At 70.8% G+C, this 55,324-nt stretch carries 56 protein-coding genes and 1 pseudogene (2 of these 57 cut by a window edge); 36 read left to right on the top strand and 21 right to left on the bottom strand.

What is annotated here, in order from left to right; all coding sequences use genetic code 11:
* A protein-coding gene (locus tag O3X23_RS10630; protein ID WP_269271028.1) for a hypothetical protein crosses the window boundary here: on the bottom strand, positions 1-474 show its beginning. It extends 591 nt beyond the left edge of the window; only the first 474 of its 1,065 coding nucleotides appear in the window; the start codon lies at positions 472-474; its stop codon lies beyond the left edge, outside the window.
* A 78-nt stretch (positions 475-552) separates the two neighbouring features.
* Here O3X23_RS10630 and O3X23_RS10635 point away from each other — a divergent pair, with 78 nt between their 5' ends.
* From O3X23_RS10635 to O3X23_RS10645, 3 genes are all read left to right on the top strand, one after another.
* Entirely contained in the window at positions 553-990 is a 438-nt protein-coding gene (locus O3X23_RS10635; RefSeq protein ID WP_269271029.1) for a MarR family winged helix-turn-helix transcriptional regulator, read from the top strand.
* A 320-nt stretch (positions 991-1,310) separates the two neighbouring features.
* Entirely contained in the window at positions 1,311-1,748 is a 438-nt protein-coding gene (locus tag O3X23_RS10640) for a hypothetical protein (RefSeq protein ID WP_269271030.1), read from the top strand.
* A 222-nt stretch (positions 1,749-1,970) separates the two neighbouring features.
* Entirely contained in the window at positions 1,971-2,639 is a 669-nt protein-coding gene (locus O3X23_RS10645) for a class F sortase (RefSeq protein ID WP_269271031.1), read from the top strand.
* Between the two features lie 20 nt (positions 2,640-2,659).
* On the opposite strand, the gene O3X23_RS10650 is transcribed toward O3X23_RS10645, so the two are convergent.
* Entirely contained in the window at positions 2,660-3,682 is a 1,023-nt protein-coding gene (locus O3X23_RS10650) for a hypothetical protein (RefSeq protein WP_269271032.1), read from the bottom strand.
* A gap of 503 nt (positions 3,683-4,185) precedes the next feature.
* On the opposite strand from O3X23_RS10650, the gene O3X23_RS10655 reads away from it, so the two are divergent.
* Positions 4,186-4,644: a hypothetical protein gene (locus O3X23_RS10655; protein ID WP_269271033.1), complete on the top strand. Its 459-nt coding sequence runs from the start codon at positions 4,186-4,188 to the stop codon at positions 4,642-4,644.
* A 35-nt stretch (positions 4,645-4,679) separates the two neighbouring features.
* On the opposite strand, the gene O3X23_RS10660 is transcribed toward O3X23_RS10655, so the two are convergent.
* Positions 4,680-4,952, bottom strand: coding sequence for a hypothetical protein (locus tag O3X23_RS10660; protein WP_269271034.1), 273 nt, complete (start codon positions 4,950-4,952; stop codon positions 4,680-4,682).
* A 308-nt stretch (positions 4,953-5,260) separates the two neighbouring features.
* On the opposite strand from O3X23_RS10660, the gene O3X23_RS10665 reads away from it, so the two are divergent.
* On the top strand, positions 5,261-6,043 hold the full coding sequence (locus O3X23_RS10665) for a peptidoglycan-binding domain-containing protein (RefSeq protein ID WP_269271185.1): 783 nt from the start codon (positions 5,261-5,263) through the stop codon (positions 6,041-6,043).
* A 43-nt stretch (positions 6,044-6,086) separates the two neighbouring features.
* Here the strand turns inward: O3X23_RS10665 and O3X23_RS10670 are convergent, their stop codons facing one another.
* A complete protein-coding gene (locus O3X23_RS10670) occupies positions 6,087-6,974 on the bottom strand; it encodes an NAD(P)-dependent oxidoreductase (protein ID WP_269271035.1) in 888 nt (295 codons plus the stop codon).
* Between the two features lie 49 nt (positions 6,975-7,023).
* On the opposite strand from O3X23_RS10670, the gene O3X23_RS10675 reads away from it, so the two are divergent.
* Positions 7,024-7,431, top strand: coding sequence for a MerR family transcriptional regulator (locus tag O3X23_RS10675; protein WP_269271036.1), 408 nt, complete (start codon positions 7,024-7,026; stop codon positions 7,429-7,431).
* 5 nt (positions 7,432-7,436) lie between these two features.
* Here O3X23_RS10675 and O3X23_RS10680 read toward each other — a convergent pair whose 3' ends face one another.
* Positions 7,437-8,348, bottom strand: coding sequence for an AraC family transcriptional regulator (locus O3X23_RS10680; RefSeq protein ID WP_269271037.1), 912 nt, complete (start codon positions 8,346-8,348; stop codon positions 7,437-7,439).
* Between the two features lie 101 nt (positions 8,349-8,449).
* Between O3X23_RS10680 and O3X23_RS10685 the strand changes: the two genes are divergently transcribed.
* The 3 genes from O3X23_RS10685 to O3X23_RS10695 all read left to right on the top strand — a co-directional run bounded on the left by O3X23_RS10685 (position 8,450) and on the right by O3X23_RS10695 (position 11,217).
* A complete protein-coding gene (locus O3X23_RS10685) occupies positions 8,450-9,364 on the top strand; it encodes an MBL fold metallo-hydrolase (protein ID WP_269271038.1) in 915 nt (304 codons plus the stop codon).
* Between the two features lie 125 nt (positions 9,365-9,489).
* Complete coding sequence (locus O3X23_RS10690) at positions 9,490-10,332, top strand: alpha/beta fold hydrolase (protein ID WP_269271039.1); 843 nt, start codon at positions 9,490-9,492, stop codon at positions 10,330-10,332.
* A gap of 93 nt (positions 10,333-10,425) precedes the next feature.
* Positions 10,426-11,217 carry a helix-turn-helix domain-containing protein gene (locus O3X23_RS10695; protein ID WP_443047821.1) on the top strand — a complete coding sequence of 264 codons (792 nt, stop codon included), beginning with the start codon at positions 10,426-10,428 and terminating at the stop codon, positions 11,215-11,217.
* A gap of 173 nt (positions 11,218-11,390) precedes the next feature.
* Here O3X23_RS10695 and O3X23_RS10700 read toward each other — a convergent pair whose 3' ends face one another.
* Positions 11,391-12,104 carry a carboxymuconolactone decarboxylase family protein gene (locus O3X23_RS10700; protein WP_269271041.1) on the bottom strand — a complete coding sequence of 238 codons (714 nt, stop codon included), beginning with the start codon at positions 12,102-12,104 and terminating at the stop codon, positions 11,391-11,393.
* A 72-nt stretch (positions 12,105-12,176) separates the two neighbouring features.
* Here O3X23_RS10700 and O3X23_RS10705 point away from each other — a divergent pair, with 72 nt between their 5' ends.
* A complete protein-coding gene (locus O3X23_RS10705) occupies positions 12,177-12,815 on the top strand; it encodes a TetR/AcrR family transcriptional regulator (RefSeq protein ID WP_269271042.1) in 639 nt (212 codons plus the stop codon).
* Between the two features lie 234 nt (positions 12,816-13,049).
* Here the strand turns inward: O3X23_RS10705 and O3X23_RS10710 are convergent, their stop codons facing one another.
* Positions 13,050-13,337, bottom strand: coding sequence for a hypothetical protein (locus tag O3X23_RS10710; protein WP_269271043.1), 288 nt, complete (start codon positions 13,335-13,337; stop codon positions 13,050-13,052).
* A 63-nt stretch (positions 13,338-13,400) separates the two neighbouring features.
* On the opposite strand from O3X23_RS10710, the gene O3X23_RS10715 reads away from it, so the two are divergent.
* Complete coding sequence (locus tag O3X23_RS10715) at positions 13,401-14,033, top strand: TetR/AcrR family transcriptional regulator (RefSeq protein WP_269271044.1); 633 nt, start codon at positions 13,401-13,403, stop codon at positions 14,031-14,033.
* 37 nt (positions 14,034-14,070) lie between these two features.
* Here the strand turns inward: O3X23_RS10715 and O3X23_RS10720 are convergent, their stop codons facing one another.
* The 3 genes from O3X23_RS10720 to O3X23_RS10730 all read right to left on the bottom strand — a co-directional run bounded on the left by O3X23_RS10720 (position 14,071) and on the right by O3X23_RS10730 (position 17,462).
* Positions 14,071-14,553: a GNAT family N-acetyltransferase gene (locus O3X23_RS10720; protein WP_269271045.1), complete on the bottom strand. Its 483-nt coding sequence runs from the start codon at positions 14,551-14,553 to the stop codon at positions 14,071-14,073.
* A 182-nt stretch (positions 14,554-14,735) separates the two neighbouring features.
* Entirely contained in the window at positions 14,736-16,115 is a 1,380-nt protein-coding gene (locus O3X23_RS10725) for an endo-1,4-beta-xylanase (RefSeq protein ID WP_269271046.1), read from the bottom strand.
* Between the two features lie 339 nt (positions 16,116-16,454).
* Positions 16,455-17,462, bottom strand: a complete 1,008-nt coding sequence (locus tag O3X23_RS10730; protein ID WP_269271047.1) for a LacI family DNA-binding transcriptional regulator — start codon at positions 17,460-17,462, stop codon at positions 16,455-16,457.
* Between the two features lie 191 nt (positions 17,463-17,653).
* On the opposite strand from O3X23_RS10730, the gene O3X23_RS10735 reads away from it, so the two are divergent.
* The 4 genes from O3X23_RS10735 to O3X23_RS10750 are packed head-to-tail and all read left to right on the top strand — an operon-like array spanning position 17,654 to position 23,104.
* Positions 17,654-18,979 carry an ABC transporter substrate-binding protein gene (locus tag O3X23_RS10735; RefSeq protein ID WP_269271048.1) on the top strand — a complete coding sequence of 442 codons (1,326 nt, stop codon included), beginning with the start codon at positions 17,654-17,656 and terminating at the stop codon, positions 18,977-18,979.
* A gap of 14 nt (positions 18,980-18,993) precedes the next feature.
* A complete protein-coding gene (locus tag O3X23_RS10740) occupies positions 18,994-19,917 on the top strand; it encodes a carbohydrate ABC transporter permease (RefSeq protein WP_269271049.1) in 924 nt (307 codons plus the stop codon).
* The gene (locus O3X23_RS10745; protein ID WP_269271050.1) at positions 19,917-20,735 is read left to right on the top strand and encodes a carbohydrate ABC transporter permease; all 819 of its coding nucleotides are present in this window, start codon (positions 19,917-19,919) and stop codon (positions 20,733-20,735) included. Before O3X23_RS10740 ends, O3X23_RS10745 begins: the two co-directional genes overlap by 1 nt.
* Positions 20,732-23,104 (top strand): beta-glucosidase family protein, encoded by a 2,373-nt coding sequence (locus tag O3X23_RS10750; RefSeq protein WP_443047818.1) that lies wholly within the window; start codon positions 20,732-20,734, stop codon positions 23,102-23,104. The genes O3X23_RS10745 and O3X23_RS10750 overlap by 4 nt, the downstream gene beginning before the upstream one ends.
* Positions 23,105-23,293: 189 nt before the next feature.
* On the opposite strand, the gene O3X23_RS10755 is transcribed toward O3X23_RS10750, so the two are convergent.
* Positions 23,294-24,064 (bottom strand): response regulator, encoded by a 771-nt coding sequence (locus O3X23_RS10755; RefSeq protein WP_269271051.1) that lies wholly within the window; start codon positions 24,062-24,064, stop codon positions 23,294-23,296.
* 115 nt (positions 24,065-24,179) lie between these two features.
* Here O3X23_RS10755 and O3X23_RS10760 point away from each other — a divergent pair, with 115 nt between their 5' ends.
* On the top strand, positions 24,180-25,787 hold the full coding sequence (locus tag O3X23_RS10760; RefSeq protein ID WP_269271052.1) for a sensor histidine kinase: 1,608 nt from the start codon (positions 24,180-24,182) through the stop codon (positions 25,785-25,787).
* Positions 25,788-25,795: 8 nt separating this feature from the next.
* Positions 25,796-27,001: a PP2C family protein-serine/threonine phosphatase gene (locus O3X23_RS10765; RefSeq protein ID WP_269271054.1), complete on the top strand. Its 1,206-nt coding sequence runs from the start codon at positions 25,796-25,798 to the stop codon at positions 26,999-27,001.
* Between the two features lie 112 nt (positions 27,002-27,113).
* Here O3X23_RS10765 and O3X23_RS10770 read toward each other — a convergent pair whose 3' ends face one another.
* Positions 27,114-27,344 (bottom strand): Lrp/AsnC ligand binding domain-containing protein, encoded by a 231-nt coding sequence (locus tag O3X23_RS10770; protein WP_269271055.1) that lies wholly within the window; start codon positions 27,342-27,344, stop codon positions 27,114-27,116.
* A gap of 20 nt (positions 27,345-27,364) precedes the next feature.
* Entirely contained in the window at positions 27,365-27,556 is a 192-nt protein-coding gene (locus O3X23_RS10775; RefSeq protein ID WP_269271187.1) for an AsnC family transcriptional regulator, read from the bottom strand.
* Positions 27,557-27,679: 123 nt separating this feature from the next.
* Here O3X23_RS10775 and O3X23_RS10780 point away from each other — a divergent pair, with 123 nt between their 5' ends.
* From O3X23_RS10780 to O3X23_RS10805, 5 genes are all read left to right on the top strand, one after another.
* Entirely contained in the window at positions 27,680-28,228 is a 549-nt protein-coding gene (locus tag O3X23_RS10780; RefSeq protein WP_269271056.1) for an RBBP9/YdeN family alpha/beta hydrolase, read from the top strand.
* Between the two features lie 267 nt (positions 28,229-28,495).
* A complete protein-coding gene (gene asnB, locus O3X23_RS10785; RefSeq protein ID WP_269271188.1) occupies positions 28,496-30,319 on the top strand; it encodes an asparagine synthase (glutamine-hydrolyzing) in 1,824 nt (607 codons plus the stop codon).
* Between the two features lie 55 nt (positions 30,320-30,374).
* Complete coding sequence (locus O3X23_RS10790) at positions 30,375-31,595, top strand: acetyl-CoA C-acyltransferase (RefSeq protein WP_269271058.1); 1,221 nt, start codon at positions 30,375-30,377, stop codon at positions 31,593-31,595.
* Positions 31,596-31,692: 97 nt separating this feature from the next.
* The gene (locus O3X23_RS10795; RefSeq protein ID WP_269271059.1) at positions 31,693-32,685 is read left to right on the top strand and encodes an ATP-dependent DNA ligase; all 993 of its coding nucleotides are present in this window, start codon (positions 31,693-31,695) and stop codon (positions 32,683-32,685) included.
* Between the two features lie 982 nt (positions 32,686-33,667).
* Entirely contained in the window at positions 33,668-33,904 is a 237-nt protein-coding gene (locus O3X23_RS10805) for a helix-turn-helix domain-containing protein (protein WP_269271060.1), read from the top strand.
* 61 nt (positions 33,905-33,965) lie between these two features.
* On the opposite strand, the gene O3X23_RS10810 is transcribed toward O3X23_RS10805, so the two are convergent.
* The gene (locus O3X23_RS10810; RefSeq protein ID WP_269271061.1) at positions 33,966-34,241 is read right to left on the bottom strand and encodes a hypothetical protein; all 276 of its coding nucleotides are present in this window, start codon (positions 34,239-34,241) and stop codon (positions 33,966-33,968) included.
* A 104-nt stretch (positions 34,242-34,345) separates the two neighbouring features.
* On the opposite strand from O3X23_RS10810, the gene tkt reads away from it, so the two are divergent.
* From tkt to O3X23_RS10830, 4 genes are all read left to right on the top strand, one after another.
* Positions 34,346-36,574, top strand: coding sequence for a transketolase (gene tkt, locus O3X23_RS10815; protein ID WP_269271062.1), 2,229 nt, complete (start codon positions 34,346-34,348; stop codon positions 36,572-36,574).
* A gap of 151 nt (positions 36,575-36,725) precedes the next feature.
* Positions 36,726-37,028 carry a plasmid stabilization protein gene (locus O3X23_RS10820; protein WP_269271063.1) on the top strand — a complete coding sequence of 101 codons (303 nt, stop codon included), beginning with the start codon at positions 36,726-36,728 and terminating at the stop codon, positions 37,026-37,028.
* A 189-nt stretch (positions 37,029-37,217) separates the two neighbouring features.
* The gene (locus O3X23_RS10825; RefSeq protein ID WP_269271064.1) at positions 37,218-37,694 is read left to right on the top strand and encodes a DUF5709 domain-containing protein; all 477 of its coding nucleotides are present in this window, start codon (positions 37,218-37,220) and stop codon (positions 37,692-37,694) included.
* A gap of 646 nt (positions 37,695-38,340) precedes the next feature.
* Positions 38,341-38,646, top strand: coding sequence for a chaplin (locus O3X23_RS10830; RefSeq protein WP_269271065.1), 306 nt, complete (start codon positions 38,341-38,343; stop codon positions 38,644-38,646).
* Between the two features lie 204 nt (positions 38,647-38,850).
* Here the strand turns inward: O3X23_RS10830 and O3X23_RS10835 are convergent, their stop codons facing one another.
* On the bottom strand, positions 38,851-39,300 hold the full coding sequence (locus O3X23_RS10835) for an ATP-binding protein (RefSeq protein ID WP_269271066.1): 450 nt from the start codon (positions 39,298-39,300) through the stop codon (positions 38,851-38,853).
* A 652-nt stretch (positions 39,301-39,952) separates the two neighbouring features.
* Between O3X23_RS10835 and O3X23_RS44130 the strand changes: the two are divergent.
* Positions 39,953-40,128: pseudogene (locus tag O3X23_RS44130) on the top strand (glutathione-dependent formaldehyde dehydrogenase); the annotation flags it as partial.
* A 119-nt stretch (positions 40,129-40,247) separates the two neighbouring features.
* On the opposite strand, the gene O3X23_RS10840 reads toward O3X23_RS44130, so the two are convergent.
* The 3 genes from O3X23_RS10840 to O3X23_RS10850 form a co-directional block, all read right to left on the bottom strand.
* Positions 40,248-40,598 carry a PRC-barrel domain containing protein gene (locus tag O3X23_RS10840; protein WP_269271067.1) on the bottom strand — a complete coding sequence of 117 codons (351 nt, stop codon included), beginning with the start codon at positions 40,596-40,598 and terminating at the stop codon, positions 40,248-40,250.
* Between the two features lie 186 nt (positions 40,599-40,784).
* On the bottom strand, positions 40,785-41,642 hold the full coding sequence (locus tag O3X23_RS10845; protein ID WP_269271068.1) for an alpha/beta fold hydrolase: 858 nt from the start codon (positions 41,640-41,642) through the stop codon (positions 40,785-40,787).
* On the bottom strand, positions 41,639-42,262 hold the full coding sequence (locus tag O3X23_RS10850) for a TetR/AcrR family transcriptional regulator (RefSeq protein ID WP_269271069.1): 624 nt from the start codon (positions 42,260-42,262) through the stop codon (positions 41,639-41,641). Before O3X23_RS10850 ends, O3X23_RS10845 begins: the two co-directional genes overlap by 4 nt.
* Positions 42,263-42,356: 94 nt before the next feature.
* On the opposite strand from O3X23_RS10850, the gene O3X23_RS10855 reads away from it, so the two are divergent.
* Positions 42,357-42,914 (top strand): YrhB domain-containing protein, encoded by a 558-nt coding sequence (locus O3X23_RS10855; protein ID WP_269271070.1) that lies wholly within the window; start codon positions 42,357-42,359, stop codon positions 42,912-42,914.
* A gap of 25 nt (positions 42,915-42,939) precedes the next feature.
* Here the strand turns inward: O3X23_RS10855 and O3X23_RS10860 are convergent, their stop codons facing one another.
* The gene (locus O3X23_RS10860) at positions 42,940-43,395 is read right to left on the bottom strand and encodes a MarR family winged helix-turn-helix transcriptional regulator (protein WP_269271071.1); all 456 of its coding nucleotides are present in this window, start codon (positions 43,393-43,395) and stop codon (positions 42,940-42,942) included.
* Positions 43,396-43,518: 123 nt separating this feature from the next.
* On the opposite strand from O3X23_RS10860, the gene O3X23_RS10865 reads away from it, so the two are divergent.
* Positions 43,519-44,382, top strand: a complete 864-nt coding sequence (locus O3X23_RS10865) for an NAD(P)H-binding protein (protein WP_269271072.1) — start codon at positions 43,519-43,521, stop codon at positions 44,380-44,382.
* A 106-nt stretch (positions 44,383-44,488) separates the two neighbouring features.
* Positions 44,489-44,686 carry a hypothetical protein gene (locus tag O3X23_RS10870; RefSeq protein WP_269271073.1) on the top strand — a complete coding sequence of 66 codons (198 nt, stop codon included), beginning with the start codon at positions 44,489-44,491 and terminating at the stop codon, positions 44,684-44,686.
* A 14-nt stretch (positions 44,687-44,700) separates the two neighbouring features.
* Here the strand turns inward: O3X23_RS10870 and O3X23_RS10875 are convergent, their stop codons facing one another.
* Positions 44,701-45,558 (bottom strand): DUF4097 family beta strand repeat-containing protein, encoded by an 858-nt coding sequence (locus tag O3X23_RS10875; protein ID WP_269271074.1) that lies wholly within the window; start codon positions 45,556-45,558, stop codon positions 44,701-44,703.
* 205 nt (positions 45,559-45,763) lie between these two features.
* On the opposite strand from O3X23_RS10875, the gene O3X23_RS10880 reads away from it, so the two are divergent.
* Together O3X23_RS10880 and O3X23_RS10885 are read left to right on the top strand one after the other, a co-directional pair.
* Positions 45,764-47,482, top strand: coding sequence for an ABC transporter ATP-binding protein (locus O3X23_RS10880; protein ID WP_269271075.1), 1,719 nt, complete (start codon positions 45,764-45,766; stop codon positions 47,480-47,482).
* A complete protein-coding gene (locus O3X23_RS10885) occupies positions 47,479-49,284 on the top strand; it encodes an ABC transporter ATP-binding protein (protein ID WP_269271076.1) in 1,806 nt (601 codons plus the stop codon). Before O3X23_RS10880 ends, O3X23_RS10885 begins: the two co-directional genes overlap by 4 nt.
* A gap of 74 nt (positions 49,285-49,358) precedes the next feature.
* Here O3X23_RS10885 and O3X23_RS10890 read toward each other — a convergent pair whose 3' ends face one another.
* Entirely contained in the window at positions 49,359-50,366 is a 1,008-nt protein-coding gene (locus O3X23_RS10890; RefSeq protein WP_269271077.1) for an ROK family protein, read from the bottom strand.
* Positions 50,367-50,679: 313 nt separating this feature from the next.
* On the opposite strand from O3X23_RS10890, the gene O3X23_RS10895 reads away from it, so the two are divergent.
* The 4 genes from O3X23_RS10895 to O3X23_RS10910 all read left to right on the top strand — a co-directional run.
* Entirely contained in the window at positions 50,680-51,996 is a 1,317-nt protein-coding gene (locus O3X23_RS10895) for an ABC transporter substrate-binding protein (RefSeq protein ID WP_269271078.1), read from the top strand.
* Positions 51,997-52,133: 137 nt separating this feature from the next.
* Entirely contained in the window at positions 52,134-53,096 is a 963-nt protein-coding gene (locus tag O3X23_RS10900) for a carbohydrate ABC transporter permease (protein WP_269271079.1), read from the top strand.
* A 14-nt stretch (positions 53,097-53,110) separates the two neighbouring features.
* A complete protein-coding gene (locus O3X23_RS10905; RefSeq protein WP_443047822.1) occupies positions 53,111-53,971 on the top strand; it encodes a carbohydrate ABC transporter permease in 861 nt (286 codons plus the stop codon).
* Between the two features lie 61 nt (positions 53,972-54,032).
* On the top strand, positions 54,033-55,324 hold the 5' portion of the coding sequence (locus O3X23_RS10910; protein ID WP_269271080.1) for a glycoside hydrolase family 2 protein. 1,183 nt of this gene lie beyond the right edge of the window; 1,292 of the gene's 2,475 nt are visible here — the first part of the coding sequence; its start codon is at positions 54,033-54,035; its stop codon lies off the right edge, out of view.

The raw sequence follows: 55,324 nt of genomic DNA on the forward strand, positions 1-55,324 counted from the left end.
GAAGAAGATGCCCTGGCCGGTCGGGTCGTGCGGCGTCGACGGCACGACATCCGTCACGGCCAGCGGGGCTCCCTGCCGCGCGGCTATCGGGGTGAAGACCTTCTGCACCACGGTGGCGGTGGTGTCCGAACCGGCGGACGCCACCAGCAGTACGGGAGCCTTGGCGTCCATGACGTAGGCGCCGAAGATGTCCCGCGACTCGAGCTGACGCTCCGCCGCCGCCCGGTCGGCGACGGTGCGGACCGCCAGCTTGCCGTCCGAGGTGTCGTTCAGGGTCTGGGCGAGCACCTGGGCGCTGGGACCCGAGCCGACGACCGCGACCGGCAGGTGGTGCGGCGCCGGGTCGGCGAACGCGCCCAGGTAGGCAAGTCCCATGCCGACACACATCAGCACGGGGGTGAGCAGGTGGACGACCACATGGCGGAGCCCTCCGGAGGGGGCTGCCGGCCGGCTGTGGTGGGAGGGGGAGGTCATCGTCGCGGCTCGCAAACTAGTTGGCTTATACAACCGTCTTTACGTTGTACTATACAACTACTTTCGAAAGGCCGAACCATGGACCCCCGCGACGAACACGTCGAGATCATCCAGCGCGAGATGACCGCCTTCGCGCGCCGCGCCCGCGCCGCCGCCGCGCGCATGCACCCCGAGCTGTCACTCGTCTCCTTCACCCTGCTCGCCCACCTGGAGGACGAGCAGGGCTGCCGCGCGGCGGATCTCGCGGCGCACTACCTGCTCGACAAGTCGACGGTCAGCCGTCAGGTCGCCGCCCTGGAGAGCCTCGGTTACGTCGAGCGCCGCCCCGACCCCGCCGACCACCGGTCCCACGTCCTGCACCTCACCGCGGCCGGACTCCGTACCCTCGCCCAGGTCACCGGCCGCCGCCGGACCGCCTTCCACGAGCGGCTGGCCGACTGGGATCCCGAGGACCTCCGCCGCTTCGCCGACTACCTCCTGCGCTACAACGACAGTGGCGCCGCGCAGCAGGAGTGAGTGCCCTAGAACCGGGCGCCAAGGCCACGTCGCGGTCGGGGACATCCGGCCGGACACCTGTCCACGGCCGAAGCGCGCAGCCCGCGAGCAGGGCCCGCTCACCCATTCGGCGTGCCGGCCGACGGCTTGCCCTCTCGTACCGCAGAAACGCGATGAACTGGGCGGATACCGATAACCAGCAGGCACCACGCCGGTGGAACCGCCTCTTCACGGCCGGGCCGCGCTGCGGTCCGCGCAAGGCTGGGCTTGCGTTGTCACTGTGAGCCAGGGTTCCTCGCGGTGCGTGGTGCTGCGCCCGGTGCTTGCTGGAGGTTCATCACATGCGCGCCATATCCACCCTGTGCGGTACCGCTGCCCTGGGCGCCGCTCTCGCCCTGACCGTGCCGGCGGCCCACGCTGCTGCCCCGCAGCCCACGACCACCGCGTGTGCGAGGGCCGTGGCGGACGCGCAGACGGCGGAAGCGGCGTACAGCGCAGCGGTCGAGGACTACAAGAAGACCATCGCGGTCGGTGGCCACCCCGGCACGGCGGAGCAGGACAACGTCACCAAGCTGGAGATCGAGGCCAACGCCGCCGCGTCCACCGCGGCGCGCGCGTGCCCGGACGCCAAGGTCCCCAGCGGCACCATGCACACCGGCGTCGGCTCCACCAGCGAGGGCACCAACATCGGAGACCTCGCGGCGGGCGGCGCCCTGATCGGCGCGGTCGGCATCGGCGCGCTGATGCTGCGCCGCCGTCACAACGGCGACCAGATCTGACCGGAAGGACTCCGGCGGCCGCATGCCGAGTCCGCGTGCCCCGCCCACCAGGGCGGGGCACGCGGACACGGCGCGGAGCCCGATCACAGGACGCGCACACGCCGCCGACCGGTGTCCCACCGGGCGGCCGACACACCTTTTGGGGAACGAGTGGACCGACCCGCCCGCCTGCACTCGCGTTTCCGTTCGCAGTGGGCGCAGTGGGCACTGCCGGCTCTTGTGATGGTGGCCCTGGGAATCGGACTGATCCACCACGGCCTGCAGAGTCCGACGCCACCGCCGCAGCCGACCGCGGCGCAGAGGTTTCCGGCCCACGCCAACCCGCCCCCACCCGTCCCGATCCCTCGCACCGCCCCGATCTCCCCCGCCATCCCGGTCTCCCCCACCGTCATGGCTCAGCCGATGCCGACGCCAGCACCGGCACCGGCGAAACCGACGCGAGTACGGATCCCGTCGATCCGCGTCAACGCTCCCCTGACCGGGCTTTCCCTGACGAGCGACGGGAAGCTGGCCTCACCCCCCGAGACCGACCGCAACCTGGCCGGCTGGTACCAGGACGGCACCAGGCCGGGATCCGTCGGTACCGCCATCATCGGCGGCCACGTCGACACCCACTCCGGCCGGGCGGTCTTCTACAACCTGGGCGCCCTCCGGAAGGGCAGCCTGATCGACATCGACCGCGCCGACGGCACCGTCGTGCGATTCACCATCGACGCCGTCGAGGCCTACACCGACAAGCAGTTCCCCAATGACAAGGTGTACGGAGCGGCCCAACGCCCCGAGCTGCGCCTGATCACCTGCGGCGGGGGCTTCGACAAGCGCCGCCAGCGGTACCTGGGCAACGTCGTCGCCTTCGCCCACCTCACCGACACCCGGCGTGCCCTTCCCTGAGTCCTCTCTGCTGGTGCGGGCTACGGCCCAGGCGGCAAGCGCCGGGTCCGACGCCAGTACGAGCGGGCGGCCACGGTCAGTGCGAGTCCGTACACGGCGAAGGCTGCGATGCCGATCCAGCTGACCAGCAGCGCATCGTGCGCGGAATGGAAGTCACCGCGCCGCAACGTCACCGCGCCTGCCGACACGAGGGCCAGGTAGCCGGACCCGAACACGCCGTAGGGAAGCAAGGTCGCCGCGCCGAGCAGGGCTGGGGTCAGCGGGAGCCAGCGCGGGACGCGGCGGTCGTGCAGGAACACCGTCCAGCGAGGGAAGACCTGACCCCAGGGACGGACCAGGCCCCACAGCAGGAACACGCCGAACGCGGCCAACAGCGCGGTGGCGTCCAGGCCCCAGGACTCCAAGGTCAACCAGATTCCCGACGCGCCGTTGCGCTGGGAGATCGCACGCATCTCCTCGCCGGACGTCCCGGCGAAAGTGCCGCCGCAGGCCCAGGTCACCTTCATCACCGTGTAGGGGACGAAGGCCAGGGTCCCGGCCCAGGCGATGAGTTGCACCGGCCGCGGGGCGGCGGAGGGCTCCGGCGCTGCGATCTCGCCGACCGGTCGGCGATCGGAGCGGGCGGTGGCCGCGAGCAGGAGGGCGCCTGCGGCCGCCAGGGCGTGGTTCGCAGCGGCGGTCCACCTGTCCGCACCCTGACCGAACAACAGTGTGACGACATCCATCAGCAGGCTGAACGCGGCGGCGCCGGCCAGCGCGCACACCACCCAGAGCAGCCTCCGCAGGGGTGTCCGCAATCCGTAGCGCGTCACCGCAGCACCGAGCAGCGCAGCTGTCACCGCCATCACCACGACCGCCCACCCCAAGGCGGCCGGCTCAGAGCCCCGATGGAGGAACAGCGGCACCCCACCGGCCACACATGCCAGCGCGAACCCGGTGTACAACACCGCCCACATCGTCGTGGCCCAGCCCACCCAGTGCGGCCACCGCTGCCACCAAAGACGCCACCACGTCGTCGCTCCCGTTACCTCTGCACCAGCCATGCTCCGACCGTCGCATCGACCTCCACATCCGACGTCGGCCACTTGAACGATCCGTGTCCCTCGCCCGGGTGAGCCGGCTGTACGACCTGCGTATGCGTCAGCGGCGGCCGCCTTCCCCGGCATGTCGCGAGGGGGCTCAATGCCCCGCGTGCACTGGACGGTGCCGTGGCGCGCGGATAACCCAGCGCGGCCGCGCGTTCGTTCGCGATGGACGCTTCCCCGTCGGTGATCACGATCCGGACCACGGGCAGCCCGTTCTACGCCCTTTACGCAAGAATGCCCCGCAGTTCTGCCGCATTTCATCGCATTGCCCGTTTGTTGAACAATTGACAAGGATGGTCACTGCCATGAAGATGCGTCGTGATCCCGGCTTCGGGGCTGCCGGGTGCTTCCCCCCTCCTCCCGGTATGGCCCATGCCCGCATTGACGTGCGGCGCACGGTGAATTGGTCTCGTGTGCGGCCGGGGTCTTCGTGTTGTTCGTTGAGGAAGGGGTGTTCGTCGATGTCGCGACGCACCGCATCGCATCTGTTGGGTTCGACCGCCATCGCCGTGTCCGTGGCGGTCGCGGGAGCCGGCACGGCGTTGGCCGACGGCGGCGGCAAGGGTTACGGGAAGCACAATGTGGCCGGGTACACCAAGCCGGGGACGCTGCCCGGTCAGGTGAAGCCGGCCGACGCGCACTGCGCGTTCTCGCTGCACGGCGCGGCATGGACCGCCGCCCAGGGGCTGGCCGCCATCACCCCCACCGCCGACGGGAAGATCAGCCTGGACGTCATGGGCCGTGGCGGGGTCTGCACGGTGTCGCTGGCCTCCTACCAGGCTCACGGTCCGACCTTCGCGACGTCCGGCCTGCAGGTCCTGACCGGCTTCGCGACCGTCACCGTCCGCCAGGGTGCCACCAAGTCGCTGACGATCGCGGTGCCGGACGCCGGATGCTTCGCCCAGATCGACCTGTACTAGGGCAGCACCCGCTACGACGGAGCCACCGGGACCGGTCACGGTCCCGCGCCCGAGGGCCCGAACGGTGCCGTCATCGGGACGAAGCTGATCGCCGCGTGGAACGGCCCGGTCGGAGGCAAGGACTGCATCAACGCCTCCCCCACCCCGAGCCCGACCGTGACCACCCCCAGCGCGTCCCCCACCACTCCCGCCGCGCCCAGCACGGCTCCGGGCACGCCCGCTGTCCCGAGCACCGGGCCTGCCGTGCCGACGGGCACCCCGTCCACCAGCGGTGCCGCGGTACCGCCGGCCACAACTCCCGCGGCCACGCCGACTGACGACACCCACTTGGCGACGACCGGCAGCAGCAACGTCGGCCCGCTGGTGGGAGCTGCCGGGGCCCTGTTCCTGGCCGGAGGTGGCGTTCTGTTCGCCGTGCGCCGCCGCAACGCTGCACGCCACGGCTAACTGCGCTGTTTCCTCGGGCGGACGGCCCGCGCACGCACCTCGTGCGTGGGCCGTCCGCCCGAGGTCTCGCCGAGACGAACCAGCAAGGAGCAGCGCCCGGATGAGCGCGCCACAATCCCCCCGGCGTACCAGTGGACCCACCCCGGGCGCCGACTTCGACGATGTCGCGATGGTCCGCCCGTATCTCTCGCACCCGCGCCATGCCGAGGCGCCGAGCGCTCCCGTTGCCCCGGAGCCGTTGGCTGTGCCGAGTCCGCAGACCCAGGATCCCGCGCCTGCGCTGGCCGCCGGAGGACCGGACTCCGCAGGTACGGCCCGAGCACACCCGCGGCGCCGTCGAACGGCCCGGGCAAAGGCCCGGCGCGGTCGGACGACTGCCGTTTGGCTGTCCGTCACAGCCGCCGGGTGCTTCCTGTGGTGGGTCCTGCCTGCCGCACCGCCCGAATCCCGCTCCACTGTGGCTGGTCCTCCCTCGACGCACACCACTCCCGCCGACGGCGCCACGGACCACGCGTCGGCTCCGGCCGCCCCGACGTCGGCACCTCCACTCACCGGGCCGGCCAGTTCCGGGCCGACCACCCCGGCGGGACGAAGGACGCAGGCACCCCAGGGCCCACCACCGACCACCGCCTCAGTCCCCCCGTCCACCGGAGCGGCCGGTGCCGGTGCGCCGGGTAGCGGCGCGCCGACCCGGGGCCATGCGAGGAACCCGGCCACGGGCGGATCGCGGGAGTTGGGTCCGGGCGACCGGGGAGCGAACGTCGCCCGCTTGCAGGACCTGCTGTACGACCACGGCAAGACCTACGTGTCCTCGACCGGCGTCTACGACAGTGACACCGAACGCGCCGTCCGTGACATCCAGCAGGAATACGGCATCACCGCTGACCGGTCCGGCTCCTACGGCTCCGCCACCCGCGCCGCCCTCGACCCCACCGGTACCGGCAACGGCTGAGGAACGCCCCCTCGGCAGGAGGTCGAGCCCGAGGGGACCTTCCTCAGTCGTTGCCGGGTTTGCTGAACTCTTCGATCAGCACGGGGTACTGCTCCCCGCCGTGTCCGGCCGCGACCGAGCGGGCGGCCATTGCTTTGAGCAACTTCGGCAGATCGGTGTTCACACCCACCGCCTCGCTCTCCTCGATCAAGTGGTCCATCGCCCGTACGTCGGTCTCCAGGGTCGACACCTCGGCCGGGAAGGAGCCGCGGTCGATCTGCTCGGCATACCCAGGCAGCCATTCGGCCACAACGGCAGCGACCTGCCGCGCGAACGGCGCGTACGTTGCGGCGCCGACACCGGCCGTCCGCAGCAGTGCGGTGCCCTGGAGCCAGGCGTTGAGGACGCTCCACATCATGGCCAGGCCCGCCACGTCGTACAGGGACGCCAGCCCATGGTCCGCACCGAGGTAGGTGACGGTGCCGAGCGCGTCCAGGGCTGACTTGTGTACCTCGAAGTCCGACTGCGGCCCGCTGTGCAGAATCACCGCCTCGGCGGTCCCGATCGCCGGCGGGATGGCCATGATGGCGCCGTCCAGGTAACGGGCGCCAAGCTGCGCGGCCCACTGGGCGGCTTCTCGGGCCTGGGTGGAGTCGCCCGAGGTCAGGTCCACCAACATCGTGCCGTTCAGCTCGATATCGCTCGCGCCGAGCAGCTCGCGCATGGTCGCGTAGTCGGTGACGCAGATGACCGTCAGGGAACCTCCCTTGAGCGCGTCGCCGACTGTCGGCGCCAGCCGAGCGCCTCCGGCCACCAACTGGTCGGCCTTGGAGGCCGTACGGTTCCACACGGTTACGGGGTGCCCGGCCTTCAGGAAAGCACCGGCGAGCGCCTGGCCCATTCGTCCAAGTCCGATGACTGTTACGGGCGTTTCGGTTCTGTTGTTGTTCATGACAGCATCGTCAACGTTCATACCGGTGTGAAGGTCAAGCGAGGTTCGGATGCTGATCGGGGAACTGAGTCGTCGGACGGGTGTCAACGCCCACCAGTTGCGCTACTACGAGGCCCAGGGCCTGCTGGAGGCAGACCGCGGCGCGAACGGCTACCGCGAGTACGACGAGGACGCCGTGCTGCGAGTGCAGCAGATCCGGCACCTGCTGGGCGCCGGCCTGTCCTCCGAAGACATCGCGTACCTGCTGCCCTGCGCGATCGGAGAGACCCCGGAACTGCTCGGGTGTCCCGAGTTGCTGGCCGCGATGCGGTCACGGATGCAGCGACTGGACGATCAGATGGACAGGCTCGCGCAATCCCGCGACGCTCTCGCCGTGTACATCGATGCGGCCGAGCGGATGAGCAGCGAGAGCTATCCACCCTTTGACGATGCCGGCCTGGAGCCCGTCCCCGCCTGAGCCGATCATCCCGTTGCCGCTGCGCGGTACTGCCCTGGGGTGGTGCCGAACTCCCGGCTGAAGGCGTGGGAGAGGGCGTACGGGGTGCCGTAGCCGACGCGGCGGGCGATGGTGGCCAGGGGATCCGGGGTGTCGCGGAGCAGGGTGGCGGCGAAGGTCAGGCGCCACCAGGTGAGGTAAGCCATCGGCGGGCGTCCGACCAGGGTGGTGAAGCGGCGGGCCAGGGTGGCGCGCGAGACGCCGGCCTCGGCGGCCAGCCGGTCCATCGTCCACGGGGCCGCCAGGTCGGAGTGCAGCGCCCGTAGGGCGGCGGCCGCCACCGGGTCGCCCAGGACGGTCGGCCACGTGCCACTCCCCTGAGCCGTCCAGGAGCGGATCATGTAGACGAGGAGGAGATCGAGGAGGCTGGGCACCGCGAGGCAGGAGCCGGGCCCCTGCGTACCTAGTTCGTGGCCCAGCAGGTCGACCGCGGAACGCAGTTCGGCATGGGCGCCCACCCGGTTCGGCAGGTGGACGACCTTCGGCATCTCCGCCATGAGCGGGTGGATGCGACTGCGGTCGAGCCTGTACTTGCCACACAGCATCGCCACCTTGCCGGAGGTGGCCGGAAGCCGGCGTGGCCCGTCCCCGGCGAGCCACCGGTCGAACGACACCGCCCGTTTCACGGTCGCCGCATCGGCGGGGGCGTCGGCGATCACATGCCCCGTGCCGTGCGGCAACAGCACCACGTCACCCGCGCCGAGCGAGACCGGTGAGCCGCCGTCGGGGAGCAGCCAGCAGCTGCCCTCCAGCACCACATGGAAGCCGGCACCGTCGTAGGGGGCGAGGCGCGCGCACCAACTCCCGCTCACGCTGACCCGGTTCGACGACGGCCGTCCGATGCGTATCGCCGAGACCGCGTCGCTCACCACGTCCATGGGGTCAGAGTACCTTGTGGCCTCAAGAGTGAGACGGAGTCGTATCCAGATGAGCCGAACAGGCATTGAGCGACCAATCTGTCCTGCCTAGAGTCGTGGACATGAACAGTGAGAGCAAGCAGAGCTTCGTGCTCGGCGATGTCGAGGTCATCCGAGTCGTCGAGTGGCAAGGGGCGTTCGCGCCCGCACGCGACCTGGTTCCGGAGTCCGGCGCCGGGCTGTGGAAGGACAACGAGCAGTGGCTGGCGCCCGATCATTGGGCGCCGGACAGCGACCGGGCGGTGATGGCGCTGCAGACCTGGGTGCTGCGCAGCGGTGGACGGACCGTTCTGGTCGACACCGGTGTCGGCAACGGGCGCGAGCGCCCCGGCTCGCCGCAGTTCCACCACTGGCAGGGTGATTTCCTGGGCGGGCTCGCGCAGGTCGGCGTCCTCCCGCAGGACGTCGACGTCGTCGTCAACACCCACGTCCACGGAGATCACGTCGGATGGAACACCATGGACGTGGACGGAGGGTGGGAGCCGACGTTCCCCAACGCCCAGTACCTCATCCCGGCGGCCGACGACTTCCACTTCGGCCCGGACAACGCGTACGGGAACGGACTCCGGGACGACGACCGGCTGGTCTACCAGGACAGCATCGCCCCGATCCACCGGGCCGGGCAGGCCGTCCTGTGGGACGGCACCCACCGCATCGATGAGCACCTCACGCTCGAATCCGCCCCCGGCCACACGCCCGGCTCATCGGTTCTGCGACTCTCCTCCGGAGACGACCGGGCGGTCTTCGTCGGCGATCTGCTGCACAGCCCGGTACAGATCCTCGTGCCCTCCTGCAACAGCTGCTTCTGCCTGGACGCTGACGCGGCGGTGGCCAGCCGCCGCCGGGTCCTCGAACGAGCCGCCACCGATCGGGAGCTGATCGTTCCCGCGCACTTCGGCGGAGCGGGCGCCGTGGAGGCCCGGCGAGAGGGTGAGGGGTTCGCCCTCACACGGTGGGCGGCCTACGGCACGGAGTAGGTCGAGTAGCTGACCTGCGACGTCACAACGAGCCGACGTTCCTCATCACGCGGCACGAGGTCCCCGCCGCGCAGAGGCGACATTTGTACAAGACCGTGCGCCGACGGCCCCGGCATCATCCCGGCATGAATGAGTTCGAGGCTGAGTACACGGCACACGGAATGCATGTGGTCCACGACGGCTCGCGGCAGGCGCCGCCGCTGCTGCTCATCCACGGGTCTGGTGCCTCGGGCGCCTCGTGGAGTCCGCTGGTCCCCGCGCTGGCCGCTCACCATCATGTCGTCCGGGTCGACCTTCCGGGGTGCGGCCAGTCCCCGCCCGCGGTGTCCTACGACATGCCCGTGCAGGCCGGGCGACTGGCGGCGCTGCTCGACGATCTCGGGCTGCGACGCGTCATCGTGGTCGGGCACTCCAGCGGCGGGTACTCCGCCACCGCACTCGCGGAGCAACGCCCCGACCAGGTGGAGTCGCTCGCGCTGATCAGCACCGGCCCGAGTCTCGACGCGCTCCTTCCGCAACCGCTCATCCTCCGGGTGATGCTGGCCCCGCCTTTCGGTCCATTGCTGTGGTCACGGCGTTCGGACGCGATGATCCGCAAAGCGATCAGCGCGACGCTCGCGCGCCCCGTGGACATCCCGGACGACGTGGTCGCCGAGGTGCGAGGCACCACGTACCGGGCTTTCAGGAGGGCGGCACGCGGCAACATCGCGTACATCACCGAGCGGAGCGTGCCCGAGCGCCTCGCCGCGCTCGATGTTCCCGTGCTGGTGGTCTTCGGCGCTGCCGATCCCCGCTGGGAGCCGACGTCGGCACACCAGTACGACGTGGTGCCGACCGCGCGGGTCGAACTGCTGCCGGGCGTCGGGCACATACCGCTGTGGGAGGTGCCCGGGGCGACGGCGGAACTGCTGCTGGACTTCGCAGCAAGGGGCGCTGACACCCCTGCCGCGCTTCCCTCGCAGGACTAGATTGGTCGCGTGTTGCCGACCGAGGCCCCACCCGACTGGGCGAGCGTGGACATCGCGGTCCCGCGCCCGTCAGTCGGGCTGCCCGGCATCCGCATGGCCGGGTTCCGCCTGCGTGTCCCCGCGTTCGTGGACATCGCCATGGTCGCGCACCCAGCGATCACGTTGATCATCGACCTCAGTGACGGAGACGGCTTCGTCTACAGCACGCACACCCGGCAAGGTCGCGGCAGTGTCGTCGTCGGACTCCTCCCCGGGGACCTCCGGGCATCCGGACGAGCCGGTGACTGTCTGCAGATTCGGCTGGAGCCGGTCGTGGCCGCCGCTGTGCTCGGCGGCTCGGTGATGGAGTTCAACGGGGCGGTGGAGTCCCTCGAGGACGTCTGGGGTCACGACGCCGGGCGGATCGAGGACTCACTGCGCGCCGCCGGGTCGTGGGACGAGCGCTTCGCGATCGCGGTGGACATCATCGGCCGACGGATGGCAGAGCGGCCACGGGTCGACGCGGAGGTCGCCCACACCTGGCGGCGGACGCTCACCAGCCGGGGGCGAGTGCGGGTCGACGGCCTGGCGGAGGAGGCCGGCTGGAGCCGCAAGCGCCTGTCGGCCCGCTTCCGGTCGCAACTCGGCATCACCCCCAAGCGCGCCGGCCGGCTGGTGCGGTTCGACCATGCCGCCCACCTCCTCGCGGCGGGTCTCGCCCCTGCCACCGTCGCCTCCGAGAGCGGCTACGTCGACCAGTCCCACCTCCACCACGAGGTCAGGGCGTTCACCGGACTCACGCCGGCGGCCGTGGCCGCCGCGCCGTGGCTCGCGATCGACGACGTCGCGTGGCCGGCTTCCTCCCCGAGGCCGAACCGGTGGGTGCCGCAACCAGCGCTCCTCTGACGGACCGCCGCCCGCCCACCCCGTCCGCTGTCGCCATGCGCGTCACGGTGGTGGCCGGGGTGCTGCCGCCCCCGGCCGCTCAGCTGTCGAGCGGTCCAGGCGGCGCCGGCTCAGCTCTCCCATGGCGCTCCCGCCCAGGTCAGCGAGGTGGGTGCACGGCGCAGCCGGGGGGCTCAAGCGTTCCGGGCCGTCTGCTCCTGCTGCCCGTGCTCCAGGTCGGCCAGCAGTCCGTCAAGGACGATCAGGGCGCGCCAGGTCCGGGTCATACCGGACGTCGCGGTGGCGCGGACGGCAGCGCGGACCTCGTCGGGCGTCGCTCCCGTGCCCAGCGCGCGGCCGACGTGGGCACGGAAGCTCTCCTCGAGGGTCTGGTAGAGGACGTCCACGGTCATGGTGACGAACGCCCGCTCGCGGACGCTGATCCGGGACATGCCGGCGCGCATGCGCGACTGCAGGTCCATGTAGTCGGCGAAGCCGGGGTCGAGGGAACGCACCTCGGCGCGCATCGCCGCGGGGAGGGGGCTCCCCGTCCCCTCCGCGTTCACCTGGTGGCCCAGGCCCGTCGGCCCGGGCAGCCCGTGCCGGCGCTCGACCTCATCCAGCCGCTCCAGTGCGGCCAGCGCCGCCGGGTAGCCGCTGTCGTAGGAGATGAAGCGGAGCAGCTCGCGCAGGTCGTCGGCGTCCAGGCCGCTGTCCAGGGCAGCCCGTACATGCAGTTCGAACGGCAAGCCGAGAATCTGTTCGCAGACGTCGGCGACGAGGTTGATCAGGGTGCGCTCGCGCGGCGTCAGCCGCGTGTCCGAGCCGGTGAGTTGAAAGCTCGCGGCGGCCATTTCCGCTAACGCCGGATCGAGTTCCTCGACCGTGGTCCGAGTCGGCAGCGTCATGATGACTCCCCTAAGTGAACGATTGTAGGGCTACGACTGTAGTCCTACAGGGAGCCCCATACAATGCTGGCCATGGACGCGACCACGCCGGCTCGAACGACAGCCCCTTCTGCGCCGCGCGGCCGCAACCCACGTGGCCAGGGCGAGCGGCTGCGCGCCGAGATCGTCGACGCGGCGCTGCGACTGCTGGACGAACTCGCCGACGACCAGGCGCTGTCACTGCGGGCGGTCGCCCGCGAGGTGGGCATCGCCGCGACGTCCGTCTACATCCACTTCGCCGACCGCGACGCGCTGGTGCTTGCCGCGCTGGAGCACTGCCATGCGGATCTGTTGCGCGCGGTGGACGACGCGGAGTCGGGCGCCACCGACCCGGTGGCCGCGCTGCGCGCCCGAACGGCACTGCTCGGCGCGTGGTCCCGTGAGCACCCGGGGTTGTACAAGGTGCTGCACGAGAGCACGCTCAATCGGCGCAGGGACATGCCGTTCCGGGAGGAGATGGCCACGCGCACGACCACGGCGATCCGCCGCTGCATGGACGCCGGGCTGGCGACGCCCGGCGACGCGGAGACCGTCTCCCTCGATCTGCGCACAGCCGTCCACGGCGCGGTCTCGCTGCGCGTCAACCAACCCGAGTTGCCCTGGCCCCCGCTGGAGGAACAGGTGGATCGGTTCCTGGTGAAGCTGGTCGGCGTTGCGCCCGCGGAGGGATGACGGCGGCGTGACGTGCGGCGACATGGCTCAGCGCCTCGCCGCGGTGGCAGGGGATCACCGAAGCACCGCCGTCGTGCGGGGTTGACGCCGGGCGCGGACAGGCCTTGGGGCCACCGACGCACCCCGACCGGAGCCGGAAGGGGCCCTTTCGGACCCATACCGCACGGCCGGGGTCAGCGCCGACCCCCTAGCCCCCCACCCCCCGTTCCCCCAGCCCCCAGTCGCGTTCGAGCCCTAGCCGATCCAGGCGTCGATCATGTCCAGGCGTTCCGCCACGGGCTCCGGCGGGCGGAAGCCCAGCGCCTCGGTGACCACCTGGTCCACGACCGGGTGCAGGCGCTCCTCGGCGAAGCGCTTCCAGTCGGCCTGGGACTCCCAGACGTCGGTGTAGCGCAGCCCGTTGGGCGTGCGGTGGACGAGGTGGGCCACCAGCCCCTGGGGCTTCTCCGGCCCGAGCCCTTCCCTGATGCGGGCGTAGGTGGCCGGGTCGATCGGCACCTCGAAGGTGAACGCGTACGTCACGGGGACCCCATCCCTCATATTCAGCCGAAAGTATTTCGGATGAATACGACTAGCATCGGGGGTGTGGACAGACAGGTCAAGAGGCAGTACGACACGAGCGGCCGCCGGGCAGCGGCGCAGGCGAACCGGCAGGCGATCCTGGACGCGGCGACGCGGCTGTTCGTCGAACGCGGCTACGCGGCGACCACGATGGCCCAGTTGGCCCAGCGCGCGGGCGTGGCGGTCGACACCGTCTACACGGTGACGGGCCGCAAACCGGCACTGTTCCTGCAGCTGGTGGAGTCAGCCATCTCCGGCACGGGCGACGCCGTCCCGGCGGCCGAGCGCGGCTACGTGCGCGAGATGCGCGCCGAGCCGGACGCGGCCCGAAAGCTGCACCGCTACGCGCGGGCCGTCCGGGAGATGCACGCCCGGCTGGCGCCGCTGCTGCGCGTCGCGCGCTCGGGGCCCCCGGAAGTCGCGGAGGTGTGGCAGGCCATCGCCCAACGGCGCGCGGACAACATGCGACTGCTCGCCGGGGAACTGGCCGCGACCGGTCAGCTCCGCCACGGACTGGACCTGCAGGAGGTGGCCGACATCATCTGGGCGACCAACTCACCCGAGTTCTACTGCCTGCTGGTCGAGGACCGCGGCTGGCCCCCCGAACGGTTCGAGCAGTGGCTCGCCGACGGCTGGTGCCGGCTTCTGCTCGCCTGAACGAGATCCCCGTGCGTCGTGAACGACGCGAGCGACCTCACCCAGGCGCGGCGTAGCAGTGCAGGGTCACCGTTCGGTTCGGGCCCCACCGCTGATCGACGGTGGCCAGCAGGCTCCAGCCCAGGCGTTCGTACAGGGCTGCCGCCGACGTGTCGGTAGCGACGACGTCGAGGACGGGATGCAGAGCACGCTCCCGCGCGTCCCGCACGGCCCGCGCCATCAGCAGAGCGCCGATGTGGTGGCCGCGGGCCGCAGGCGCGACGAACAACCGGCTGATCACAGCGGTGGCCCGGACGGGCACGCCCTCGCGGCTGCTCCACAGGGCCGGCGCCGCGTCTCCCTGCCCGCTGCGGGACAGCGTGATGTGGCCGACCACCTGTCCGTCCCGTTCCGCCACCCAGGCCGCGAGCTGGGACGTCCTCGTCAGCCACTCCGAGGGCCGGTCGGGCCAGTTGACCGGATAGCCGTCCACGTCATGGACCTCGCGGAGCACCTGGACGCATCCGTCAAGATCGGACACGTCGCGGCGTCGGATACGGCAGGTCGACGGTTCCTCGGGGACGGGAGAACTCTGTCGCTTCACCGGAGCATGCAAGCACAGGCCGCAGGGCCGGCGCACCCGCGTGAGCGGGCGCGCGGCGCCGCCCGGCGGGCCGCCGACCCGCCGGGCGGCGCCCCGCGCCTGGGGTGCGGATGCCGCGGTCATCTGCTGCAGGCGGCTCCGTTGAGGGCGAAGGCGGCCGGGGCGGCGGCGTTGCCGGTGTGGGTGGCCTGGAATCCGATGGTGGTGCTGGCGCCGGCGGCGAGCGTGCCGTTGTAGCTCACGTTGGTCGCCGTCACGTTACCGCTGGTGGGGCTGTACGTGGCGTTCCAGCCGGAGGTGATGGCCTGACCGCCGGGGAGCGTGAAGGCCAGTGCCCAGTGGGCCAGGGCGGTGCTGCCGGTGTTGGTGATGGTGATGTTCTCGGTGAGCCCGGTGTTCCACGTGTTGACCGCGTCGGTCACCTTGCACGAGGCGCCGCCCGGGTCGGTCGGGGTGGGCGTCGGAGTGGGTGTTCCGGGGGTGCCGCCGAGGGCGGTGGCGGTGGCTTCGAAGGCGGGCTTGGGCTGGTAGGAGTTGTCGTACAGGGTGGCCGCGCCGTAGCCGGGGAAGGCTGAGGGGATCCAGGAGTCGGCGTCCCCGACGCCCCACTGCGAGACACCGACGCAGCGGCTCACCGCCAGGCAGGCCTTGACCACATTGCTGTAGTCGGTGGCCTGCTGGGCCAGCGCCGTGCTGTTGGCGGGAAGCTGGATCCGGTCGTCCAGTTCGGTCACCGCGACGTCCACGCCCAGGGCGGCGAAGCGCTGGAGGTTGGCGGTGAGCGTGGAGGGGACCTGGCCGACGATGAAGTGCGCCTCGAAGCCGACTCCGTCGATCGGGACACCCTGCGACTTCAGCGACTGCACCAGGCTGTACATGGCGTTGCTCTTGGCCCCGATGCCCTCGATGTTGTAGTCGTTGAGGTAGAGCTTGGCCGCCGGGTCAGCCGCGTGGGCGGTGCGCAGGGCGTCGGCGATGTAGCCGGTTCCCATGGCGGCGGTGAAGGCGTCCTGGCGCAGGCTGCCGTCCTCGTTGAACGGCTCGTTGACCACGTCCCAGGCATACAACTGACCCTTGTAGTGGGTGGCGGTGGTGGTGATGTGGCTCTCCATGGCCGCCTGTACCTGGTTGGTCGGCAGGCTGCTCACCCAGGAGGGGAGCTGGCTGTGCCAGACCAGGTTGTGTCCGCGTACCCGCATGCCGTGGGCGGTGGCGAAGGAGACGATCCGGTCGCCGGGGCCGAAGTTGTACGTTCCGCGGGACGGCTCGACGGTGTCCCACTTCATCTCGTTGCCCGGCGTGACCATGTCGAACTGGGCTCCGGCGACAGCGGTCAGTGACGCGTTGCCCAGGTCTGTCTGGGTCATGGCGGTGCCGAAGTAGATGCCCTTCGCCTCGGCCAGGTCCTTCAGGCTGCTTCCCGCCGCCGCACCCGCGTGGGCGCCGAGGCCTGCGACCACGAGGGCCCCGGCCGCGACGACGGCGGCGGCCGCGGACATCCCGCGCCGGACACGGCGGGGGGCGATCCCTGGGTCGGCAGGAGGCGAATCAGTGTGCTGCGGGGGGCCGGAAAGGGTGCGACGGATGCGGCGCGGGTCGACTAACACGGTTCTCCCTCAGGTCGGGAATGCCGAATGTTTCGACAGTTCTTCCGAACGTCGGGGGCGACCTTAAGCCGACCATGACGGGCCGTCAACGGTTCGCGCGGACATCGACGCGCGCCGTCGCCGTCACCGGATCCGGTGACGGCGACGGCGGCAGCGCGGGGACGACGACGGGAGCAGCGGCGGGAGTGGCCGCCGGAACGGCGACGCCTCACCCCGACCGGGGTGACCGACTCACCGACCCGGGCGGAACGGGGCGGTGCTGCTGCGTTCGACCAGGCTGGTCGCCAGATCCACCCGCAGGGTGCTGGGGCGGTTCCCGCGGGCCAGGTCGATCACCATGCGGGTGGCGACCTCGGCCATCTCCGTCAGCGGCTGGCGCACGGTAGTCAGGGGCGGCCCGACCCACCGCGCCAGCGGCAGGTCGTCGAAGCCGACCACGCTCAACTCCTCGGGAATGCGCAGCCCTTGTTCGCGGGCGGCCTCGTACAGCCCCAGGGCCTGCAGGTCGTTGCCGGTGAAGACCGCGGTCGGGCGGTCGGGCAGGCGCAGCAGTTCCAGGCCGGCGCTGTAGCCGGCCTCGTGGTGGAAGTCCCCTTCGCGGACCAGCTCGGGATCGTAGACGACGCCGGCCGTCTCCAGGGCCGCCCGGTAGCCGTCGACCCGGGCGCGGCTGCACATCATCCGGCTGGGGCCGGCGATCACCCCGATCCGCTGGTGTCCGAGTTCCAGCAGGTGCCGGGTGGCGGCCAGGCCGCCGTGCCAGTTGGTGGCGCCCACCGCGGGCACGTCCTGGCCGGGGTCGCCGGCCGGGTCCATCACGACGAAGGGGATCTTGCGACTGGTGAGCTGCGCCTGCTGGTCGCGGTCCAGTCCTGACAGCACCAGGACCACCCCGGTCGGACGGCGGGCGAGCACGCCCTCCATCCAGGACTGCCCCAGACTCAGGCGCCCGGAGGACTCGGAGAGCACCACCGACAGGCCCTCCTCGCGCACGACGTTCTCGACCCCGCGGATGACCTCCATCGCCCAGGAGCTCTCCAGTTCGTGGAAGACCAGCTCCAGCAGCTGCGCGGACTGGTGACCGCGACGACGCTGATAACCGTGCCGGCGCAGGAGCGCCTCGACCTTCTCGCGGGTCGCGGGCGCCACATCCGTCCGCCCGTTCAGGACCTTCGAAACAGTCGGGGCCGACACTCCCGCCTCGCGGGCGATCTCGGCCAGCGTCGCCGCCACCGTCACAGGGACCACCTCGGTCGATCGTTGCTGCGGGTCCTTGCCGCCGAAGAGTTCACGGCACGGATGGTAGCCCCTGGGCCCAGCTGCTGCTTCCTGAGGCGTGACGGTTCAGACCCTTGACGGCTTCTGATGACCTGCATAGATTCCCCCTCGACATTCGAGATTTTCATCGAAACTTTCGATCGAGGTAGGCCATGAGACACCATCTGTCCGCTGTTCGCAATGGCGCGTCCCGGAACAGGCTCGGCGCCGTCGCCGCAGCGTCCGCCCTACTGCTCGGCACCGCGGCCTGCGGTTCCGACGGCGGCTCGTCGTCGGCCGGCTCCGGGACGATCCATGTCCTGGTCTACGGCGATGCCACCAACAAGGTCGAGAAGCAACTCGTCGAGTCGTTCAACAAGACCTCGGACGTCAAAGTCGTGCTGGACACCATCCCGGGCGCGGACTACCAGACCAAGCTGCAGACGATCATCAACACGTCCCACGCACCGGACGTGTTCTTCAACTGGGGCGGCGGCAGTATCGCCCCCTTCGTCAAGGCCGACCTGCTCAAGCCGCTGGACGAGTTCATCGCGAAGGACCCCGGGCTGAAGGCGAACTTCCTGCCCTCGGTGTTCAACACCGCGGTCATCGACGGCAAGCCCTACGGCATCCCGATGCGCGGCACCCAGCCGGTCCTGCTCTTCAACAACAAGAAGGTGCTCAGCGACAACGGTCTGACCGCGCCGACCACCTGGGAGCAGCTGCTCGCCGACGTGCAGACCCTCAAGGCGAAGGGCGTCACCCCGATCGCGCTCGGCGGCGCCGACCAGTGGCCGACGCTGATGTGGTTCGAGTACGTCTTCGACCGCGTGGCCGGTCCCGGCCTGTTCCAGAAGGCACTGGGCGGCGACACCTCCGCCTGGGCGGGCGCGGACAGCCGCAAGTCGCTCGGGATGCTCAAGCAGCTCATCGACGCCGGCGCGTTCGGCACCACCTTCGACTCCGTCAAGTTCACCGACGGCGGATCCCCGGCGCTGCTGGCCAAGGGCAAGGCCGCCTTCGAGCTGATGGGCTCCTGGGAGTACTCCACCCACAACTCCAACAACCCGGAATTCGCCAAGAACGGCCTGGGCTACAGCGCCTTCCCGACCATCGCGGGCGGCGCGGGCGACCCGAAGAACATCGTCGGCAACACCAACAACTTCTACTCGGTCCTGAAGAAGACCGAGCACCCCGAGGCCGTCGCGGCCTTCCTCAAGGTCATGTACTCCGACGAGTTCGTGAAGGCGCAGCTGGAGATCGGCAACCTGCCCACGACCAACAACACCGCCCAGTTCCTGGCCGCCTCCAGCACCCCGGACTACTCCACCTTCCAGTACAACCTGGTCAAGCAGGCGCCCTCGTTCCAGCTCTCCTGGGACCAGGCGTACCAGCCCTCGGCGACCACCAAAATGCACACGGCCGTGCAGGAGTTCTTCGACGGCAAGACCGACGCGGACGGCTTCATCAAGGCCATGCAGGGCCTGCCCACCTCGTGAGTTCGGACGCAGACATGACCGGCAACACCATCACCCGCACCGCTCCCCGTCGGGCGGTCCGCAGCAGCGCTGCGGTCGCCCGCCCGGGCTTGGTCTGGGCGCTCCCCGCCACGCTCTTCTTCGTCCTGTTCGCCGTCGTCCCCCTCGTCCTGGTCGCCGTGCTCTCCTTCACCCGCTGGGACGGGTTGGGCGCGCCGGAGTTCGCGGGCATGTCCAACTGGACAGCGCTGCTGCACGACGACGTCATGATCAACAGCTTGTGGCTCAGCTTCGCGCTCACCGCCCTCGGCGTCGCGATCCAGACTCCCCTCAGCATCCTGCTGGGAGTCTGGGCGGCCGGGCACCAGCGCAACCGGGCGATCCTGTCCGCGATCTACTTCGTCCCGCTCCTGCTGTCGGCCACCGCCGTCTCCGTGCTGTGGGCGCTGCTCGACCCGAACTTCGGGGTACCGGCCGAGGCGGAATGGCTCTTCGGTGACGGCAACCTGTTCGGTTCGCAGAGCGGCGCCATCGGCGTACTGGCCTTCGTCGGGGCCTGGCAGTGGACCCCGCTGCACACCCTGATCTACCAGGGAGGTGCCCGCGCGATCCCGCAGGTCCTCTACCAGGCCGCCGCCATCGACGGCGCCGGCAGGGTGCGGCAGTTCCTCCACATCACCCTGCCCCAGCTGCGCAACACCATCATCACCTCGACGATCCTGATGGTGGTGGGCGGGCTCACCACCTTCGACACCGTGCTGATCCTGACCCAGGGCGGCCCGGGAACGGACACCACCATCAGCGCCTATTACATGTACCAGCAAGCCTTCAAGGGGTTCGACTTCGGCGGCGCGTCCGCCATCGCCCTGGTCCTCGTGGTGGCGTCCACCGTGATCTCACTCGTCCTGGTCCGGCTGTCCGGCTACGACAAGATGCGCAGCACATCGGAGGGCGTCTGATGCGCAAGCGCCCCAACTACCTCGCCGGGCTCGGCTCCCTGATCTGGCTGTTCCTGGTCGGATTCCCGCTGTACATCCTGCTGCTGTCCACGCTGCGCACCCAGGCCGACTACTCGACCGCCGGGCCGCTGGAGTTCCCCTCCCACCTCACCTTCCAGAACTACCTCGACGACTTCACCAACGGCTTCGGGCAGGATTTCGCGAACACCCTGGTCGTGACGGGATCCGTGGTCGGCATCGTGCTGCTGCTGGTGCCCCCGCTGGCCTACGCCATCGTCAGAAGCGGCAACCGGGCGATGTCCCTGGTCTTCCGGACCTTCCTGCTCGGTCTCGCCATCCCGGCCCAGGCCGTGATCGTGCCGATGTTCTACGTCATCAGCAAGGCCGGGCTCTACGACAACCTCATCGGCGTCATCCTGCCCACGGCAGCCTTCTCCCTCCCCATCTGCACGCTCATCCTGACGGGCGCGATGCGAGAGATCACCTCGGAGCTCTACGAAGCGATGGCCATGGACGGCGCACGCCCCTGGCGCGTGTTCCTGCAGCTGGTCCTGCCCCTGTCCAAAGGCGGGTTGTCGACCATCGTGGTGTTCTCCGCCCTCCAGGCGTGGAACGGCTTCCTCTTCCCCCTGGTCCTGACCCAGTCCGACTCGACCAAGGTGATCACCCTGGGCCTCTACAACTTCCAGACCGAGCACGGCGTCGACGTCCCCGGACTGCTCAGCGCCGTCGTACTGTCCATGCTGCCGATCCTGATCGTCTACCTGTGCGCCCGCCGCACCCTGGTACAAGGCCTGATGGGAGTCGGCGGCAAGTGACGAACAACCTGAACGTGGCCGTGGACACCGATCCCGGCACGCCCGACTGGCAGAACACCTCCCTCGACGACGGCACCCGCGTCGACGCCCTGATCCGCGCAATGACGCTGCCCGAGAAGCTCGCCCAACTGGCGGGCGTCTGGGTGGGCGCCTCCAACGAGGGCGGCGACGTCGCCCCGCACCAGCACGACCTGGAGGAGCAGACCGACCTGGAGGCGCTGCTGCCGCAGGGCCTGGGCCAGTTGACCCGGCCCTTCGGGACCGTTCCGGTCGATGCCGCGCTCGGCGCCGTGTCCCTGCTGCGCACCCAGCGCCGGATCGCGGCCGCCAACCGTTTCGGCATCCCCGCCCTGGCACACGAGGAGTGCCTGGCCGGGTTCGCCGCCTGGGGCGCCACCGCCTACCCCGTACCCCTGTCCTGGGGCGCCACCTTCAACCCCGACCTGGTGCGCTCGATGGCGGCGGCGATCGGACGGGACATGCGCTCCGTCGGGGTGCACCAGGGGCTGGCCCCCGTCCTGGACGTGGTCCGCGATGCCCGCTGGGGCCGGGTCGAGGAGACCATCGGAGAGGACCCCTATCTGGTCGGCACCGTGGCGACCGCCTACGTGCAGGGCCTGGAAGCGGCCGGGATCGTCTCCACCCTCAAGCACTTCGCGGGGTACTCGGCGTCCCGGGCGGGACGCAATCTCGCGCCCGTCAGCATGGGCACGCGAGAACGGGCCGACGTGATCCTGCCGCCGTTCGAGATGGCGATACGTGAGGGCCGCCCCCGGTCGGTCATGCACGCCTACACCGACACCGACGGCATCCCCTCGGCCGCGGACGAGGAGCTGCTCACCGGGCTGCTCCGTGTCACCTGGGGCTTCACCGGAACCGTCGTCGCCGACTACTTCGGCATCGCCTTCCTGAAAACCCTGCACGGCGTCGCCGAGGACTGGTCCGGGGCCGCCGCACTGGCCCTCGCCAGTGGCGTGGACGTGGAACTGCCCACGCTGAAGACCTTCGGACAGCCGCTGCAGGACGCGGTGACCGCGGGCACCGTACCCAGCCGGCTGGTCGACCGCGCGCTGCGCCGCGTGCTGCTCCAGAAGGCCCGGCTCGGGCTGCTGGACCCGGAGTGGGATCCGGTGCCGGCCGGGCTGGTCGGGTCCGACCTGTCGGACCCGGAAGCGCTGCGCGGCACCCTCGATCTCGATCCCCCCGAGAATCGGGAACTGGCCGGGACCATCGCCGAGCAGGCCGTGGTGCTCCTGCAGAACGACGGCGTACTGCCGCTCGCCCGGCCCCGGCGCATCGCGCTGATCGGCCCCAACGCGGACACCGCGCACGCGCTGCTCGGCTGCTACGCGTTCCCGGTGCACGTCGGCGGCCAGCACCCCGACGTCCCGCTCGGCATCGAGCTGCCGACACTGGCCCAGGAGCTGGCGGCCGAGTTCCCAAACAGCGAACTGGTCACCGCCCCAGGAGCGTCGGTGGACGGGACCGACACCTCGGGCTTCGCCGAGGCGATCGAGGTGGCACGCGGCGCGGACGTCGTGGTGCTCGCCCTCGGAGACCGGGCCGGGCTCTTCGGCCGGGGCACCAGTGGGGAGGGATGCGACGTGGAGTCGCTCCAGCTCCCGGGCGTGCAACAGCAGTTGCTCGACGCCCTGCTCGACAACGGGACGCCGGTCGTGGTCACCCTCCTGTCCGGGCGCCCCTACGCGCTCGGCCGCGCGGTGCGGGAGGCGGCCGGCATCGTGCAGAGCTTCTTCCCAGGTGAGGCCGGGGCCCGGGCCGTGGCCGGGGTGCTCAGCGGAAGGGTGAACCCGTCGGGGAAGCTGCCGGTCAGTGTGCCCAGCCGCCCCGGGGTGCAGCCGTCCACCTATCTGGCGGCCCGGCTGGCCCAGGCGGGCGAGGTGTCCAGCACCGACCCGACCGCGGCCTACGCCTTCGGACACGGCCTGGCGTACACCCGCTTCGTCTACTCCGCCCTCGACGTCGAGGAGGGCAGTACCGGTACCGACGGCGCGTTCCGATTCGCCTTCGAGCTGCGGAACGCGGGCGACCGCGAGGGGACCGAAGTCGTCCAGATCTACCTGCACGACCCGGTGGCGTCGGTCGTGCAGCCGGTGCAGCGACTGATCGGCTACCGCAGAGTCCCGCTCACCCAGGGCCAGGTCGCGCGGATCAAGGTGACCGTTCCGGCCGACCTCGCTTCCTTCACCGGCCGCGAAGGCCATCGCATCGTCGAACCCGGAGCATTGGAGTTGCGTGTCGCCGCGTCCAGCACCGATACCCGGCTGAGCGTTCCCCTCACGCTCACCGGCCCGGCCCGCCCTCTCGACCACACGCGTCGCCTGCATGCGACGTTCACGGTGTCCTGAGCGCGGACCGGCCCGGCGTCGCCTGAGCTCCGGCGCCGGGCCGGCCGTCACGCGGCTGCAGGATCTGCAGACGCAACTGGTAGCGCTGTTGGACCTCTTGGATCCGCAGGGGGTACCCGTTTCCCGCAGTTCCGGTCCGCCTTCGACGACGACAGCCACACGCTGCGATGAGGCAGGGGAAGCGGCGGCTCAGGTACGGGGGCGGGTGGCGGTCTCGAAGTAGAAGGTGTCGATACTCCGGACGGCCTGCTCGAACTCTTCCAGGTTGACGGGCTTGGCCACGTAGGCGTTGGCATGGCTGGTGTACGCGCCGGTGACGTCGTCCGGGGCGGTGGAGGTGGTGAGGACGACGACGGGGATGGTCTGCAGGTCGTCGTCGTTCTTCAGGATCTTCAGCAGGTCCCGGCCGTTCATGCGGGGCATGTTCAGGTCGAGGACGATGAGGTCGGGGCGCACACTGCCCGGCGCGCGCAGGTACTCCAGGGCCGCGATGCCGTCGGTGACCTGGACCAGGTTGCGGGCGCCACGCTCTGAGAGGGCTTCTTCGATGAGCATGGCGTCGGCAACGTCGTCCTCGACGAGCAGGACGTCGAAGGCGCGGGCGGGGGTGGTCATCAGCGGTTGCTCCGTGGGTTTCTCGTGTGAGTGGTGGAAAAGCCCCGGCCAGCGGCGGCGGGCGCCTTGGCGGGTCATGCCGCAGGCGGCGCCGATCTGCGGGTAGCCGGCGCCCGCGCGGGCCGCGTCCACGGCCGCTTCCCGCTGGAGCCGTTCGGTGGCCTGTTGGAGGTGGTCCAGCACGTGGAGCAGGGCCAGTGCCTGCGCCGGGGTGTCCTCGGCGGACGGTGCTGGGTCCTGCAGCAGCCGGCGGGCCAGGCGCTGGGCAAGGTCGCCGACCGCAGCGTCCGCTAGCTCGCCTGTTTCTTGCGGAGTGGTCCGCAGCACGAAGTTCTTGCCTGGCATACCCGGCACTTTAGGCCCCTGATACGGCCTACGACAACAAACGCTGTCGAGACCCCCTTAGAGTGTGCTGGCCGCACCCGATCACCAGCGGCTGCCACAGCGAGGAGTGCACACGATGACCGGCGATGAGGGGCAACCGCGTGGCCGGGGGCTCTCCACATGGACCACCCGGCGGTGGCTGCGTGTGGGGGTGGCCGCCTCCTTGGTGCTGCTGACGCTGCTCGGGGTGACGGGGGCCTGGGTCCTGGGGCGGAACGAGTCGATCAGCAAAGACCTCGTGGACACGCGCTCTCCCGCTCTGTCCACCTCGCTCGGGCTGGAATCGGCACTGCTCAACCAGGAAACCGGCATTCGTGGCTACGGTCTCACCGGCACGCCGGATTTCCTCACCCCCTACCGGCAGGGACTCACCGCGCAATCGGCGGACGTCGCGCGCATCGCGGAGCTGCTGCAGGACGACCGGGCCGGCCTGAACGACCTGAAAGCGGTGCAGGATGCCGTGGCGCTGTGGCAGGAGAAGTTCGCCCGGCCGATCGCCGCCGCGCCGCCCGGCTCACCCTCCCCCCTGGCCACCGAGCGGGCGGCCGAGGGCAAAGCCACCTTCGACGGCGTACGTGCCGCGTTGGGGCGCCAGCAGGAACGACTGCGGGCGGACCGCGTGCGGGCGCGCAACGACCTGATGGCCACGACAGGCCTGCGGAACTGGGTTTTCAGCGCCATCGCGGTCCTCATCGTCGCCCTGGCAGCCCTGGTCTTCGAGGGGCTGCGCCGCGGCATCAACCTGCCGCTGGAGCGGCTCGGAGCCGACGCCCGGACCATCGCCGGCGGTGACTTCGACCATCCCATCACCCCGACAGGACCCGCGGACCTGCGGCGCCTGAGCGGCGAGATCGACTTCATGCGCCGCCGCCTCGTGCGGGAACTGGCCTTCGCCGAGGAGGCCCGGCTGCGGCTGGACGCTCAGGCAGCCGACCTGCAGCGGTCCAACGTCGAGCTGGAGCAGTTCGCCTACGTGGCCTCCCACGACCTCCAGGAACCCCTGCGCAAGATCTCCAGCTTCACTCAGCTGCTCCGGCGGCGCTACGGCGGGCAGCTCGACGCGCGGGCGGACCAGTACATCGACTTCGCGGTCGACGCGGCGAACCGCATGCAGACCCTCATCAACGACCTGCTCGCCTTCTCGCGCGTGGGACGGCTCCACAACACCCACCAGAGCATCCGCGTGGACAGGGTGCTGCAGCAGACCCTGTCCACGCTGAGCGTGGGGATCGAGGAGAGCGGGGCGACGATCACCCTGGACCCGCTGCCGACCCTGGTCGCCGACCCCACGCAGATGGGCATGCTCTGGCAGAATCTGATCGGCAACGCCGTCAAGTTCCACCGCCCGGGCGAGGCACCGCGGATCCACGTCACGGCGGCCCGCGAGGGCGAACTGTGGCGGTTCTCCGTCACCGACAACGGCATCGGCATCGCACCGGAGTACGCCGAGAAGGTCTTCGTGATCTTCCAGCGACTGCACACCAAGGACACCTACACCGGCAGCGGCATCGGCCTGGCGATGTGCAAGAAGATCGTCGAGTTCCACGGCGGCACGATCACCGTCGACCCGGAGTACCGCGACGGCACCCGCATCACCTTCACCCTGGCGCCCGAGCCTCCGCGCCTCCCCAACCCCTCCCCCGAGCCCCAGGCGGTCCGCGCCGCCACGGAACACGAACGATGACCGTGACCATGGCAGCCACCCCTGCCGCGGCCTCCAGCGAGCCGGTGTACCGCATCCTCCTGATCGAGGACGACGCGGGCGACGCGTTGCTCGTGGAGGAACTGCTGCACGACACGACGCTGCGGTTCGAGCTGACCACCCGGACCACCCTGGGCGGCGCCCGCGCCGAACTGGCCGCCAGCCCGATCGACTGCGTCCTCCTCGACCTGCACCTGCCCGACGTGGCGGGAACCGCCGCCGTCACCGCCGTCCGCGGCCTGGCCCCGCACACCGCGGTCATCGTCCTGACCGGCGTGTCCGAGGCCCAGGCAGGCACCGAGGCCATGGCCGCCGGCGCCCAGGACTACCTCGTCAAGGGCAAGGTCGAAGCGGACCTCCTGTACCGGGCGGTGCGCTACGCGGTCTACCGGAGCCAGACCGAACGCGCCAGCAGCCAGGCGCAGGCGACCCGCCTGCGGGCGGAGGAGAACGCCCGCCTGGAGCGGGGCCTGCTGCCTCAGCCGATCCTCGACACCTCGACGGTGACGGTGACCTCCCGTTACCTGCCCGGCGGCGCGATGACCCTGCTCGGCGGTGACTTCCTCGACGTGGTGGAGGGCGACGACGGGCTGCTGCACGCCGTCGTCGGCGACGTCAGCGGACACGGGCCCGACGCCGCCGCGCTGGGCGTGTGCCTGCGCATCGCCTGGCGCTCCCTGGTGCTGGGCGGACACCGCGGCACCGACCTGCTGCACCTGATGGAACGCATCCTGCTCGCGGAACGCGGCAGCCATCCACTCTTCGCCACCTGCACCCTGCTCACCCTCGACCAGAACGCCGGCGCCGCCACCCTCCACCTCGCCGGCCACCACGAGCCCCTTCTGACCACGCCCGAGGGCACCCGGGAACTGGCCGCCGCCCATGGCATCGCGCTGGGCATCGCCCCCGGGCTGGTTCCCGGGCAGCGCAGCTGGCCCCCCACCGTCGTCCCGCTCCCGACCAGCGGAGCCCTGACCCTCTACACCGACGGCCTCACCGAAGGACACAACGGCGCCAAGGGCGAGCGGCTCGGCGTCGAAGGGCTGCTCACCCTGATCAGCCACCTGCCGCAGGCGGACCCGGCCGCCCACGTGGACCTCCTCATCAAGGAGACCCACGACTTGAACGCCGGACGCCACTTCGACGACGTCGCGGTGCTCCGCCTCGACTGGGGCAACCGGCCCCGACCCCGCTGAGACCGGTCAGTGGGCGCGGGAGCGGTCGTGGTCGCCCGCGATGTCATCGACTCCGGGCTGATCCCCGCGGCCGCGCCGGACCGCCCTCAACTGACCTGGGTCGGAGCGTTGTTCACGGTGCCTCGGGGAGCGACTTCCGCGGGTAGCTGCGCAGGACCAGGGAGGTGGTGACGGGCCCGAAGCGCGCGAGGGAGTCCACGACCTGTTCGAGGCGTTCGGCGTGCGAGCAGTGAACGTCGAACAGCAGGCAGTCCTCACCGGTCACACGGAGCGTCGAGACCACTTCGGGGGTCCGGGCGGCGAGGGAGAGCGCCGGGGACAACTGCGCGTGTGTGGTGCGCAAGCGGATGACGGCATGGATGTTCAGCCCGACGGCAGCCGGTGCGACGACAGCGCGATAGCCGGTGATGACCCGCTCTTCTCCAGGCGCTGGATCCGGGCGCCGGCCGCCGGCTGGGACAGCCCGACACGACGTCCGACCTCGGCACCGGTGAGGCGACCGTCGGTCTGGAGCAGGCCGAGGATGGCGCGGTCGATCTCATCAAGTGATTCCATCGTTGTCACGCCCGCTTTCCTTGAGATCACTTGTTGGGCCCTGCCCTGCCCACTGGTCCATCGAGAATCGTTCCCGCGAGGTGCCGCTGGAGGGCAGTGCCACAAGGGAAAGGACAGTGGACGATGGTCGCGTACGTCATCATCCCCGGGATCGACGGTTCGGACGAACAGCACTGGCAGAGCCGGTGGCAGAGCCGATGGGGAGCCTCGGCGGCCCGGATCGCGCCGGCCTCGTGGACCAGGCCGGACCTGCCGGACTGGGTCGCGGCGATCCAGACCGCCTACGAGATCGCTTCTGCGCGTGACGGCCAGGTGGCGTTGATCGCTCACAGCCTGGGCAGCTGGGCAGCTGCCCAGTGGCTGAACGACCGGGCACCCTCCGACGGAGTCACGGCGTTCCTGGTCGCGCCACCCGATCTCCAGGGGCCGGAGTTCCCACGCGGACCCGCGTCGACGTTCCTGGGCCTGGCCGCTCGCCCCTTGCCGTGCCGGAGCCTGCTGGTGACCAGCGACAACGATCCCTACTGCGACCCGGCGACCTCCGCGGCGCTGGCCTCCGGGTGGCAGGCGCGACACCAGCCCGTCGCACGCCACGGACACATCAACTCCGGTTCCGGCCTGGGCGACTGGCAACCGGGCCTGGAACTCCTCCGCACGCTGGTCGACCGCTGAGGCTCGTGCTACCTCCCGAACGGCGGATCGCCGGGTCCATGGGTCGGCCGCACTCGCGCGGGGACGGCAACAAGGGCCAAGTCGTCGCGGTTTCCGCCGTGTGCGGCGGTGACCTGCGCGCTTCTTGATCGTTCCACTGGTAGTGGACGGGCGTAGTGGGTCCGGCCACGGACTTCCGTCATGTGCGCGGCACCGTCGCCGTGCGGGAAGTTCCCGGCGCAGGACCGTTCGGTGAGCCCCGCAGGCCGGGGCGAGGGGGTTTCGACGATGTGTGGGCTGGTCGGCTATGCCGGTTTCGCGGGCCGTGTGCCCCGGGAGACAGAGGACACCTCGCTCAAGGTGATGACCGAGACCCTGGCGTGCCGTGGCCCCGATGCCTCGGCCGTATGGGCCGAAGAGGCCGCGGGGATGGGGCACACCCGACTGGCCGTTGTGGACGTGGTCGGCGGCCGGCAACCCATGGTCCTGGCACGCGACGGGCGCACGGTGCTGGCGGTGGCGTTCACCGGCGAGGTCTACAACCACGCCCGGCTGCGGGCGGAGCTGGCCTCGCTCGGGCACCGGTTCTCCACCCGCAGCGACAGTGAGGTGGTGCTGCGGGCCGTTGACGCGTGGGGCGAGCAGGCCCCGTCCCGGCTGGAGGGAATGTTCGCCTACGCCGCCTGGGAGCCGGGGCCCAAGCGGTTGACGCTGGTGCGGGACCGGTTCGGGATCAAGCCCCTGTGCTACGCACAGCTCGACGACTCGGTGGTGTTCGCCTCCGAGCCCAAGGCCGTGCTGGCGCACCCCGCGCTGACCCCGCGGCTGGACCTGGACGGGTTGCGGGAACTACTGCTGTCCGCCCACCCGATGATCAAGACGCCGGGGCGCACTGCCTTCGCGGGCCTGCGCGAGGTCGCACCGGGCACCGTTCTCACCCTGACACCGCAGGGCGCGCGCGCCACCCGCTATTGGTCGTTGGACCCGGCCGAGCACGGGGACGACCTGCCCACCACGGTGGCCAGGGTGCGCCAGTTGCTGGAGGAGTCGGTGGCCGGGCAGCTGACGGCCGATGTGCCGGTGAGCGTGCTGCTGTCCGGCGGACTGGACTCCAGCGCCATCGCGGCGCTGGCGCGCCCGGCGGTCGGGCCCCTGCACACCTTGTCGGTGGACCTCGGCGACCGGGCCTCGGACCAGGACGTCATGGAGCGCGAAGCCGACGGACCGTACGCCGAAATGATGGTGGCCCATCTGGGCAGCACCCACCGTCGGGTGCGGCTGGGGACCGACGCTCTGGCCGACCCGGTCCGGCGCGCCGAGGCGGGCCGGCTGCGCGACGGGCTGACGCTGGGCGACTTCGACACTTCCCTGCTGGCGCTGTACCGCGCGGTGCGCGAACACTTCCCCGTCACCTTGGCCGGCGACGGCGCTGATGAACTCTTCGGCGGATACCGCTGGTTCAGACCCGAGGACGCGGGAGCAGAATCCTTTCCCTGGGAGGCCACGCTGGAACGCGCCGACCTGACCCGGCTGCTCGACCCGAGTCTGGCTGCCGCCCTGGACCTTCCTGGACACCGCACCGCACTCCACCGGGCGGCCTGCTCGGAGCTCGAGCACCTGCCGGGCACCGCGCCCGCCGAGGCGGCGCTGCGTCGCGACAGCTACCTCAGTCTGACCCGGTTCCTGCCCTGTCTGCTGGACCGTGCCGACCGTCTCAGCATGGGCGTGGGCCTGGAGGTGCGGGTGCCGTTCCTGGACCACCACCTGGTCGAATACGTCTTCAACGCCCCGTGGGCCATGAAGACCTTCGACGGACGGGAGAAGAGCCTGCTGCGCGCCGCCGTCGCCGATCTGCTGCCCGCACCGGTGCTGGCCCGCCGCAAGAGTCCCTACCCGATGGTCCGTGACCGCGCCTACCGCGCCGCCCTGACCGCGCAGGTCGCCTGCCTCCTGGCCGACGGCAGCCCGGCTGCCGACCTGCTGGACACCGCCGCCGTGCGCCGCCTGCTGCTGGAGCCCGCTGAAGCCACCCGCTTCCCCCGCCAGGGACTGGAGCTGGTCCTGGACCTCGACCAGTGGTTGCGCACCCACCGCCCCTCCCTTCATCTCTGACCGTCCGCCCCTCCTACGCCCGACGCCCCGTCACCGACACGCACAGGACCTCGCCATGCCGCACGCCGTGATCACCTCAGCCGTCCGCACGCCCATCGGGCGCGCCCACAAGGGCTCCTTGGCCAGCGTCCGCCCCGATGACCTGCTGGCGACCGCCGTCGCCGAAGCCCTCGCCCGCACCCCCGGCCTGCCCGCGAGCAGTGTGGAGGACGTGGTCGTGGGCTGCGCCCTGCCCGGCGGTGAACAGGGCTTCAACATCGCCCGGATCGCCGCCGTCCTGCTCGGCTGGGACCACGTGCCCGGCCTGACGGTCAACCGCTTCTGCACCTCCTCCCTGCAGGCGATCCGCATCGCCGCGCAGGCCGTGCGCTGCGGCGACGCCGACGTCGTCATCGCCGCCGGAGTCGAGTCGCAGTCCCGTCTGACGCACGGAAGCTCCGACACCTGGCCCGGCACCGAGAACCCGGCCTTCCAGGCGGCCGGGCAGCGCACGCGTCGCCGCGCGCGAGCCGGCTCGGGTCCCTGGAGCGACCCCCGCGAACAGGGCCAGCACCCGGACCCGTATATCCCGGTGGGCCTCGCCGCCGAGAACACCGCCGACCTGTACGGCATCACCCGCGCCGACATGGACGCCTACGCCGCCCGATCCCACCAGCTCACCCAACAGGCCCTGGCCCAGGGTTTCCACTTCGCCGACCTCGTCCCCGTCAAGGGCGCGGACGGCGCCACCGCCACCGCGGACGACTGCCCGCGCGCCGGCGTCACCGCCGCCACTCTGGCCGACCTGCCCCCGCGCTTCCGCCCCGACGGACGCGTCACCGCCGGCAACAGCGCACCGCTGTCGGACGGCGCCGCAGCCGTCGTCGTCATGTCCGAGACCTACGCCCACGCCCACGGGCACACCGCGCTCGCTCGCGTCCTGGCCACCGCGGTCAGCGCCGGCACCCCCGAGACCGAGGGCCCGGTCCCCGTCACCGCGACCCGCACTGTCCTGGCACGGGCCGGGTTGTCCCTTGCGGACATCGGCACTGTCGCCGGCAACGAACCGTTCGCCGCGCAGATCCTGGCCTACTGCGCCGAACTGACCCTGGACCCCGCGCGCATGAATCCCCATGGCGGCTCGATCGCCCTGGGCGAGCCCTACGGCGCGGCCGGTGTCCGCCTCACCACCACCGCACTCACCACCTTGCGCCACGACGACCTCAGCACCGCCCTGGTCAGCGTCGTCGCCGCCGGCGGGCAGGGCATGGCCATGCTGCTGGAACGCACCGCATAAGGCCCACCCGTCGCCACAGCCCAAGACGATGCACCCGCGCGGGGCCATCCGAACGAGGCCACCGCTATCCGTCCGGTGCCGGTGGTAGGCATCGGGCATGGACTGGACACTCCCGGAGCCGATACTCGCCGCCGCCGTGAACGGCCCCCGCCTCCCGGCGCGGATGGCGGCAGAGCCGAAGTGGGACGGCTACCGGGCGCTCCTGGGCCACTCCGCGGACGGGCGGATCGTCATCCGGTCGCGGCGCGGTACCGACATGACCGAGGCGTTTCCGGAGATCGCCCTGGCCGCGGGCGCGCTGCCCGCGGATGTCGTGCTCGACGGCGAACTGATCGTCTGGGAGAACGGGCGGCTGGCATTCGAGCGGCTGCAGGGCCGACTGCATCGCAGGAGGACGACGACGGCCTCGCTGGCCGCGAAGTGGCCGGCCCACTTCGTCGCGTTCGATCTCCTGCACCACACCGGCACCGACCTGATGAGCCGGCCGTACGCCGAACGTCGGGAGGCCCTGGAACAGCTCTTCACCGAACACGAGTTGGGGCCGTCACTGACGCTGTGCCCGTCGACCACCGATCCGCAGATCGCGGCGCAGTGGCTGGACTGGTCCGCGGTGGGTATGGAGGGTCTCGTCTTCAAGCGCCTCGCCCAGAGCTACCGGCCCGGCGAGCGCGGATGGCAGAAGTACCGCATGCGGGCTACCACGGAGGCGATCGTGGGCGCCGTCAGCGGCTCCCTGTCCGCACCCGTCACCGTGCTGCTGGGACGTCTCGACGCGGCGGGGCGCCTGCAGTACGTCGGCCGCAGCGCCGTGCTGTCACGGCCGGCCGGCCTGGCCCTGGCCGACCAGCTCGCTCCAGCCGCCGGGCGGCACCCCTGGACGGGAATGACGTTCTCCACCACGTGGGGCAGTCAGGAGAAACTGAAGGTGGAGTTCGTCGAACCGGTCACCGTGGCGGAAGTCGCAGCCGAGGTGTCGGTGGATCCCTCGGGCCGATGGCGGCACCCCGTGCGGTGGACGCGAGTGCGGGCCGATCTCGCGCCTGGCGACGTGCCGCTGTTCGAAGCGGGCAACGAGCCGGCCGCGGGTTGAAGGTGATCGGTGAAGGTGATCTCGCCGCGTCCGCGTTCGGTGTGCACGCGCAGGAAGGTGGTCAGTCCGTAAGCCTGCTTCACGTCCGCGTACCGCTCCCCACCCCAGACGGTCGTCGGTCCGGCCGCCTGCCGGGTCGTCCATGAGCTGATGCGTCGCCGGGGCGGCGGGCACCGCCTGCTCGCCCGCGGCGCGCCGGGTCGCGGTGTGAGGGGCGGGGTTGTAGACCTGGAGTCATGAGCGAGGAAATGTCGTCATGGCATCCCGGCGCAATCGTGCCCGTGAGCGGGATCTACGAGTGTGACTGCGGAGCGGCCCATCACTGGAGCACGGACGTGAAGGGGCACCGATTCCCGCCCCCGCCGAGTGGGTGCCCCGGCACCTCCTGGTCGCTGAAGACCGAGACCCACGCCGAGGCCCACCCGGAAAACCACCTCGGCTGATCTCTTCCCGCAGGTGCACGCTCCCGTCCCGGTGACAGCCGCGGACGGGAGTTGGTGCGTGGGGCGCCGGCCGCTCGCTCCCCGCCTCACCCGGGTCCCGGCTTGGCCGGCCGCCATTCGATCAGCAGGATGGTCGCGTCACCGTTCAACCGGCTGGTCTCGTGGTCGAGCAGCGAGTGGATGAGCCGCCGCAGTCGCAGTGCCTCCGAGGGCAGCTCGCCCGCCGCCGTCGCCCGAATGAGGGAGTCGGTGAACCGCTTCAGGCCCTACGGCGGCACCGCAGGTACGTGCTGTCCAGCGCGTGCCGCGCACCCCGATGACGCCCAGCCGCTCGGCTCCGTCGACAGGGCCCGGTACCGGCGGCTACGGTCCGGGTGCCGGTCACCTCTCCGAGCGGGAGGGCACCCCGTGAAAGGCGGTCGCGCCCCGGCGTGACTTCTCGACGCCCCTGCGCCATCCCAGTGAAGTGGGCGCTCCCACCGAGGAGTTCACGCGTGGCTGCCGAGCATGACATGGCCTGCTCCGGGCAGGGGTAGGTAATGGACGCTTTGGGAGAACTGCTGCAGGACACCATGCGCGCCAGGCACCTGAACGCACAGGCGCTCGCTGACCGCACCGGCATCCGCACCCCCCGCATCCGCGCTTTCGCGCAGGACGGCGCCGAGGGACCGGTGCACCCCACGGAACCGGAGCTCGCGGAGCTGGCCGACGCGCTGGACCTGCCACTGACGCAGGTGTTGGCCGCCGCTCATCCCCCTGCCGGTGCACTGGTCTGACAGCCCCCGGCAAGCCCTGGCCGCCCTGGCCGCCCTGGCCAGGACGTTCAGTCGGCATCGGTCAGTCAGGAACGGCGACCGGAACGAAAGCATCCGACTGCCGCATGGCCGGATGGGCGACGAGTTCGTCGCGAGTGATCGCCCGCGTTGCTGTCGCCGCAATGGTGCGGGTGACGGTGGACAGGAGCCCCTGACCGAGCGTGGTGGCCTTCGCCGCGCGCGGCGCACGAGGGCCGCCCAGACTGGTGATCCGGTGCTCCGGGCCGGCCCTGCCCGTCGGCCGGCCCGGCCCGCCGGCACCTGAGAGAAACAGCGGGAGGGCCCCGGTCCGTGCCATGGACGGCACGGCGCGGCCCATCCCGGGCGGCGAGCTGTGGGGCACCCCCTGCTCACCCACCCGCAGCAGTGACGATCCACGGCAGCAGCCAAAGGAGAAGCGGCATGTCAGACGTACAGGAGCAGACGCGAGCCCCGGCGACAGCACGGCGCGATCCGGGACTGGCGCTGCCGGAAGCCGGGCAGGCCGGCTGGAACGAGGTGGACGTGCGGGCGGTGGACACCGTCCGGCTGCTGGCCGCCGACGCCGTCCAGAAGGTCGGCAACGGCCACCCGGGCACGGCCATGAGCCTGGCGCCTCTGGCGTATCTGCTGTTCCAGCAGGTCATGCGGCACGACCCGGCCGACGACCAGTGGCTGGGCCGGGACCGGTTCGTCCTCTCCTGCGGCCATTCCAGTCTGACGCTGTACATCCAGCTGTACCTGAGCGGGTACGGCCTGGAGCTGGACGATCTCAAGGCGCTCCGCACCTGGGGCTCCGCGACGCCGGGACACCCCGAGTACCGCCACACCCGCGGAGTGGAGATCACCACCGGGCCGCTGGGCCAGGGCCTGGCCGGCGCCGTGGGCATGGCGATGGCCGCCCGCCGCGAGCGCGGCCTGCTGGACCCCGCCGCTGCTCCGGGCGCCAGCCCGTTCGATCACCACGTGTACGTGGTCGCCTCGGACGGCGACATGATGGAGGGTGTCTCCGCCGAGGCCAGCTCCCTCGCCGGGCACCAGGAGCTGGGCAACCTGGTCGTGTTCTACGACTCCAACCAGATCTCCATCGAGGACGACACCGACGTCTCCTTCAGCGAGGACGTTCCCGCCCGGTACGCCGCCTACGGCTGGCACGTGCAGACGGTCGACTGGACGCGTACCGGCTCGTACGTCGAGGACGTCGACGCCGTACTCGCCGCGATCGAACAGGCCAGGCAGGAGACCGACCGACCCTCTCTGATCATGCTGCGCACGATCATCGGCTGGCCGGCCCCCACCAAGCGGAACACCGGCAAGGCGCACGGCTCCGCGCTGGGCGACGAGGAGGTCGCGGCCACCAAGAAGCTGCTCGGCTTCGACCCGCAGCACAACTTCACCGTGGAGGACGACGTGCTGGCCCGGGCCCGGCAGGTGGCCGACCGCGGCCAGGTCGCGCGTGCCGAGTGGGAGACGTCCTACCAGGCCTGGCGCGCCGGACATCCATCGGAAGCCGCACTGCTCGACCGGCTCCAGGCGCAGGAACTGCCACAGGGCTGGCACGACGCACTGCCCGTGTTCCCCGCCGACCCCAAGGGCATGGCCACCCGCGCGGCCTCCGGCAAGGTGCTGAGCGCACTCGCCGACGTGCTGCCGGAGCTGTGGGGCGGCTCGGCCGACCTGGCCGGGAGCAACAACACCACCATGGACGGCGAGCCCTCCTTCCTGCCCACCGACCGGCAGACGGCCCTGTACAAGGGCGGCCCCTACGGGCGCACGCTGCACTTCGGGATCCGCGAGCACGCCATGGGCGCGATCCTGAACGGCATTGCCCTGCAGAGCCTGACCCGGCCCTACGGCGGCACCTTCCTGACGTTCTCCGACTACATGCGCCCCGCCGTGCGGCTGGCCGCGCTGATGAAGCTGCCGGCCGTCTACGTGTGGACCCACGACTCCATCGGGCTGGGCGAGGACGGCCCCACCCACCAGCCCGTCGAGCACCTCGCCGCGCTGCGCGCCATTCCCGGCCTCGACGTCGTCCGCCCGGCGGACGCCAACGAGACCACCGCGTGCTGGCGCACCGTGCTGGAGCACACCGACCGGCCGACCGGGCTGGTGCTGACCCGCCAGAACCTGCCGGTTCTGGACCGCGACAGCGGTCAGTACGCCGCTTCCGCCGAGGCCGCACGCGGCGGGTACGTCCTCGCGGAGACCGGGCCGGGCTCCGTGCCGGACGTCATTCTGGTGGCGACGGGTTCCGAGGTGGCGATCGCGCTGGACGCCCGGGACCTGTTGGCCGCGGACGGTCTGACGGTGCGGGTGGTGTCCATGCCGTGCCGCGAATGGTTCGCCGAACAGCCGCTCAGTTACCAGGACCAGGTCCTGCCCCCGGCCGTGCGCGCCCGGGTGAGCGTCGAGGCCGCCGTCGGACAGGGCTGGCGCGAAGTCGTCGGGGATGCGGGCCGCATCGTCAGCCTGGAGCACTACGGGGCCTCGGCGGACTACGAGCGGCTGTACACCGAGTTCGGCATCACCGCCGAAGCCGTCGCCACGGCAGCGCGGGACAGCATCCAGGACTCCCGCGGCGCCCCGCGACCCGGCGGCCGCCGGCACACCTCCGCCCCCACCGAGGGAGGTACCGGGGACCGCTCCTGAGGATCCGCCGCCGGGCACGGCCTTCCAGTTGGGGGCGCGCGACCCGAATGGCGCCACCCAGGATGCCCGGTTCGTACAAGGGCGCGACGATCAACGGGACCGCCAGGGAGACACCATGGCGGCATCCACGACATCACAGCAGGAGGCAGACATGCCGCAGACGTCCAGTGCCAAGCGGGTACAGCGCGGGCAGGTAAAGAAGGTCGTAACCAAGCGCGGTCCGGCCAAGGCGAGCACCGCCCGCACCGTCAAGCCGAAGCGTGCCGCGACGGGCTCCACCCGTACCCCCTCGCGCACGGCGGCAACTCCCGCGGCACGGCGTGTCAGCCTGCGCTCCCGCACCGGCCCCAGCACCCGCACCTTCGACCAGCTGTACGCGGAAGCCCAGCGCCGCCGTATCGCCGGCCGCTCGACCATGCGCAAGGCCGAGCTGGTAAAGGCCCTCGGTCGCTGACGACAACGCCACACGGAGCTCGGCCGTTCGCACGGCGTCTCCGTCAAGTGGTCGGACGTGGTGGGCAGGTTCGGGCTTCTACGCCCCGACCGGCCCACCACGTTCTGCTTCTCGGGCGGACCGGCGAACAGTGCATCCGCCCGCCGGTGAGCGCGAGCGGGCGACGACGCCATCAGGAAAGGTGCGGAGATGAGCGAGAGTGCCATGGGCGACGACGTCTACCAGCCGACGGGGGACGACGAGGTCGCGGACGACGCCACGCAGCTGGACATGGAGAACGCGCTGGACGAGCGCGGGCTCGACGACATCCTCGACGAGGGGTACTCGCCGCCGGAACGGCCTCTCGGTGTGGACAAGGTCGGCACCACCGCGGAGGAGCAGCACGAAGGGGAGAGCCTCGACGAGAGGCTGGCCCAAGAGGTACCCGACACCACCGCAGACACCGGTGACGGGCTCGGCGACACCTCCGACACCGACGGCGAACTGCTGGACACCGAAGCTGGAGTCTCCCGCTCCGGGCGACTGGTGGCCCCCGACGAGGGGGTGGGCTCGAATCGCGAGGGCACGGTGGCCGCTGACGTCGGCATCGACGGCGCGGCCGCCTCGGCGGAGGAGGCGGCGGTCCACGTTGTCGACGACCCCGAATCCACCGACGGGGAGATCTGAGCCCGGGAGATCTGAGCGAGCGCGGTGGGCGCAGGCCCGCGCCCTTGGCCGGGGTGAGTCGCAGGTGGCAGGTCGCAGGTCGCAGGCAGCGGCCGGCGCAGGAGCCGGGAGCTGCTGGTGGGAGCACAGCTCGTGGTGGGGATCCGCATACGGCGCAGGAGATCACGGGTGGCGCGCAGGTCCAAGGTGCTGCGCCAGGCCAGTCCGGGGTGGCGGGTGCGCAGGTGGGACAGGGCTCGGGTGCCCAGTCCTGTGCCGCGGAAGGGATCCTCGATGACAACCTCGGCAGGGCGCTGCCACGGCGGAAGCCCCCGTGCACGCCGCCGGTCGGCATGATGCGGTCGGGCCTGGCAGGACAAGACGCAGTGCTGCCAGGCCCGACCGGACCTCGATGTCGCATCGGAGGAACGAGGCTGCCGCGCCCCGGGACACGGGCGCCGCCGCCACGGGCGCCAGGTTCCCCCGGACAGCCCTGCCGAGAGCGTCCAAGCACCGCCGTGGCCTGCGACGCGGGCCCGGATCACCGCCGTCGGACACTGACCGCCCCGTTTGGCGTAACCACCGTGACCTGCGGCACAACCGGCCCGTTGGGTGGATCAACGTCGCCACTTCGAGCGGCGGATTCAACGTACTCAGGGAGACTTCGATGTCCCGTATTGCCCAGGCAGCCGCCATCACCGCCGCGGCCGGCGCCGTCCTGGCCGCCGGTGCCGGTATCGCCACCGCGGATGCCGATGCCCACGGTGCGGCCGTCGGCTCCCCCGGCGTTCTGTCCGGCAACCTCCTGCAGGTTCCGGTCCACGTGCCCGTCAACCTGTGCGGCAACACCGTCGACGTCATCGGCATCCTGAACCCGGTGTTCGGCAACACCTGCCAGAACATCAGCGGTCACGACGACAACGATGACGACAAGGGCGACTGGGCCGGCCACGGCGGTTACGACAACCACTGACACCAGCACCCGCATCAACCCCCGGGCCGTGCGGGCCGGGACGCCAGCCCGCACGGGGACAGGCACTGAGCCCTGACCCCGTGACGCGTCCCCGCCCGTCGGTCCGGGTTTTTCTCTGCCCGGCGCGGCAGCGCACAACGACGTCGCGGCGCGCGACGGCGAAGGGAGCGCACGTCAGTCGATGCCGGGAGGGAGGGGCGGAGCTCAAGGGCCGGTGGGCAGGGGAATGAGGGCGCGGATCCGCTTGCCGACCGGGACCCGCTCCGCGGTCACGTAGGTACAGATACGGCGGACGATCTCGAGGCCGTGGCCGCCGATCCGGGTGGGGTCATGCGGAAAGGCGCGAGGCAGGGCTGTACTGCTGTCCCAGACCGTGACCGTCACCCCGGAAGGCCCGCCGTCCAGCTCCATCAGGCACGGGCCGGGCGCGTACCGGTTGGCGTTGGTGAGCAGCTCCGTCACCACCAGCAGGACGTCATAGACGAAACGCTCCGATGCGGGCATCGCCAGCACCCCGGCCAGCTCCTGAACGAACAGTTCCGCGAGACGGCGGGCATCACCGGCCCCACTGCGCTCCACACCGTAGTGGTCGGCCCGGTACAACACCCCCACCGCAACCGGAGCCGCGCTCGGCTCCGGCGGATCCTGCGTCATCTCGTCCCCCGCCCATTGCCTGCCCATCGACTCCCCCAAGTCCGGGCGCTCAGTCCCTCCACCGCGTTCTGCCCGGCTCCAGGGTCCCATTCACCGCCCAGCGCCGCTCGGCTCGCCTTGAAATCGCCGCCGGGCCGGCAGGATGATGCCCGTTGCGGGAAGCCGATCGGCGGCTCTGGGCAGGAACGTTGTCCGGTTCTCACCCTGTCGCGCGGGGGTCGGTGGGCAGACGGATCGCGCCAAGTTCTCTGAACCGAAGTTCGCCAGGATCACCAGCGGTGCGTCAGGAACGCGGGATGACAGCATGGCGCGCACCTGCCCCCGTTCCCTACGGAGCAGCGTGTCCTGCCAGGGTCCGGGACAAGGAAGGCATGACTGACTGGCGGCAATCGGGTAGACGAACGCCATGGCATTCTCCGCGCACAAACCGCTCCTACGAGATCTGCCGGCGCTGATCGCGACGCCCGACCTCCCCGGCGCTACCCATGCGTCGCCGAAGAAGGATTCCGCCGAGTCGGGGGAGAGCCATCAGGAAAAGCCCCCCGCCGCCCCATCGTAGGCACCGCTTCCACGCCGCTGCTGGTCCTCGCACGGCGGTGAGCGCCGCATTCGGCCGCTGAGGGCGTCCGAGTGACGTGGGGAGTCCCCGTAGGAGCGCGCCCGCCAGGACGGCGTGGAGGCGTTCGACCTCAACGCCTTCGACAACGAGAAGAGCTGCCGACGGCCGTCGGCGGCCTCACCGGCGGACGCGGCCCCGATGCGGTCATCGACGCGGTCGGGACCGAGGCCCATGGAAGTCCCACCGGCAAGATCGTGCAGCAGGCCGCCGGGGGCCGCTGATCGTGCGGGCGGAGTCGACATCGTCGAGGGCCGGCTCCCTGCGGAACGCACGACGGCGGCCCACCGGAAGCATCCGGTGGGCCGCCGTCGTGCGGGTGTGTGGTGTGTCAGCCGCGGGGGGTGTCGTAGTAGCCGCCGACCTGCTGGTGATAACCGGCGTCACCGGTGTGCTTGTCCTTGTCGAACTCGGGGGCGTCCTTGATCTCGTCCTTGGTGCGCGCCACGAACACCGTCTGGGTCTCGTGGTCGATGGTCGAGATGGTGCCCGCCGGGAGCAGTACGGACTTGCCGAAGATCCACACACCGGTGTCGACCACCAGGTACGCGGCGCCAACCTCGTCGGAGTGCTTGTCGACCTTGCCGATGTGACCATCGGTCGCCTCGACCTTGTACCCCGCGATGTCCGCCTCCGCCTGGTAGCCGGAAGCCGCCCCGTAACCCCAGATGTTGTCGCTCATCGTGCGTGTCCTTCCCTCGCCGTCACGGAAGCCCAAAAGTGAGCCAATCGCCAGAAAGCGTCCAACGCTTCCCGAAAGATCGGCTACCCGGCCCAAGTGCGGCCACACGTGCCGTTTTCGATCAACCTGTGACCAGGGTGGGTGTCGGGGTCTGCCGCACAGAGCCACGCACGCACCCGGTTGCGCTCACCTGATGTCCTCCAGGAACGGAAGGATCGCATCGATGAAGTGGTCGTTCCGGTCGCCGGCGACCATGTGCCCCGCATCGGCCACTTCGACGCGCAGCGCGTTGGGAACCCGGGCACAGAACTGCTCGGCGGTCTCTTCGCGCACCACATCGCTGACCCCGCCGCGGACGAGCAGGACCGGCACCTCGGCGTGGCGCGCGGCGCCGAGGAGGCGCTCCGCCATGCCGGGCGGGTCCATCCGACCTTCGAAGCTGTCCAGCAGCCGAGGGTCCCAGTGCCAGACCCAGCGATCGCCGTGGCGCCGCAGGTTGTGCCGCATCCCCTCGGAGTCGTCAGGAGGCGGGCGATGCGGCAGGTGGGCGGAGACCGCCGCGGTCGCGTCCGCAACGCTGGTGTACCCGTCCGGCCTGCGGCGCATGAACTCGACGATCCGGCGGAACCCGCGGGGATCCGGTCGATGGGCCACATCGACGAGCACCAGCGCGCGAATCGCCGCCCGGGGCGGCTCGCCGGCGGCGAGCAGCGAACTGAGGCCCCCGAGCGAGGCACCCACGACGACTGGCCGGTGGCCCAGTTCGGCGATGAGCTCGCGGACATCCTCGGCGAACACCTCCAGGTCGTAGCCACCGTCGGCCGACCACTCGCTGGTGCCGTGCCCCCGCAGGTCCGGGGCGATGACGTGCCACCCCGACGCCGCCAGTCGCGGGCCGGTTCCGGCCCAGGCGTGTCGCGTCTGGCCGCCGCCGTGCAGCAGGACGAGCGGCGGCGCGGACGCCTCTCCCCACTCGTCCGCCGCGAGCGCGATCCCACCGCTGCCCGTGAAGCGTCGAGACTTGGGCGGCGCTCCGGCGGTCATACCGCGCCTCGGGTCCGCAGCGTCGCCAGCAACCGGTCGCGGTGGGGGTCCGCGGCCGCCGCGGCGAGCGCGACGTCCAGGGCGAACAGGGCACGTGCGAGGAACCGGTCGTCGTCGATCAGGGTGGCGACCCACTGGTGCAGCGCGCCGACGCACGCGGTGCCGACCACGATGGCCAACGCGTCCGTGTCGATGTCGGGGCGCAGCACGCCCTGTGTCCGCGTATCCGCCATCGCCCGGCGGAGGTGGATGAGCGGACTGCGTTCGAGCACGAGGCCGCTCTCCTCCCACTCCCGCACCATGCGACGCGACACGACCGGGTCGTCCACGAACAACTGGACGGTCGACTTCACGACTTCCCCTGGGCCCCTGTCTCCCATTGCCACCAGGCGCTGTTCGAGTTCGTCCATGAACCCGGCGGCGAGCGCCTCCCAGATCTTGTCGCGCGGCCCGATCAGGTTGTAGACGGTGGCCGGGGCGACCCCCGCCCGCTCGGCGATCCGCTCCGTACTGATCACCGAATCCGGCCTCTCCCGCAGGACCTCGCGCGTCGCGTCAAGGATCCGAGCCCGCCGCCGCGCCTTGTGCTGCTCCCGCAGCCCCTCTCCGACCACCGGCATACGCGCATCCCTTCGCTAAAACTTAGAGATGCTTCTAAATTTAGAGAGTTCTATAGATTTCACAAGCCCCTGCACCGCCGCGTACGGTCGCGAGGTGATTTCGCGTGAGTGGGCGGTCGAACTGGTGGAGCGGCACTTGGCCTCTGACGAGACCAGGAGACTCCAGCCGCTCCCGGTGATCGTCGGCGTGGAGCGACACGTGCTGGGCTGGCTGATCGTGTGTCAGTCTCCGGAGTTCGCACGCACCGGCGATCTGCGCGACGCGTGGGTCGGCGACGGTTCGTTCCTCATCGACGCCCTGGACGGCAGCCTGCACACCGTGCACAAACAATTCTGCAACGACGATCTGGAGTGGCAGGACCAGTACCGGGAAAAGGTCCGCAAGGAGATCCCGCCGAGCGACCTCGACACTGAAGTACGGCGCCTTACACGTCTCGGGCACCGACGCGACGCATTCACCGCGGTCCGCAACGCCGGCGGCGGACTGAACCCTGCCGACTGCCTGCGGTACGTCGACGCGATCACATCCGGTACCGAACCACCCGACGACCTGGTGGCACGACTACCCCATCCCGACAGGCGCTACCTGGCCATCGCCACCCACAGCGGCCCCAACCCCGAACTGGCGGACTGGCGGCGCATGACCAAGTAACCGGTCCCCAGGAGGCGTGGGGGCGTCAGGTGGTGGAGGAGTCGTCGTAGTCGAAGGGCTCGCTCAGTAGCTCTTTTGCTGATCGGTGGACCTTGGCCAGGGCGTTCAGGAGGGATTCGCGCTCGGCCTTGGTGAGGTCCGCGGTGACTCTTTCCTCGATCAGCCGCCGTTCCGCTTCCACCGGTTTCTGGAGCGCGCGCCCCGCGTCCGTGAGCCAGAGCCGGACGAGGCGGTTGTCCCGGTCGTCGCGGCGGCGGGTGAGGAGCCCGGTCGCCGTCATCCGGTCAGCCATCTTGACGACGGTGGGGGTCGTGACGTTCAACGCGGCAGCGACCTCGCCGGGTGTGGTGCCGTCGCGCTCCCACAACACCGCGAGCAGGTGGTTCTGTCCGACGTGCAGTCCGTGGCGTCGCATGGCCGCGTCGGCCAGGGCCCGGAGGACCTTGGACGTTCTGCCGTGCAGGTCAAGGAATTCGGACATCGGGGCCTTTCGGTGACGTGCGGGAGCGGATACCCCTGCCCTGCAAGTCGATTGACGGCTAATCATTCACCGGCTAACGTTCCCTCACATTCGTTAGACGGCAAACGACTTGAGGGAGCCACGATGATACTGGTGACCGGAGCAACCGGAAACATCGGCCGTGAACTCACCCGCGAACTCGACGCGCGCCGAGCGCCGTTACGCCTGCTCGTCCGGGACCGCGCCCGAGCCGCCGGGCTGCCCGACCGTGCCGAGCGCGCCGTCGGCGACCTGGGGGAACCTTCGACCCTGACGCCGGCCTTCGACGGCGTCGACAAACTCTTCCTGCTCACCCAGGGCATCGGCACTGACCACACCGCCGCCGCCATCGGCGCTGCCCAGGCCGCCGGCGTGAGCCACATCGTGCATCTGTCCTCCCTCCACGTCACTCTGGACCCGGCGCCCGCCATGGCCCGCTGGCACCACGAACGCGAGGAGATCGTCCGAGCCTCCGGAATACCCGCCACGCTCCTGCGACCTGGCGGTTTCATGACCAACGCCCTCGACTGGCTGCCCACCATCCTCGAGGGAAACCACGTCCTCGATCCGGTCGGCCCGGGTCGCTACGCGCCAATCGACCCCGCCGACATCGCCGCGGTCGCCGCCCTCGTCCTCACCGGGGCCGGACACGAGGGCAAGGAGTACGTCCTCACCGGCGGCGAGACATTCACCGTCACCGAGCAGGTGCGGATCATCTCCGAGACGATCGGCCGCGACATCGAGGTGCGAGAAGTGACCACGCCGGACGAGGCCGTACGGTTCCGCTTCCCCAACGGGGCACCCCAGGCCCTCGCCGACGCCATCACCGAGGGCTTCCACCTCATGCGCGCCGACACCGTCGGGTACCGGACGGACACCGTCGAGCGGCTGCTCGGACGCAAGCCGCGGACTTTCGCGGACTGGTGCGCGCGTAACGCGGACGCGTTCCGACGCCACGGGACCACCTGAGTCCACGGCATCCGGGGATCCTCCGCGGCGGGTGTCAACCGAACGGCGTAGGAACGTCAGCCCGCAGGTTGATCCCGGGCTCGGGAAGATCAAGAACACTGAGGTCATGGCGATCGACACGGCACACTGGGGAGTTGTCGGCACGGCGACGGAGCGCCCCGTTCCGGTGGCGCCCGGATTCCCGTACGCCCCCGGCTGGGACACCCTGGCGATGACGGTCAGCGGCCTGCTGACGTTGTGGGGACCCCTGCTGCTGGCTCTGACGTACGCCTACTACCGCCGCCGCTGCCGTCCGAGCCCCTGAGCACGCGCCGTCCGTCAGCCGGTCGTCGGCACCACGCTCGCCGAAGCGGATATCGCCTGGACGACCACCTCGTGCGGTGAGCCGTCGCGGCGTGGGACCGCTACCTGCACGTTCGCCGAGGTGGCGGATGAGGTGACCGCGTAGCCGTCGTTCGCTCCTGTTACCGGGACCCGGAGGACGGCGGAGGCGGAGGTGATCTGGGCCGTGAGCCGGTCCGGGGCGGCGGTGAAGGCGACGTCGGCACTGCCGGAGGTGACGGTGACCGAGGCCCGGCGGGAGTGCAGGCCGGTCGCGGTGAGGTGGTCGGAGGTGGTGACGACCGTCAGGTCACCGCCGAGGCCGGTCAGTACCGTGTCGCCCGATGTCTGGCGCAGCCGCAGGCCCGTGTGCGACGGCACGGTGAGTCGCAGTTCTCCCGCGCAGGGCGCGTAGGGACCGCCGTCCACGGCGCATCGAACGGTGAGTGCGCGCGTGCCGAAGGCTGCGTCGAGGTCGGTTCTGACAGTGCTGTGTCGCGCGGGGTCGGCGCCGGTGAAGATACCGGTGACCGTGGTGGCGCCGGGGTCGGCCGTCACCTGCACCCGTCCGGACACGCCGTCGAGTACCAGGAGGTCGGCGTCAGGACCATGGAACGCTGCCCCGTCAACGCTTCCTCGTGCTGCCGGGAGCCCGGTGGATGCGGAGGAGTGGTGGCGGTCGTGGCCGCTCGTGGCCAGGACCACGGTGAGGGTGACGACGGCTGCGAGCACGGCCGCCGCGACCAGAGCGGTCCTGCGGCTCGGCCGGCCTCCCGGCCGGTCCGGTGCCACGGGCGGGCGGGGCGGTGCGGACGGGCGCGGCGGCAACGAGGGGGACGGCGATGCGGTGTCCATGTGGGCCATCTGCCCGCGTGTTTGGTGGACACTCCCCCGAGGTCTTGAACTGCTCCGGCGGGATCGCCTGTTGGCGGGTGGTGCGGGGACGTCCTGAGGCGGCCTTTCGCAGTGTCTCGTCGAGTCGGTGAGTCCCGTTCCCACCTACGCTTGCGGGTTTCCCCCGCCTGTCCGGCGCCGATCACCCGCTGCATAGGGTGCGGTCATGGTCGAAACGTTCCGCCCGCCCGAGCCGAAGCACATACGCACCCCGCTCCGTTTCCTGTGCTGGCTGGTGACGAGCCAGCCCCGTCGGGTCCTGGCCGGTGCCGTGCTGGGCAGTTCGTGGATGGCGGGCCTGGCCGTGTCGCCCTACCTGCTGTCGCGGGCCATCGATGACGGTCTGGCAGCGCGGGACACGTCGGCCCTGATCGGCTGGACCGCGGCGCTGTTCGCGATGGGCGTCGTCAGCGCGCTGCTCGGCATCGCACGGCACCGGACGATGACCAAGGTAAGGATGGACGCGTCGTTCCGGACCGTCCGGGTGACCATCCGGCAGGCGACGGCCCTGGGGGACGCGCTGCGCAGCCGGACCGCCGCCGGCGAGGTGGTCGCCATCGGGATGGGCGACGTGCGGGTGATCGCGCAGTCCCTGACCGTGACCGGGCCCGGCGTCGGGGCGGTGGTCGCGTACGTCGCCGTCGCGGTTCTGCTGCTGTCGATCTCGCCGCTGCTGGGGGTCGTGGTGCTGGCCGGTGTGCCGCTGCTCGCCGTCACCGTCGGACCGATGCAGCGGCGGCTGGAGCGGGTCGGCACCGGCTACCGCGACCGGCAGGGGTCCTTGACCGTTCTGCTCGTGGACATGGTGTCCGGGCTGCGGGTGCTCAACGGGCTCGGCGGCAAGGACGTCTACGCCGCCCGCTATCGCGGACGCTCCGGGGCGCTGCGTGAGCAGGGTTATCGGGTCGGCGCCGTGACCAGTTGGATCGGGGCGCTCGCCACGGGCCTGCCGGCGCTGTTCCTCGCGCTCGTCACGTGGCTCGGCGCCCGGATGGCGGCCGAGGGCTCGCTCGCGATCGGGGACCTGGTCGCGGTGTACGGGTACGCCGCCATGCTCGTGGTGCCGGTCGCGTTCTCCATCGAGGGAGGGTCCGACGTGGTCCGCGGGCTGGTCGCCGCGCGGCGGGTGATCGGTTTCCTCGCGCTGACGCCCGACCACCTGGACGTACCGGGGACGACGGAGCGGCCCCCGGCCCGCCCCGCCGAGCTGCACGATCCGCGCAGCGGGGTGCGCGTGCCGGCCGGTGCGCTGACCGCACTGGTCGGGGACCGGTCCGCCGACACCACCGCCGTCGTGGAGCGGCTGGCCCGGTTCGCGCCGTCGGACGCCGAGTGGGGTGGTGTCCGCCTGGCGTCGATCGCCCTCGATCCGGTGCGGGAGCGGATCCTGCTGGCGGACAACGACGCCGACCTCTTCGGGGGGACCGTACGGGAAGTCGTCGCCGGACGACGCGAACCCGACGACGACGCCCTGCGCGCCGCCATCCACGCGGCCTGTGCCACCGACGTCGTACAGGCCCTGCCGGACGGACTGGACTCGGTGATCACCGCGCACGGCGACAACCTCTCCGGCGGGCAGCGGCAGCGGCTCCGGCTGGCCCGCGCGCTGTACGCAGAGCCCGAGGTCCTCCTCGCCGTCGAGCCGACCTCCGCGGTCGACACGCACACCGAAGCGGCGATGGCCGACCGGTTGCGGACCGCACGCGTCGGCCGCACGACAGTACTCACCACGAGCTCGCCGCTCGTGCTGGACCGCGCGGACACCGTGGTCTACCTGGCGGCCGGCCGGGTGGCGGCGACCGGCACCCACCAGGACCTGCTGCACACGGAGTCCGGCTACCGCGCGCTAGTGTCCCGGGGCACCGGGCAGGAGGCATCCCGATGAGCACACCGCTTCCCGTCGCGAGCGCCGCCCGCGTCCGCCGGGCCGTGCGCCACGAGGTCGCCGCCGACCGGGGGGCGTTCGTGGCGATCCTCCTGCTCAACGCACTGGCGGCGGGTGCCGGGCTGGTCGGACCGTGGCTGCTGGGCACCATCGTCAACACGGTCCGATCCTCGACCGGCCCCGCCGCCGTCAGCACCGTGGACCGCCTCGCGCTCCTGATCGTCGTCGCGACCCTGGCCCAGATCGTCCTCTCGCGTCACGCCCTGCGGCTGGGGGCCCGCTTCGGTGAACGTGCCGCGGCCCGCATCCGTGAGCGCTTCCTCGACCGGACGCTCGCGCTGCCCGCGGCCGTCGTGGAGCACACCTCCACGGGCGATCTCACGACCCGCGGCACCACGGACGTCGATGACGTGGCCACCGCGCTGCGCACCGCCGCCCCGGAAGTACTGATCGCCTCTGCCCAGGCGCTGTTCATCATCGGCGCCGTGCTCGTCCTGGACCCGCTGCTCGGGGTCTGCGGACTGTCCTGCCTGGTGGTCATCACCGTCGTGCTCCGCTGGTACCTGCGGCGCGCGCGCCCCGGCTACATCGCCGAGGGCGCCGCCAACTCCGTCCTGGCGGAGGTCCTCGCCACGACGGCCGACGGCGCGCGCACCGTGGACGCCCTGCGGTTGCAGCAGCGGCGGCTCGACGCGGCGGAAGCGGCGATCACCGAGGCCCGCAGGACCCGGCTGCACACGCTCTGGCTGCGCTCGGTGCTCTTCCCTTCCGTCGACATCTCCTATGCGCTGCCCGTCGTCGGCGTGCTGCTGGTCGGTGGTGTCCTCTACGACCACGGAGCGGTCGATCTCGGCGCCGTCGTCGCGTCCGCCATCTACCTGCGCCAGCTGATCGGGCCGCTGGACACCGTCCTGCTCTGGGTCGAGCAGCTGCAGAGCAGCACCGCGTCCTACGCGCGGGTGGAGGGCCTCGCCGCCGTGCCGGGCACCGGGCCCGCGACGGCGGCGGAACCGGCCGACGACCGGATCGAGGTGGCCGGTGTCCGGTACGCCTATCGCCGCCACAGCGAAGCCCCGGACGGCGCCCACGACAGCGCCCGGGACGACACCTCCGGCGCGCGAGCCGGGGACGTCCTGCACGGTGTCGACCTCGATGTGCGGTCCGGTGAGCGGCTCGCGGTCGTCGGGCCCTCCGGCGCCGGCAAGTCCACCCTCGGCCGGCTGCTGGCCGGCATCGACCGGCCGCGGGCGGGTACGGTCACCGCCGGCGGCGTTCCCGTCGCCGACCTCCCGCCGGAGCGGATGCGCCGCCAGATCGCCCTCGTCACGCAGGAGCACCACGTCTTCCAGGACACCCTGCGCAACAACCTGCTCATCGCCCGTCCGTCCGCGACGGACGCCCGACTGCGCGCCGCCCTCGACGCGGTGCACGCCCGCTGGATCGACGACCTGCCGGCAGGTCTGGACACCGACCTCGGCAGCGACGGCCACCACCTCGACGGCCCGCAGGCCCAGCAGCTCTCGCTCGCCCGGGTGATCCTCGCCGACCCGCACACCGTGATCCTGGACGAGGCGACCGCCCTGCTGGACCCGGCGGCGGCCCGCGACACCGAACGTGCCCTGGCCGCCGCCCTGCGCGGCCGCACCGTCATAGCCATCGCCCACCGCCTGCAGACCGCGCACGACGCGGACCGTATCGCCGTCATGGACGCGGGGCTCGTCACCGAGCTGGGGCCCCACGACGAACTGGTCGCGCGGGGCGGCGGTTACGCGGCCCTGTGGCGCTCGTGGCACGGCAGTTGACGGGGGCGGGCTCACTCGCAAGGAGCGGTGAGCGGCTGTCGTGGACCCGGCCCGGTCCGGTTCGATCAGCAGTCTCAGCGGCTCCCGTCGACGAGTGCGCCCACCTCTACCGGCGCTCCGACCTCCGCCAGCACGGCCGCGCCGACCAGGCCGGCGTCGGATCCGAGTTCCGCCGGCACGGCTCGTAGCCGGCGCAGGAACGGCATGGTCGCGTAGCGGCGCAGATGGTGCTCGAGCGGGCCGAAGAGCACCTCACCGGACTGGGCGACGCCGCCGCCGACCACCGCGAGGTCGATCTCGACCAGCGCCGCCGTGGCGGCGATGCCGGCCGCCAGTGCGCGGGCCGCGCGATCGAAGGCCGCGAGGGCCGCCGTTTCGCCGGCGCGCGCCGCTGCCGCGACGGCGGCGGCGTCCGGCGACGCGTCGGAGGCCGGGGAAGACCGCCAGCCGAGGGACAGTGCGTGCCGGGTGATGGCCGTGCCGCTGGCGATGCCTTCCAGGCAGCCCCTGGCGCCGCACGGGCAGGGTTCGCCGTCGAAGTCGACGCTGATGTGGCCGAAGTGGCCGGCGTTGCCCGTCAGGCCGTGGTGCACGCGGCCGTTGAGGACCAGGCCGGCGCCGACGCCGGTGGACACCACCAGGCACAGCGCGTCGCCGTAGCCGCGGGCGGCGCCGTGGCGGTGTTCGGCGGCCGTCATCGCGACGGCGTCGCCCGCCAGCACCACGCGCCGGTGTGCGAGGGCCGGGTGGGCTTCGACGGACGCGGCGAGGGGGAAGTCCCGCCAGGCGGGGATGTTGACGGGGCTGACGGTCCCGTGTGTCAGATCGACCGGGCCCGCGCTGCCGATGCCCAGGGCGCGGACGTGTTCCCACGACGGGTGGGCGGCAAGGCCGCTCACCACTTCGTACACGGCGCCGAGGAGCACCTCGGCGGATTCCCGCGCGGGGGTCGCGCGGCGGACGCGGTGGACCAGCTCGCCGTCCGGGGTGACCAGCGCACCCGCGATCTTGGTGCCGCCGATGTCGAGGGCGGCTGTCAGCACCTCGTCCGGGGAGGGAGCAGCGGCGCGGTGACTACTCATGGTGATGATCCTCCGAGGGATGTCGAGGGGGCGGCCCGGCCAGGACACCACATCCGACCATCTCGCTGACAACGTTGTCCAGCGTTTGTCGCATCCTCTTGGGACTGCACGTGAAACCCTCGCTCGATTTAGTCAATGTTTAGTAAAGTCGCTGATCAGAGCCATGAAACGCAGCGAAATTCACGTAGACCGATCTATGGACATTGCCAGGAAGTTACGTCTACGTTGAGCGCTCATCAGGCCGGGACAGCGGGATCCGATGCGGCATCCCCTCGGCGTGGCAGCGCGAGCTGCGCAGTGAGAGGTGGCGGGGATGCGGAGAAGTTGGTTGGCCCTGGTGGCGGCGACCATGGTTGCGGTCACAGCTTGTAGTGGCCAGGGAGCCTCCAAGGAGAGCGGCGAGATCGCGGCTCCTCCGAGCGATCCGGCGAAGGTGTCGGGTGACATCACGGTCCTGACCAACAGGACGGACCAGATAGCGGACGGCACCCTGAAGAAGTACGCGGCCGAGTTCAACAAGGCCTACCCGGGCGTGAAGGTCAAGTTCGAGGGCCTGACCGACTACGAGGGCGAAACCAAGATCCGGATGAACACCGACAAGTACGGTGACGTCCTGCTGATCCCCAACTCCCTCTCCATCAAGCAGTACCCCACCTTCTTCGCCCCGCTGGGCAAGGCCGCCGAACTGTCGGCGAAGTTCGACTACACCGATCACGCCACCCTGGACGACCAGGTCTACGGCCTGGCCAACATCGGCGTGGCCAACGGATTCGTCTACAACAAGGCGGTCTGGGCGGCGGCCGGCATCACGAAGTGGCCGGCCACGCCGGAGGAGTTCGTCGCGGACCTGGCGGCGATCAAGGCCAAGACCAAGGCCGTGCCGTACTACACGAACTACAAGGACGGCTGGCCGCTCACCAACTGGACGAACGCCATCGGCTCGCCCGCCTGCAACCCCGACGCCTACGACTCCCTGTCGACGACCGCGAAGCCCTGGTCCCAGGGATCGGACCTCTACGCGATCGACAAGCTCCTGTACACGGTCGTGGACCAGAAGCTGTCCGAGCCGGACCCCACCACGACCAACTGGGAAGACTCCAAGGCGCAGATCGGTACCGGCAAGGTCGCGTCGATGTGGCTGGGCTCCTGGGCCATCTCGCAGATGCGGGCCGCGGCGACGGCCGCCCACAAGAACCCCGACGACATCGGGTTCATGCCGTTCCCGGCGCAGAAGGACGGCAAGTTCTGTTCCGTCCTGCGACCCGACTACCAGTACGCCGTGAACGTCCACTCCGACAAGAAGGCCGCCGCCCGCGCGTGGCTCGACTGGTACATCACCAAGTCCGGTTCGGCCGCCTCGGAGGGCTCCATCTCCTCCGTGAAGGGCACCCCGCTCCCGGACACGCTGAAGGCGTTCGCTGACAACGATGTCACGATGATCCAGCAACACCAGAAGAACCTCGCCAAGGTCAACGCGATCGACAAGGCCTCCGAGGTCGGCATCACCGCCCAGGACTACCGGCAGAAGCTGGTGGACGTCGCCCGCGGTGCGGCCAAGGGAGGCATGGACAGCTACTTCGGCCAGCTGAACGGCAAGTGGGCCGAGGCTCAGCAGACCCTCGGCGGCTGACCGGAGCGCGGCACCGTGACGCGGCACGGGGACACGGCGATCAGGACCGCCGTGCTCCCCGGCCGTACCGGACGCACTCGGCCAGCACACCGCCCCGCAGCACGCCCGACCGGGAATCCACCACGAGGAATCATGAGATGACCGCTGTCCAGAAGACCCGCGCCGGAGCGCCTTCGGCCGGCCGCCGAAGCGCTCCGCCGCCCACGGCCACCGGTCGGCCACGCGCCGGCCGCCGGTTCCGTATCGCCGCCCTGACCCCCTGGCTCTTCCTGGCCGTGCCCCTGACGCTGCTGGTGATGTTCACCTACCTCCCGGTGGCCGACATGATCGGCTACAGCTTCACCGACTGGGACGGCGTCAGCCCCACCAGTTCCAACGTGGGCGCGGAGAACTACACCGACCTGGTCACGCGGCCGGCGCGGTTCGAGGTGTTCCTCGTGAGCGGCTTCTACCTGGCGGCCTCGTTCGTCCAGATCGCCGCGGCCCTGTACTTCGCGACCGTCCTCAGCTTCAACACCCGTTTCCGCAACCTGTTCAAGGGGCTGCTGTTCTTCCCCTACCTGATCAACGGGGTGGCCGTCGGATTCGTGTTCCTGTACTTCTTCCAGCCCGACGGCACCCTCGACACCCTGCTGCGCCTGGTCGGCGTCGGCGGCAAGCACCTGTGGCTGGGCGATCCGGACCTGGCCAACCCCTCACTCGCCGGGGTGTCGGTCTGGCGCTTCATGGGCCTGAACATGGTGCTGTTCCTCGGCGCGATCCAGTCGATCCCGCCGCACCTGTACGAGGCGGCCGCGCTCGACGGAGCCAACCGCTGGCAGCAGTTCCGGCACATCATCGCGCCCAGCATCAAGCCGATCATCAGCCTGAGCTTCATCCTCGCCGTGTCCGGCTCCCTGGCCGTCTTCGAGATCCCGTACATCATGACCGGCGGCGCCAACGGCACCGAGACGTTCGTCATCCAGACGGTCAAACTCGCCTTCGTCTTCGACAAGGTCGGCCTGGCCTCCGCGTCGGCTGTCGTCCTGCTGGTCCTCATCCTGCTGATCACCTGGGTCCAGCGCCGGCTGATCCCCGAGGAGAGGGTGGAGCTCTCGTGACCACCGACACCGCCATCCCCGTGCGACCCGTGGCCCGCCCCGAGCACACCGCGCGGACCCGGACCCTCGTCACCCTGAAGTACCTGTCGCTGCTGCTGGCGTCGGCGGTCGTCGTCATTCCCCTCGCCGTCGTCCTGCTGACCTCGCTCAAGACCCCGGCGGAGGTCGCGAACAACGGTCCGCTGTCCCTGCCGGGCGACTGGCTGCACTTCGCGAACTACGCGACCGCCTTCCACCAGGGCGCGATGCTTCGCGCACTCGGCAACACCATGCTGATCGTGGTGGTCGCCACCGCCGGGACCGTACTGATCGGCTCGATGACCGCGTACGCCATCGACCGCTTCCAGTTCCGTCTCAAGAAGCTGGTCATGGGCCTGTTCCTGCTGGCCGCGCTGGTGCCGGGCGTCACCACCCAGGTCGCCACCTTCCAGGTGATCGACGATCTGGGCGCCTTCAACAGCCGCTGGGCGCCGATCCTGCTCTACACCGGCACCGACATCGTCTCGATCTACATCTTCCTGCAGTTCATCCGGTCCATCCCCATCTCCCTGGACGAGGCCGCCCGCATCGACGGCGCCAACTCCTGGACGATCTACTGGAGGATCATCTTTCCGATGCTGCGGCCGGCCATCGCCACCGTCGTCATCGTCAAGGGCATCGCGATCTACAACGACTTCTACGTGCCCTTCCTCTACATGCCCGACCCCGAACTCGGCACCATCTCCACCGCCCTGTTCCGCTTCAAAGGCCCCTTCGGCGCCCACTGGGAAACCATCTCCGCCGGCGCGATCCTGGTGATCCTGCCCACCCTGATCGTCTTCCTGGCGCTGCAGCGCTTCATCTACAACGGTTTCGCCGCCGGTTCCACCAAATGACGTGCCCGCTCGACGCGCCCCGCTCCACCGCACCCCGCACCACATCTCACAAGGAGAACGCATGAAGGTCCGCACGCCGCTGTCCCAGGGCTGGACACTGCGCCTGAACACCGACCGCGGCACGCCCGAGGAGGCGCCCCCCGGGCTGCCCGGGACCGCCGTGCCCGCACAGGTGCCGGGCTGCGTCCACACCGACCTGATGGCGGCGGGCCTGCTGGCCGACCCGTACCTCGACCGCAACGAGGCCACGGTCGCCTGGGTGGGCCGGGCCGACTGGACGTACGGGACCGAACTGCCGCAGCGCGACGGCACCTTCGAGCGTGCGGACCTGGTGTTCGACGGGCTGGACACCGTCGCCGCCGTCCACGTCGGCGGCCGGCTGCTCGGCCGTACCCGGAACATGCACCGTTCCTACCGCTTCGACGTCACCGACCTGCTCGCGGACGGCCCGGCACCCCTCGAGGTCGCCTTCACCTCGGCCTACACCGAGGCCGAGGCGATCCGGAACGCGCTGGGAGAGCGGCCCAACTCCTACCCCGAACCGTTCAACTACGTCCGCAAGATGGCCTGCTCGTTCGGATGGGACTGGGGACCCACGCTGGTGACGGCCGGGGTGTGGCGCGAGGCCCGCGTCGAGCACTGGTCCACCGCCCGGCTGGCCGCGGTCCGCCCCCAGGTCACCGTCGCCGACGACGGGACGGGCATCGTCGAGATCACCGTCGACCTGGACCGCACGGCAACCGGCCGGCACCGGCCCCTGCGCCTGGTGGCCGCGGTCGGCGACGCCTCCTCGGAGATCACCTTCGCCCCCGGCGCGGACACCGCCACCGTGAGCGTGCGCGTGCCGGACGCGGCCCTGTGGTGGCCGCTCGGATACGGCGACCGGTCGCTGTACGGGTGCACGGTCGCCCTGCTGCAGGAGGACGACGAGCAGGTCCTCGACACGTGGGAGCGCCGTATCGGCTTCCGCACGATCGAGCTCGACACGTCCGCGGACGAGTACGGAAGCGCCTTCACCCTGGTCGTCAACGGCACGGCGGTCTTCGCCCGGGGAGTGAACTGGATACCCGACGACGTCTTCCCCACCCGGGTCACACCCGACCGCTACCGCACCCGTCTGACCCAGGCCGCCGAGGCGGGGGTGGACCTGGTGCGCGTGTGGGGCGGCGGGATCTACGAGGACCGCGCCTTCTACGACGTCTGCGACGAACTGGGCCTGATGGTCTGGCAGGACTTCCTGTTCGCCTGCGCCGCGTACCCCGAGGAGCAGCCGCTGCGCTCCGAGATCGAGGCGGAGGCGCGGGAGAACGTCGCCCGGCTGATGCCCCACCCGTCGCTGGTCCTGTGGAACGG

The organism is Streptomyces sp. H39-S7, from assembly GCF_027158205.1.
Taxonomy (GTDB): Bacteria; Actinomycetota; Actinomycetes; order Streptomycetales; family Streptomycetaceae; genus Actinacidiphila.

Bases quoted from the DNA above. Each gene is read 5' to 3' on its own strand.
- O3X23_RS10635 (WP_269271029.1), top strand. From the start codon at position 553: ATGGACCCCCGCGACGAACACGTCGAGATCATCCAGCGCGAGATGACC.
- O3X23_RS10640 (WP_269271030.1), top strand. From the start codon at position 1,311: ATGCGCGCCATATCCACCCTGTGCGGTACCGCTGCCCTGGGCGCCGCT.
- O3X23_RS10645 (WP_269271031.1), top strand. From the start codon at position 1,971: ATGGTGGCCCTGGGAATCGGACTGATCCACCACGGCCTGCAGAGTCCG.
- O3X23_RS10650 (WP_269271032.1), bottom strand. From the start codon at position 3,682: ATGGCTGGTGCAGAGGTAACGGGAGCGACGACGTGGTGGCGTCTTTGG.
- O3X23_RS10655 (WP_269271033.1), top strand. From the start codon at position 4,186: ATGTCGCGACGCACCGCATCGCATCTGTTGGGTTCGACCGCCATCGCC.
- O3X23_RS10665 (WP_269271185.1), top strand. From the start codon at position 5,261: ATGGTCCGCCCGTATCTCTCGCACCCGCGCCATGCCGAGGCGCCGAGC.
- O3X23_RS10670 (WP_269271035.1), bottom strand. From the start codon at position 6,974: ATGAACAACAACAGAACCGAAACGCCCGTAACAGTCATCGGACTTGGA.
- O3X23_RS10675 (WP_269271036.1), top strand. From the start codon at position 7,024: ATGCTGATCGGGGAACTGAGTCGTCGGACGGGTGTCAACGCCCACCAG.
- O3X23_RS10680 (WP_269271037.1), bottom strand. From the start codon at position 8,348: ATGGACGTGGTGAGCGACGCGGTCTCGGCGATACGCATCGGACGGCCG.
- O3X23_RS10685 (WP_269271038.1), top strand. From the start codon at position 8,450: ATGAACAGTGAGAGCAAGCAGAGCTTCGTGCTCGGCGATGTCGAGGTC.
- O3X23_RS10690 (WP_269271039.1), top strand. From the start codon at position 9,490: ATGAATGAGTTCGAGGCTGAGTACACGGCACACGGAATGCATGTGGTC.
- O3X23_RS10695 (WP_443047821.1), top strand. From the start codon at position 10,426: ATGGCCGGGTTCCGCCTGCGTGTCCCCGCGTTCGTGGACATCGCCATG.
- O3X23_RS10700 (WP_269271041.1), bottom strand. From the start codon at position 12,104: ATGACGCTGCCGACTCGGACCACGGTCGAGGAACTCGATCCGGCGTTA.
- O3X23_RS10705 (WP_269271042.1), top strand. From the start codon at position 12,177: ATGGACGCGACCACGCCGGCTCGAACGACAGCCCCTTCTGCGCCGCGC.
- O3X23_RS10725 (WP_269271046.1), bottom strand. From the start codon at position 16,115: ATGTCCGCGGCCGCCGCCGTCGTCGCGGCCGGGGCCCTCGTGGTCGCA.
- O3X23_RS10735 (WP_269271048.1), top strand. From the start codon at position 17,654: ATGAGACACCATCTGTCCGCTGTTCGCAATGGCGCGTCCCGGAACAGG.
- O3X23_RS10740 (WP_269271049.1), top strand. From the start codon at position 18,994: ATGACCGGCAACACCATCACCCGCACCGCTCCCCGTCGGGCGGTCCGC.
- O3X23_RS10745 (WP_269271050.1), top strand. From the start codon at position 19,917: ATGCGCAAGCGCCCCAACTACCTCGCCGGGCTCGGCTCCCTGATCTGG.
- O3X23_RS10755 (WP_269271051.1), bottom strand. From the start codon at position 24,064: ATGCCAGGCAAGAACTTCGTGCTGCGGACCACTCCGCAAGAAACAGGC.
- O3X23_RS10760 (WP_269271052.1), top strand. From the start codon at position 24,180: ATGACCGGCGATGAGGGGCAACCGCGTGGCCGGGGGCTCTCCACATGG.
- O3X23_RS10765 (WP_269271054.1), top strand. From the start codon at position 25,796: ATGGCAGCCACCCCTGCCGCGGCCTCCAGCGAGCCGGTGTACCGCATC.
- O3X23_RS10775 (WP_269271187.1), bottom strand. From the start codon at position 27,556: ATGGAATCACTTGATGAGATCGACCGCGCCATCCTCGGCCTGCTCCAG.
- O3X23_RS10780 (WP_269271056.1), top strand. From the start codon at position 27,680: ATGGTCGCGTACGTCATCATCCCCGGGATCGACGGTTCGGACGAACAG.
- asnB (WP_269271188.1), top strand. From the start codon at position 28,496: ATGTGTGGGCTGGTCGGCTATGCCGGTTTCGCGGGCCGTGTGCCCCGG.
- O3X23_RS10790 (WP_269271058.1), top strand. From the start codon at position 30,375: ATGCCGCACGCCGTGATCACCTCAGCCGTCCGCACGCCCATCGGGCGC.
- O3X23_RS10795 (WP_269271059.1), top strand. From the start codon at position 31,693: ATGGACTGGACACTCCCGGAGCCGATACTCGCCGCCGCCGTGAACGGC.
- O3X23_RS10805 (WP_269271060.1), top strand. From the start codon at position 33,668: ATGGACGCTTTGGGAGAACTGCTGCAGGACACCATGCGCGCCAGGCAC.
- O3X23_RS10810 (WP_269271061.1), bottom strand. From the start codon at position 34,241: ATGGCACGGACCGGGGCCCTCCCGCTGTTTCTCTCAGGTGCCGGCGGG.
- tkt (WP_269271062.1), top strand. From the start codon at position 34,346: ATGTCAGACGTACAGGAGCAGACGCGAGCCCCGGCGACAGCACGGCGC.
- O3X23_RS10820 (WP_269271063.1), top strand. From the start codon at position 36,726: ATGCCGCAGACGTCCAGTGCCAAGCGGGTACAGCGCGGGCAGGTAAAG.
- O3X23_RS10825 (WP_269271064.1), top strand. From the start codon at position 37,218: ATGAGCGAGAGTGCCATGGGCGACGACGTCTACCAGCCGACGGGGGAC.
- O3X23_RS10830 (WP_269271065.1), top strand. From the start codon at position 38,341: ATGTCCCGTATTGCCCAGGCAGCCGCCATCACCGCCGCGGCCGGCGCC.
- O3X23_RS10835 (WP_269271066.1), bottom strand. From the start codon at position 39,300: ATGACGCAGGATCCGCCGGAGCCGAGCGCGGCTCCGGTTGCGGTGGGG.
- O3X23_RS10840 (WP_269271067.1), bottom strand. From the start codon at position 40,598: ATGAGCGACAACATCTGGGGTTACGGGGCGGCTTCCGGCTACCAGGCG.
- O3X23_RS10845 (WP_269271068.1), bottom strand. From the start codon at position 41,642: ATGACCGCCGGAGCGCCGCCCAAGTCTCGACGCTTCACGGGCAGCGGT.
- O3X23_RS10850 (WP_269271069.1), bottom strand. From the start codon at position 42,262: ATGCCGGTGGTCGGAGAGGGGCTGCGGGAGCAGCACAAGGCGCGGCGG.
- O3X23_RS10860 (WP_269271071.1), bottom strand. From the start codon at position 43,395: ATGTCCGAATTCCTTGACCTGCACGGCAGAACGTCCAAGGTCCTCCGG.
- O3X23_RS10865 (WP_269271072.1), top strand. From the start codon at position 43,519: ATGATACTGGTGACCGGAGCAACCGGAAACATCGGCCGTGAACTCACC.
- O3X23_RS10870 (WP_269271073.1), top strand. From the start codon at position 44,489: ATGGCGATCGACACGGCACACTGGGGAGTTGTCGGCACGGCGACGGAG.
- O3X23_RS10875 (WP_269271074.1), bottom strand. From the start codon at position 45,558: ATGGACACCGCATCGCCGTCCCCCTCGTTGCCGCCGCGCCCGTCCGCA.
- O3X23_RS10880 (WP_269271075.1), top strand. From the start codon at position 45,764: ATGGTCGAAACGTTCCGCCCGCCCGAGCCGAAGCACATACGCACCCCG.
- O3X23_RS10885 (WP_269271076.1), top strand. From the start codon at position 47,479: ATGAGCACACCGCTTCCCGTCGCGAGCGCCGCCCGCGTCCGCCGGGCC.
- O3X23_RS10890 (WP_269271077.1), bottom strand. From the start codon at position 50,366: ATGAGTAGTCACCGCGCCGCTGCTCCCTCCCCGGACGAGGTGCTGACA.
- O3X23_RS10895 (WP_269271078.1), top strand. From the start codon at position 50,680: ATGCGGAGAAGTTGGTTGGCCCTGGTGGCGGCGACCATGGTTGCGGTC.
- O3X23_RS10900 (WP_269271079.1), top strand. From the start codon at position 52,134: ATGACCGCTGTCCAGAAGACCCGCGCCGGAGCGCCTTCGGCCGGCCGC.